We start from the raw sequence: 57671 nt of genomic DNA on the forward strand, positions 1-57671 counted from the left end.
GTGCGCCAACCGCATCCTAGTACAGGCCGGTATCTACGCGCGTTTCGCCGAGCGCCTGGTGGAGGAGGTGAGCAAGCTCAAGGTCGGTAACGGTCTGGAGGAGGGCGTGACCATCGGCCCGCTGATCAACCCGGCGGCGGTGAACAAGGTCGCACGGCATATCGACGATGCCCTGAGCCAGGGCGCGAAGCTGTTGTGTGGCGCGATCCCCACGGGTGACAGCCAGTTTGTGCAGCCCACGGTGCTGAGTGACACCCACGCCGGCATGTTGCTGGCCAATGAAGAAACCTTCGGCCCGGTGGCCCCGCTGATGCGCTTTACGGATGAAGCCGAGGCGCTGGCCCTGGCCAATGCCACGCCGTATGGCCTGGGCGCCTACTATTTCACCCAGGACCTGCAGCGCTCGTGGCGTTTTGGCGAGGCGTTGGAGTTCGGCATGGTCGGGCTCAACACCGGGATCATCTCCATGGAAGTGGCGCCGTTTGGCGGTATCAAACAATCGGGCCTGGGCCGTGAAGGCAGCAAATATGGCCTGGATGAGTACCTTGAAGTCAAAGCCTTCCACATCGGCGGGCTCAATTGAATTCCCACGAGGCATGCACCATGAGCAAGGCATTCAGAATCGCCGCGATTGCCGGCGATGGCATTGGCAAGGAAGTGCTGCCCGAAGGGCTGCGGGTACTGGAACGGGCGGCCAGTCTCTGGAACTTGAACCTGAGCATCGAGGTGCTCGACTGGGCCCACTGCGATTACTACCTGGAGCACGGGCAGATGATGCCTGAGGACTGGTTTGAGCAGCTCAAGGGCTTTGACGCGATTTATTTCGGCGCCGTAGGCTGGCCGGACAAGGTGCCCGACCATATTTCCCTGTGGGGCTCGTTGCTCAAGTTCCGCCGCGACTTCGACCAGTACGTGAACATCCGCCCGGTGCGGCTGTTCCCTGGGGTGCCGTGCCCCTTGGCCGGGCGCGAGCCGGGGGACATCGATTTTGTGGTGATCCGCGAAAACACCGAGGGCGAATATTCGTCAGTGGGCGGCAAGATGTTCGAGGGCACCGAGCATGAATTCGTGCTGCAGGAGTCGGTATTCACGCAGCGCGGCGTCGACCGCATCCTCAAGTTTGCCTTCGACCTTGCCCAGTCCCGCCCGCGCAAGAAGCTCACGGCGGCGACCAAGTCCAACGGCATTTCCATCAGCATGCCCTACTGGGATGAGCGCACCGCATTGATGGCCGCCAACTACCCCGAAGTGAGCTGGGACAAGCAGCACATCGACATCCTGTGCGCGCGGTTTGTGCTGCAACCGGACCGGTTTGATGTGGTGGTGGCATCGAACCTGTTCGGTGACATCCTCTCCGACCTCGGGCCGGCGTGCGCCGGGACGATCGGTATTGCGCCGTCGGCCAACCTCGACCCCGAGCGGCGCTTTCCGTCATTGTTCGAGCCGGTGCACGGTTCGGCGCCGGATATTTATGGGCAGAACATTGCAAATCCCATAGCGATGATCTGGTCGGGGGCGTTGATGCTGGATTTCCTTGGCAATGGGGAGGCGCGGTATTGGGCGGCCCATGACGGGATCTTGCGGGCGATTGAGGCGGTCATTGCCGAGGGCGTGGTAACGCCAGATCTGGGCGGGAAGGGCTCTACTCAGGATGTCGGGCTGGCGATTGCCCAAAGGCTTCAGATCTAAAGCGAGCAAGCTCGAAAATGTGGGAGCGGGCTTGCTTGCGAGTGCAGGGGGCAGTTGAAATATCTTTGGCTGACACCCCGCATTCGGTTGATCTGGCGCCGGGGCACGGTGTCGCAGAGTTTGAACAGTTTTGTGCGGCTGCTGGAGGAGCGCGGCCTGGCACTAACACCGTAGCAGCTGCCGAGCCCCAGCGAAGCTGCGATGACGTCGGCACAATCGACATCGATGTTGCGTGACCCACCGCTATCGCGGCCTCGCTAAAGCTCGACGGCTCCCACATCAAGACAGGTGCTCCCGCATTTGGATCTCCACGCGTCAATAGCCCTTGCGCCGATCCACCTCACCCACCATCTGTTCCCCACGTTCATAACGCCGGATATTCTCCAGCAACACCCCAAACGCACTCGCCGGCTGGGTCATCGCTGCGATATGGGGCGTCAGCACAATCTGCGGGTGATCCCAGAATCGATGATCCGCTGGCGCAGGTTCCTCCTGCAGCACATCCAGCACTGCACCGCTCAGTTGCCCACTGCCCAATGCCTCCAGCAAGTCTTCCTCCACCAGGTGCCCGCCACGGCCCATGTTGATCAGCGCCGCCCCACGCGGTAACTGTGCAAACAGCTGCCGGTCGAGAATGCCTTGGGTCTGCTCGGTCAACGGCAGCACACACAACAGAATATCGCACTGGCTGAGAAACGACGGCAATTGGTGTTCACCGGCGTAGCAGTCCACACCTTGCAACTGATGAGCACTGCGCGCCCAGCCCGACAGCGCAAACCCCAACGGCGCCAACGTTGCCAGAATCTGCTGGGCCTGGGTGCCCAAGCCCATCACGCCGACCCTGCGATTCACGGCCGGTTGCAACAGGTGTGCCTGCCAGCAGCGCGCTGCTTGCTGCTGGCGGTAGCGCAACATATCGCGGTGCAGGCTGAGCACCGCCCAACTGGCGTATTCGCACATGCCGCGGGTGATGCCCGGGTCGAGCAGGCGCACCACGGGCAGGCCGGGCGGGAGGCGGGAGAGGTCCAGTTGGTCGACCCCGGCCGACAAAGCAAACAGCACTTTCAGGTTGGGCAGTAATTGCATGAGGTTGTCGGGCGCCTGCCAGGCGGCCAGGTAGTCCACGTCTTCGGCATTACCGATGTCGGGCCAGGCGCGCCATTCAATCTGCGGCGCGTGTGCGGCGAACAGTGCCTGCCAATGTTGGCCGCGCACCGGGTCAGCTTTGTAGAGCAAGGCCATGGGCATTTCCTGCAGGTTTTGGGTAGCCCTCATCATCCCCCAAGCCCGGCGCAGGATCTGTTGAAAGGTGGGGGCAAAACAGTCGATCCGAATTTCTCACGGGCCAAGTTCGGCGTAGTTGGTTGCCTGCAAGCCTTACTCTGAACCACATCGCAACCACTTTCCGGGTTGCTGCATTCACGATGGGAACTGCCATGAATAGCAAGGTCGACGAAACCCCTCATTTGCTCCGTCAGCGCGATCAATTCGTTCCCCGTGGCCTGGTGACCGCTCACCCGCTGGTGATCGACCGTGCCCAGGGCGCCGAATTGTGGGACGTGGATGGCAAGCGTTACCTGGACTTCGTCGGCGGGATCGGCGTGCTGAACATCGGGCATAACCATCCCAAGGTGGTGGCTGCGGTGCAGGCCCAGTTGCAGAAGGTCTCCCACGCCTGCTTCCAGGTGGTGGCCTACCAGCCATACCTCGACCTGGCACAGCGGCTGTGCGAAATGGTCGGCGGGCAGGAAGCCTATAAGGCCGCGTTTTTCACCTCCGGCGCCGAGGCCGTGGAAAATGCGGTGAAGATCGCCCGCGCCCACACCAATCGCTCGGCGGTGATCGCCTTTCGGGGCGGCTTCCATGGTCGTACGCTGCTTGGCACCACGCTCACCGGTATGAGCCAACCCTACAAACAGAACTTCGGGCCGTTTGCACCGGAGGTGTTCCACACGCCGTATCCGAATGCTTATCGCGGGGTGACCAGCGAGCTGGCACTCAAAGCCCTGGATGAACTGCTGGCGACCCAGGTGGCGCCAGAGAGGATCGCGGCAATCATCATCGAACCGGTGCAGGGTGACGGCGGCTTCCTTGCCGCGCCTGTGGAGTTTCTCCAGGCACTGCGAGCGTTGGCGGACAAGCACGGCATCGTGTTGATCCTGGATGAGATTCAGACCGGTTTCGGCCGTACCGGGACCTGGTTCGGCTACCAGCATGCGGGCATCCAGCCTGACCTGGTCACCGTGGCCAAGAGCCTGGCCGGTGGCTTGCCGTTGTCCGGTGTAGTCGGCAAGGCGCACATCATGGATGCACCGCTGCCTGGCGGCCTGGGCGGAACCTACGGCGGTAATGCGTTGGCGTGCGCGGCGGCACTGGCGGTGATCAGCGCGTTCGAGCAGGAGCAACTGCTCGAACGCGGCCAACGGCTGGGCGAACGCCTGCGCCGAGGCCTGCTTGGTTTACAGGCGCGCTACCCGCGTATCGGTGATGTGCGCGGCACCGGCTTCATGTTGGCGATCGAGCTGATCCAGGATGACCCGGCGCGCACGCCGGATGCCGACCTCAACCAACGGCTGATTGATGAAGCCCGCGCTGGCGGGTTGCTGGTGATCAAATGCGGCGTGCATCGCAACGTGCTGCGCTTTCTCGCGCCGTTGGTGGCCACCGAGGCCCAGGTCGACGAAGCCTTGCAGATACTCGACGGCGCCTTGGCACGGGTCTTGAACTGAGCCTGTGCTTGTTCAGGGTGGACTGCATCATTGGAGACTTGACCCCACATGGGACTGACAGATTATCGAGCGCTGCTGATCGATTGCGATGAAGTGCTGGTGGACCGCGACTCGGGTGTGTTGGCCGCCTTGCAACCGCTGCTCGACAGCCGTAGCGGGCGGCCGCCCAGGGAGCAGGTGCTGGCCGAGTACAACACGGTGGTCGCGAATCTCTACCCGCGCTTCGCCGAGTTGGGCTTCAGTGGCCTGCTGTGTTTTGCCCACCGCCAACTCGCCGAACGCTGGGGGCTCCACGCCAGTTGGGAGGAGGGCATGAGCTTTGCCCGCAGCGCCGGCAGTTGGGCGCTGTTCGAGGATGCACCGGGGGCTATGCTGTATTTGCGCAAGTTCTATCGGCTACTGGTGCGTGGCGACCGTGACGCAGAGGATCGTGGTGTGTTGTGTGAGCGGCTGGGTATTGCACCGGAAGATTTCATTTCCCTGGCCGATGACCTGCAATGGCTCAGCGAGCAAGCGGAGGATGTGCATCCCGTGCTGCATGTGACACGACCGTCGGTCGCGGCGCACGGGGGGCTGGACCGCTGTTTGATTGGCCGCCAGCTGCCCCGGCAGCCTTCGCGGTGCGCGGCGGATTACTGCATCAGCAGCATGGCGGATCTGGTGGCTCAGCATCAGCTGTCTTTACGGCGCTGATTTTGCTAGAAGATTGTCTTACAAACGGCAGTCAAGAGGTACGCAATGGAAGGGCAAGTGAAACTGGACCGGATCGATATCAGTATTCTGGTTGAACTGCAAAAGGACGGCCGGATGACCAATGTCAGTCTCGCCGACGCCGTGGGCTTGTCTGCCAGCCCGTGTTTGCAACGGGTCAAGCGGTTGGAGTCGGCGGGGTATATTTCCAGCTACAAGGCGCACTTGAACCTGGCCAAGATTACCGATTCGGTCACGGTGTTCACCGAGATCACCCTCAGCGACCATAAGCGCGAAGACTTCGCCAAGTTCGAATCCAATATCCGCCTGGTAGACGAAGTGCTCGAATGCCACCTGATCAGTGGTGGTTACGACTACCTGGTGCGCTTCATGACCCGCAGCATCCAGCATTACCAGGAAGTGGTGGAGAGCCTGCTGGACAAGAACATTGGTATCTCCAAGTATTTCAGCTATATCGTCATCAAGTCGCCCGTGCTCAAGGACGGCGTGCCCCTGCGCAAACTGCTGCGCCACTGAAGCCACCTCCAGCTTGCCAAGTCACCTGCACTGCCGATGAGGAGGCGGTGTGGGGATTGGCGTTGCACCTGACAGTCCACTAAAGCTGGGTGGTCTTGGGTTTCTAAATCAGGTGGTTTGAAGGTTTTCGCAAAACCGATCGACTGCATTTCGACTGAAGCCAATGAGCCGAAGCGCAACGCAGGCTTTCCAACTCATGAAGGGCTCGACCCTCGTTACGCATATTGTCCGCGGCCTTATCAAAGTCACAAGCTAACTAGCGTCGGACTGCGGCATAGGGGGCACGTCGACGCAGAGACTCACAAGGCATGACATATAATTTAACATAATATACATTATGCGTAATATCATGTTACATAATCAGGGGCAGTGCCCGTTAGATTTCAACGGGCAAAACCCCTATTGGCTTCAAACCTGAGCAAACCCTCCATCCACGAACATTTCACTGCCGGTCATGAAGCTGCTTTCATCCGATGCCAGAAATAACGCTGCAGCCGCAACTTCTTCTGCTGGCCGATGCGCCCCAGGGGAACCTGTGCAGTCATGCCGTCAATGATCGCATCCTTCTGACCAGTGCCTGACAACGCCAGGTCCAGGCCAGGCGTCGCGATCGGTCCGGGCGAAAGTACGTTGACGCGAATGCCGGTGCCTTTGAGGTCCAGCGCCCAGCTTCTGGCGAAATTACGCAGCGCGGCCTTAGTGGCGCTATATACGCTGAACGCTGGTGTGCCCATGGTGCCTGTGGTTGAACCCGTCAAGATTACCGAGCCTCCGGCGCCCATCAATGTCAAGGCCTTTTGCACGGTGAACAAGGTGCCTTTGACGTTGATGCCGAACGTACGGTCAAACGATTCCTCCGTGATCGATCCAATCGGCTGGAAATCCCCCAGGCCCGCATTGGCGAACAACACGTCAATATGGAAGCCGTTGGTTCTTTATCATCTGGCACAGAACGTTCACCGCTATGGTGAGCTACGGCGTGCGATCGGTGGCGTGACTGATAAGGTACTTATCCAGCAACTCAAGGAGCTGGAGCGTGATGAGATCATCGCGCGCGTCGACTATCAGGAAATCCCGCCGAAGGTTGAATACTCGCTGACGCCGTTCGGGCGCTCGCTGGCCACGGCACTGGGGGCGCTGTGTGTGTGGGGAACAGAACACATGGACGCGGTTGAACGCATCAGCGAGCGTCGAATGGCTGCCCTCGCCCGTCTTGAAAGTCGCCCCTCAATATAATTAAATCGCATAACTCAACTAAATATCTATTTATTTTAGTTATATTAAAAGCATTCAATAACCGCTCGCCGCCGTCGTTGCCCCACCGACTATCGCAATGCCCGAACTGCTGCCCAGGCGTGTGGCCCCTGCCTCAATCATCTTCACCGCCGTCGGATAATCACGCACGCCGCCGGATGCTTTTACGCCAACGCCGGCACCCACGGTTTTGCGCATCAGCGCCACGTCTTCTGCTGTCGCGCCGCTACGGCTGAACCCGGTGGACGTCTTGACGAAGGCCACACCCAGGTCCCTGCAGATTTCACACGCCTGGACTTTCTGTTCGTCGTTCAACAGGCAGGTTTCCAGGATGACCTTCAACGGCACGGCGCCGCAGGCCCTGTGGACGGCGGCAATGTCTTCACGCACCGCCTCGAGCAGCCCCTCTTTCAGCCAGCCAATATTGAGCACCATGTCGATCTCCCCTGCCCCGGCGGCAATCGCCCGTTCAGCTTCAAAGGCCTTGGTGTCGCTCAAGCCGGCGCCCAGTGGGAAGCCCACCACCGCACAGATCACCACGTTCTTGTCAGTCAGGCATGAGGCGGCGTAAGGCACTTGCGCGGAGTTAAGGCACACTGAATAAAAACCGTGCGCCATGGCCTCCTCGCACAAGGTGCGGATTTGCTCACGGGAGGCGTCGGGCGCCAGTAAGGTGTGATCGATGTACTTGGCCAATGCTGCGGGTTGAAGAGAGTTCATTTAACGTGCCCTTGCCTGTATGTTGCCAATGATCGTGGGACGCGGTTGTCACAATGCCCACATTTATACGTTACAATAATATCATTAAATGTTACTTATCTAACACCAACAATCAAGCCCTGGAATACGCGTGGACAGTAAAAAAGCCGAGCGACTCAAGCTTATCCAACAAGCTTTGCAGGACCAGAACGCCATCCACCTGCGGGAAATGGCTGCGCTGCTGGAAGTGTCCGAAATGACCCTGCGCCGCGACCTCAACCACTTCTCCGAGCATGTGCGCCTGTTGGGCGGCTACATCACCCGGGTCAGCAGCGAGGCCAGCGATTACCGCGTAGCCGACCAGGACACGCGCCACGTCGAAGAGAAACGCCGTATCGGCAAACTCGCTGCGCGGCTGATACAGCCCGGCGACACGGTGTTTTTCGACTGCGGCACCACCTCGCCCTTTGTCATTGATTTCATCCCCGATGAGTTGGAGTTCACCGCGGTGTGCAGCTCGTTGAACGTGCTGCTCAAGCTGCAGAACAAAGCCAACTGCCACATCGTGTTGTGCGGCGGTACCTTTCACCGCAAGAACCAGGTCTTTGAAAACAGCGCCGAGAGCAGCATCCTCGACAGCGTGCGCCTGACCTGGGCCTTCGTGACTGCCGCCGGCGTCAGCCAGGCGTTCGGCGTGACGTGCTTCAACTTCAATGAAGTCGAGGTCAAACAAAAGGTTCTGCGCCAGGCCCAGCAACGCGTGTTGCTGGCCGACTTCAGCAAGTTCGACACGGTGCGCACCGCTCACTTCGCCAACCTGGAAGACTTCCAGTACGTGGTCAGCGACAAGAAAATCCCCCGCGCCTATAAAGAAGTCATACAGGCCAGCGGCGCGCAGCTGCTGATCTAACCCAATAATGTCTGGCGTTCCTGCGCATTCAAGTAACCGGTGGTCACGCTGAACGAGGCGCTGGCCCCGGCCGCCAGGCAGCGCACGTGGCCTTTGGCTTTCTCGGCGTTATATCCTTCTGGTTCGCAGGTCGATGGCAGCACGAACGCCGCCACTTGCTGATCCGGCGTGTACAGAATCCAGCGTGCCGCGTGCGCGAATTGTTCGGGGCGGTAACGGGTGTAGAACGCCGTGCCCGCCGGATGATCCAGCAAAAAATGCGCGTAGCCGGTGGCATCTGTGCCCACGTCGTCGAAGAAAAACACGATTTCAGGGTCGTACAGCGCAGGCGTGTCGAGGCTGGCCAACTGGGTTGGATGCTCGGCCAGTTGCGCCATGTAGGCGCTCCAGTCCGGCGTCGGCTTGACGTGGTCCGGCACACTGGTGCGCAGCCGCAGGCGCTGCATGCCCAGTGGCTCGACGAATCGCGCGCCGTCGACGTATGCGTAGTTCATGTGGGCCATGTACATCAGGTCCATCGGCTTGCCGGCCAGGTTCGTCACGTCCATGTCGATATCGAACAAGGCTGAGTCGGCGCGCAGCGTCACACTCGGGCTCGCCCGGTAGCGATCGCCGAACCCCTTGGCGTATTGATACGAGCCGCCCAGGCGCACAAAGCCCTCGCCGAGTTCCAGCCAGGCCGTGTCCATGGGCGCGCAGGGCATTTCGCCGTGCAAGGCATGCGTGTCATCCGGCGCCGGGCAGCCATTGCGCAACAGGCCACTGTGAAACATGAAGCAGCCGTAAGTGTCGATGACCGTCGGGCTTGGCCGGGGCTCGTCGAACAAGTTGCGCATGGTCAGGTCGCAGCCGTCAAATACGGCCGACCAGATCATCTGCCCTTGATACGGCAACACGACCAGACGTCCACGGCTGTTCTCCATGCTCACCGCCAGCACGCCGGACGGATAAGTCCAGGCGCTGACCTTGAAATCCTCAGACTGCAAAAGCACCCTTTCCTGCTCGGCAAACACCGCCCGGTACAACGGGATACGCGTATTCATGAGGCCACCGCCGCGGCTGCATTTGAGGGCAACGCGCCCGGCTGGCGCAGGCATTTGACCGCGTACATCACAATCACGATAAAGCACAGCAGCGGCACGCTGTAGGCCAGCTGCATATTGCCACCGCTGGCGTCGGACAACAGGCCCTGGAAGATCGGAATTACCCCGCCGCCAACAATGCTCATCACCAGCAATGAACCGCCGACACCGGTGTCTTCACCCAGGCCATCAATGGTCAGGCCGTAAATGGTCGGCCAGCACGGACCGAGAAAAATACTCACGCCGACGGCGGCGTACACCGCGGAAATATTCGGCACCAGAATGGTGTAGGCCAGCAGCACAATGCACAGCACCCCGTAGATCGCCAAGACCTTGGCCGGGTGCAGACGCCGCATCAATAGATTGGCGATCAACTTGCCGACAAAGTAGGCGGCAAAGGTGGTCAGCAGAAACCATGAAGCGCTGCGCTCATTCATGCCGCCCATTTGCATGGCCAGGCGAATGGTGAAACTCCACACGCCCACCTGTGCACCCACATACAGAAATTGCGCCAGCACGCCAAAGGTAAACCGCGGGTTACGCCACAGCCGCCCCAGGCTTTTGCGCAAGCTGCCCGAGGTGTTGTCGACGGGTGCGTTGCCTTTGCAGGCCGGGAAACGGGTGATGGCGATCAGGATGAACATCAACACCAGCACGGCGATCATCCACTTGTAAGGCAACAGCGTGGACTGGATCATTTGCAACTGCTGCACCGCCGCATCGGTGGCACTCATCTGCTTGAGCTGTGCAGTGGTGGCATCGGTGTCCTTGAACATCACAAAGCTGCCCACGTAAACCCCGGCCATGGCGCCGAACGGGTGAAAGGTCTGCGAGATGTTCAAGCGCCGCGTCCCGGTTTCCCGTGGGCCCATCAACGTCGAGTAGGTATTGCACGCGGTTTCCAGGAACGACAGCCCGGCCGCGATCACAAACAGCGCCAGCAGGAACATGCCGTACTTGGCCGTCGACGCCGCCGGGAAAAACAGCAAACAGCCGAGCATGTACAGCGACAGGCCGATCAGGATCGTACTTTTGTAGCTCAGGCGGCGCACCACCATCGCTGCCGGAATCGCCACAAAAAAGTAGCCCAGGTAAAACGCCGATTGCACAAAGGCGGTCTGGAAATCGCTGAGCAAAAACGCTTTCTTGAAGTGTGCGATCAGCACGTCGTTCATGCTCGCCGCCGCGGCCCACAACGCGAAGATGCTGCACAGCAGAATAAACGCGAACCAGGGCGTGCGGTTCAGGTAGAACCCGTCGGGTGTCTGTTGCAGCGCAGGTTTGTTCATTATTGTTCTCCGGGCTGGATTAAGGAGCCGAGTTAGACGGCTTGGCGCTGTTGCTGGAAGCGCGTGAACGCTTCGCTGTCGGGATAGGAGGTCTGCGTACCCAGCGCCGTCACCGAGCACGCGGAATACGCCACGGCCTGCTCCATGGCATGGCGAATATCGCCGTCAAGGGTCCAGTGCTGAATGAAACACCCGATAAAGGCGTCGCCGGCACCGGTGGTGTCACGGGCGACAACCCGCTGGCCCGGCACCTGGAATGTGCCCTCCTCGCCTACGTACAACGCCCCCTGCTCGCCGAGCGTGACGATGACGTGGCGAATGCCGCTGGCCACCAGGGTTTGCGCGGCGACGCGGGCCGAGTCGGGTGAGTCGACGGTCAGGCCCGTGATCAGCGCCAGCTCCGACTCGTTAGGGATCAGAAAGTCCAGTTTTGCCAGGTAGTCGGCCTCCAGACCAGGCAGCGCCGGCGCGGGATTGAGCAGCACGGCAATGCCATGTCGGTGGGCGAATTCGATGGCGTAGTAGACCGTCTGCAGGTTGATCTCCAACTGCAACACAATCAGCGTGCAGTCACGCAAATCAGCCGCCGCCGCCTCGATGTCCGCCGGCGACAAATACGCATTGGCGCCTTTGACGATCAAGATGCTGTTATGGGAGTCGGCCCGTACAAAAATCGGCGCCACACCACTGGAAACGCCAGGCACCCGTTGCACATAACGGGTGTCGATGCCAAAGCGCTGGAAGTTGGCCAGGGTGTTGTCGGCAAACATGTCGTCGCCGACCTTGCTCAGCATCAACACATCGGCCCCAAGCTTGGCTGCCGCCACCGCCTGGTTGGCGCCCTTGCCGCCACACCCGAGGGCAAACCCCGGCGCTTCGAGGGTTTCGCCCTGCGCCGGCATGCGGTCGATGTAGGTAATCAGATCCACCATATTGCTGCCGATGACTGCGATCTTGCTCATTGCTCTTCCACCTTGTTGCAGCACGACCAGGCAGGTCGTGGCGCTTTTGTTTTGTTATTTAAATAACATTAAGTGTGAATATTCAATCTATTTTTCAGCGCAAAGATCAATGGTCAGCTCGAATGGGCCGTCGCGACAGGTTCACTGCCAAAAAATGTAGCGCCTGTGTAAACGCCACCTTGTAACCCCTCGGGCGGCTCTCTAAGCTGGCCGGTCTTTCGCCGTCACCCGGAACACCCCATGTCTCGAAGCATCGCCCACCTCGCCCTGTTGCTGGGGTTGATCACCGCCATCGGCCCCTTCGCCATCGACAGTTATTTGCCCGCCCTGCCCACCCTGGGTGCGAGCCTGCAGGCCTCGCCGGCGGCGGTGCAGATGAGCCTGACAGTGTTTTTCATGATCATCGGCGTGTGCCAGCTGTTCTACGGTCCGCTCAGCGATGTGTACGGGCGCAAGCCGCCGATTTACGCCGGCCTGGTGATTTTCGCCGTGGCCAGTGTCGGCTGTGCCCTGGCACCGAGCATCGAAGTACTGATTGGCTTTCGCGCCCTGCAAGCCTTCGGCGCGTGCGCCGGCATGGTCATCCCGCGGGCGATTGTTCGTGACCTGTACACCGGCCACGAAGCCGCGCGCCTGATGGCCTTGCTGATGCTGGTGATGAGCGTGTCGCCGATCCTGGCGCCGTTGGCCGGCAGCGTGGTGATTTCACTCTGGAGTTGGCGCGAAGTGTTTGCCGTACTGGCTGTGGTGTCCGTGCTGTGCCTGGTGATGACCATTGTGCAGTTGCCGGAAACCCACCCGGCCGAACGCCGATTGGGCAAGACCCTGGGCGACGCCATCGGCAGCTACGGCGCACTGCTGCGCGACCCGGTGTTTATCGGTTTGGCGGTAGTCAGCGGCTTCGGATTGGCCACCTTCTTTGTGTTTATCGGCAGCGCGCCGTTTGTGTACATCGAATATTTCGGCCTGACGCCGACGCAATTCAGCCTGTGCTTTGCGCTCAATGCCGCGTCGTTCTTCGCCATGAGCCAAATGACCGCACGCCTGAGCGCGCGCTTTGGTCTGGCGCCGGTGATTCGCTGGTCGGTCATGGCGGTGGCGGCGATCATGGTGCTGCTGGCCGCCACCACGCTGTGGGGCAATCACCTGGCGGTGATGATGACGCTGCTGTTTATCGGCTTCGGCTTTCTCGGCCTGCTGTTGCCAGCGGCCGGCGTGTTGTCCCTGGAAGACCATGGCGCCGTCGCGGGCTCCGCGTCAGCCCTGCTGGGCGCCATCCAGATGATCACCGCTGCCGTGTCCATGACCCTGATCGGGCTGTACGCCGACCATACGCCGGCACCGATGCTGATCGGCATCGCCCTCTGCGCAGTCGCGGCAATGCTGACCACCTGGTGGACACTGCGCCGTTTGCCCGCACATCTACAGCCTTCTCCACGAAGCTGATACGCCTCGTCATCCCAGCAGCCAACGCCCTGAATGCGCGATACCCATCAGGGCCACAGCCAGCAGCACCAGGCACGCCACGCGATTGATACCCACGCGGTATTTGAGCGCGAACGCCTGGCGCGCGAGGGCGATGTACCCCGCCAGCACCATAAAGTCGATAAGCACCCACAGCCCGGTCAACCACGCCACGCTGGCGCTGAAAGAGTCAGCCACGTGGATGAATTGAGGGAAAAAAGCAACGAAGAAAATGATGTCCTTGGGGTTGGAAATCCCCACCACAAACCCCGTGCTGACACCGCCGCTCGCGCGGCGGGCCTGGGTACCTTGACCAGGTGGATAACGCAGCCCCTGGACCGCCAGGTACAAGATGAACAGGCAGCCCAGAAAGCTGATCGCGCTCAGCACGCCTGGACTGACGGAAAAACTCCCCGACAAAATCAGTACCGCCACCAGGGCCAGGATCAGCGATGCCAGGTTGGTGCCCGCGGCCGTCAACAGCGCGCGCCGGCTTCCGGATTGCAGGCTGGTATTGATGATCAGCGCCACCACCGGCCCGGGCGTGACGATCAGGGCCAACACACTGAAGACGTAAATCAGAAGTAACGAGCTATTCATCGCGCTAAAACGCCTCGTGAGGTAAGGCGTGCGAGCTTGCGCCAGGCCGCGCGCGTTGAAAAACGTAAAAGCCTGTGCCCTACTATGAGTATTAATCACAATGAATGACGCCCATGGCCGAACGCCTTCCACCGCTGTATGCCCTGCGCGCCTTTGAAGTGGCGGCCCGCACGTCTTCGTTTACACGCGCGGCGCAAACCCTGTCATTGACTCAAAGTGCGGTTAGCCGCCATATCAAAACGCTCGAGAGCCTCCTCGATTGCCGCTTGTTCGAACGCCATGGGCCTCGACTGAAACTCACCGTTGCGGGCGAACGGCTCGCGCAGGAACTCAAGGTCGGCTTTCGCATCATCGAGCAAGCGTGCGCGCCCTTCCGCGCAGGCACTGGCGATTTACGTTTAAAGGCCCCATCGACGCTGACCATGCGCTGGCTGCTGCACACGCTGGACCTCCTCAAGCTCAGCGCGCCTGAACTGACGATACAGCTGGCCAGTGTCTGGATGGATTTCGACAGTGTGGATTTTTACGCAGAGCCTTACGACTGCGCGATTTTGCTCGGCAACGGTCAGTTCGGCGCCGATGTGCACGCACACAAATTGTTTGATGAATGGTTGATCCCCATTTGCGCGCCCGGCTGGGTTGGCACTGACCTGGCCGAGGCCGAACTGATCCACCCCACTGCCGATCGCCGAGACTGGCGACGCTGGCTGGCCGCCCAGCCGTCTGACGCGCGTATCGACTTGGACCGTGGCAAGGTCTTCGATACGCTCGACCAGGCGATCTCGGCGGCCATGCGCGGCCATGGTGTCTCGATCGGCGACCTGCACCTGGTGGCCAACGATGTGCGCGACGGCCTGATCAGGCTGCCCTGTGCAGCGGCCGTCGCCTCGGGCGATGGCTACTATCTGGTCTGGCCCAGGGAGAGCCGCCACTCACCCAAGTTGCGTGAACTGTACGAGTGCCTGACCGCGCTCGTTCCAACCCTGGAGCTGCCAGGCCTTGAGTTCTTGCCTGCGGCTGGCTGAAACCATTCGTCGGGCTCGGCCGACATTCACTACAACTATCGCCGCCGGCAAAACTACTAACTCCATAGCACCCTTAAAGACCTATGGAGACTGAGATGACTGACTACCCTCGCCCACCCTTCGCCCCACAAGCCCAATCCGTACCCGGCTCCCAGAAAAAAATGGACCCGTACCCCGACTGCGGCGAGAAGAGCTACAAGGGCTCGGGCCGGCTGGCCAACAAAATCGCGCTGATCACCGGTGCCGACAGCGGCATTGGCCGCGCAGTCGCCATTGCGTTTGCCCGTGAAGGCGCCGATGTGGCCATCGCTTACCTGGACGAGCATGAGGACGCCAGGGAGACCGCACGCTGGGTTGAAGAAGCGGGCCGCCAATGCCTGCTGCTGCCCGGCGATATTGCGCAAAAGGCCACGTGCCAGGCGCTGGTCGACAAGACCGTCGAGCAGTTCGGGCGCATTGATGTCCTGGTGAATAACGCCGCGTTCCAGATGACCCATGAAACCCTGGAAGAGATCGAAGACGAGGAATGGGTACGCACCTTCGATATCAACATCACCGCGATGTTTCGCATCTGCAAGGCCGCCCTGCCGCACATGAAAGCCGGCAGTTCGATCATCAATACCAGTTCGGTCAATTCCGACATGCCCAAGCCGACGCTGCTGGCCTATGCCGCCACCAAGAGCGCCATCGCCAACTTCACCGGCGGCCTGGCGCAATTGCTGGGTGACAAAGGCATCCGCGTCAACAGCGTGGCGCCGGGCCCGATCTGGACACCGCTGATCGTGTCGACCATGACTGACAAAGACGTGCAGAGCTTTGGCAGCGAAACCCCGCTGGGTCGCCCCGGCCAGCCGGTAGAGGTGGCGCCGATCTATGTGTTGCTGGCCTCGGATGAAGCCAGCTATATCTCCGGTTCACGCTACGCGGTCACCGGCGGCAAGCCAATCCTTTAAACCCCCAAGTAAAGAAGGGGGCTTGTTCCCGATAGCGGAGGGTCAGTCAGAGAGTCGCTGACCCTGCGTCTTCGGGAGCAAGCCCCCTCTCGCATTTTTGGCTGAAGTTATAAATCAAACCGGTCCACGGCCCGCCGCCGTTCATTGTCGTCGCGTACGTCGTAGCTGGCGGTAGTCTGGATATTGCTGTGATGCGCGAGTTTCTGCGCAATTGACAGGTCATGTTCCTCAATCACCCGGGTGATGAACGAACGCCTGAAGTCATGCGGCATGATTTTCACGCCAACCTGTTCGCCGCGTTGACGGGCGATGTAATAAATCGCGTGTTTGGTAATGCGCTCACGGGTGATATGGCTGCCCCGGCGAATGCGGTTGAACAGGAACGTATCGTCCTGCTCGCCGTCCTTGAGCTGCTCGCGACGAAAGTCCAGCCAGGCTGTCAGCTTTTCAAATGCCCAGGCGGGCGCGTACTTGATCAATGCCTTGTTGCCTTTGCCGGTCACGCACAGGCTGCGTTCTTGGAAGTTGATCTGCGTCAGGTCGAGGTTCACCGACTCCGACTTGCGCATGCCCGACCCATACAAAATGCCGATCACCGCCGCATCCCGCAGGCCCTGTGGGCGTGGGTCGGCGGCGCAGACTTCCATCAGTTCGCGGATCAGGCTGCGGCGCAAATTGCGCCCCTGGCCCAGTCGGGTACCGGGGGCCGCCTTGACCGAGCGCATCTTGAGCAGGTGATCCTGGCTGATCAGGCTCATGCGCCAGGCTTCGTTCATCACCCCACGCACGGCATTCACATACAGCGAAGAGGTGTTGGGCGCGTAGCCGTCCTCGCGCAGTGCGGCGACCAGGGCAATCACGTGTTCAGGCTGCAGCAGGTGCCAGTCAATGTCTTCGAGGTTGATGTCTTCGAAGCCCAGGCGGTCAGCGGCGTCCTGCAACACATAACGCATGGTCAGCTGGCTGGAGGGCGCCAGGCGGGTGAGATAAAGGGTCAGCGGGTTGCAGATAGACTCATTCAAGGGAGATCAGCCTTTGGATTAAATACCTCGATCAAGCCATTGTTTAATCGAGGTATTTAGTGAATTGGCGAGGGCCGAGTCTAGCGCAGGACCGGCCCTGGCACAAAATCACGGGGCCGTTTCGTCATCCCCGGTAGGGTCGTCGGGCTGAGGCTGGGTCTGGGATTGACTCCACTCGGTGTCCTGCTTCTGCATGAGCGCGAACCAATGCTGGCGCATGAACGCCAGGTAGCTGTCCGGCGCCTTGGCAAAGTCCTTTTCATCGCCATAGCAGCCCGGCAGAGGTAACTCGGTGCCCTGCTCCTTGTACTGACTGACCAGCGCCTGTTGCGCCGCCACGCTGCAATCCTTGGGCAGCGGCATGCCCCGCAAGGCGCCGGCTTCCTCGTCCCACCAGCTCGCGCCAACGCGATCGACGCCGCGCAGGCGGTACTTCTGGGATTTGCCGACGTGCATGATCAGCTTGAATTCGTTCGGGCTGACATCGCTGGTGCAGGTACGCGAATAGCCCACAGTGGCCTGGGTGATGCCGTCGCCGGTGAGGTCGGTGACTTTGGTGGCGGCCATGTCAAAACGCAGCGCGGCGTCGAACTGGCAATGCTGCACATCGTCGTAAAGCATCCACACGCGCTTGGGATGATCGCCAGCGAGCAGGTACTGGGCCGCGTAGACGAACGCCGACTGGGTGCCATCGTCATCGCGTTCGCTGACCTGCTCGGCGAGCACCAGCAGGTTCTTGCCCTGGCTGTCGTCCCAGGTGTAGGCCGCGACCTGTTTGCCGCGCACTTCGACGCCTTCGGGCACCTGATCGACCGAGGTGAGCGCCACGCCATCGTCGGCGCGTACGGTTGTGACGCAGGCCACAGCCATCAACAATCCCATCAACGCGGGCCGCAATTGGCCGCGTAAAAGCTGCACGCTATTCATCCGAGTACCCTGGCAAGAGATGGCTTACTTTACCGGCACTTGAGGGGCAATGCAGAGAAGTTTGTTGAATAAAACAGGCGGCACACTGCAAGCTGCAAAAAACGCCGCGGTTTTACCTGTTCAAGGTATCCCCTGGCGCCTCAGTTAGTTAGCTGAACCCTAGCTGTCTACCTGTCAAATAAACGAGTTTTTCATCCGCCTTTCATATTCGTTCAACATTTTTCCGCTTAATCTTGGCCCCAGGACTTGAGAACGAGGCGCGTGTTATCGAACTAACTTGTTGATTACGCTTTACCTTTGAGACATTTCGTCTTTACTACGCTTGCCCATGGAAGAAATTATTGCCAGTCTCAGGAAGGTCGAATGAACACCGCAAACCCACGCTATGTTTAATCAGTTTGCTGAACCTTCAGCCGCTGATGACTGCTGTTTTCACGCGCCAACCTGCTCTAGCCCCGAGGTCATGAATCTTTGAAACCCTACCCTATTCATTGCGTGTCGATCGTCATCCCGGTCTACAACGAACAAGAGAGCCTGCCTGAATTGCTGCGTCGCACAAGCGCAGCCTGCAAGCAACTGGCCTACGAATACGAAATCATCCTGGTGGATGATGGTAGTCGCGACAACTCGGCCCAATTGCTGGAAGACGCTGCCGCGCAAGAAGGCAGCCATGTAGTGGCGGTGATCCTCAACCGTAACTACGGCCAGCATGCCGCGATCATGGCCGGCTTCGAGCAGTGCCGTGGCGAGGTGGTGATTACCCTCGACGCCGACCTGCAAAACCCGCCGGAAGAAATCCCGCGTCTCGTCGAGCAAGCCGCCCTGGGCTACGACGTGGTCGCCACCGTACGCAACAACCGCCAGGACTCGGCCTTCCGCCGCTGGCCCTCGCGCCTGATCAACCTGGCCGTGCAACGCTCCACCGGCGTGGCCATGACCGACTACGGCTGCATGCTGCGCGCTTACCGGCGCACCATCGTCGACGCCATGCTTGCCTGCCGCGAGCGCAGCACCTTCATCCCGATCCTGGCCAACGGTTTTGCCCGCCACACCACGGAAATCCTGGTGCATCACGCTGAGCGTGAGCACGGCGAATCCAAATACAGCGCCATGCGCCTGATCAGCCTGATGTTCGACCTGCTGACGTGCATGACCACCACGCCGCTGCGCCTGCTGTCGATTGTCGGTTTCAGCCTGGCCGCCCTGGGCGTGCTGTTCGCCTTTGCGCTGGTCGTCCTGCGCCTGGCCTTTGGTGCTCAGTGGGCCGGCGATGGCATGTTCGTGCTGTTCGCGGTGCTGTTCGTGTTCACCGGTGGCCAGTTCATCGGCATGGGCCTGCTGGGTGAATACCTGGGTCGCATGTACAGCGATGTGCGCGCCCGCCCCCGTTTCTTCATTGAAAAAGTGCTGCGCAACCAACCGGCAGCACCGGCTCCCGTGGTCGTTGTTGACGGCCTGGTGTCCTCCCATACCTCCACTTCTACTTCTCCTTCCGATCAGGTTTCGTCATGAATTCAAAAGCTGTTGTCTTCGCTTACCACGATATTGGCTGTGCAGGCATTGAAGCCCTGCTGACCGCCGGCTACGACATTGCTGCCGTGTTCACCCATGCCGACGACCCCAAGGAAAACAATTTCTACGGTTCCGTCGCCCAACTCTGCGCCCGCAACGGCATCCCGGTGCACGCACCGGAAGACGCCAACCACCCGCTGTGGATCGAGCGCATCGCCAAGCTGAACCCGGATTTCATCTTCTCGTTCTACTACCGCAATCTGCTCAGCGAGGCCTTGCTGGCCACTGCCAAAAAAGGCGCGTTCAACCTGCACGGCTCCCTGCTGCCGCAATACCGTGGCCGTGCACCGGCCAACTGGGTGCTGGTCAACGGCGAAACCGAAACCGGCGTGACCCTGCACCGTATGGTCAAGCGCGCCGATGCCGGCCCGATCCTGGCCCAGCAGAAAGTCGTCATCGACCGTACCGACACCGGCCTGACCCTGCACGCCAAGCTGCGTGACGCCGCCACCAGCCTGCTGCGCGACGCACTGCCGCAACTGGCCCAGGGCAAACTGGCTGAAACCGCACAGGACGAGACCAAGGCCACCTACTTTGGCCGTCGCACCGCTGCCGATGGCAAGCTGGACTGGAAAAAGCCGGCTGAAGAGCTGTTCAACCTGGTTCGCGCCGTCACCCAACCGTACCCGGGCGCCTTCTGCGCTGTGGGCGAGCACAAACTGATCGTTTGGCACGCTGAAGTGGTCAAGGGCAACGAAGGCCTGGCCCCAGGCCGCGTAATCAGCGTCAACCCGCTGCGCATTGCCTGCGGCGAAGACTCGCTGGTGGTCAAGTTCGGCCAGCGCAACGAAAACGGCCTGTACCTGGCCGGCCCTTCCCTGGCCGATGAATTGGGCCTGGTGGACGGTTCCGTGCTGCGCGGCGCCGAGTCCGGCCGCAAGCCACGCCGTACCCGTGTACTGATCCTGGGTGTGAACGGCTTTATCGGTAACCACCTGTCCGAGCGCCTGCTGCGTGACGACCGTTACGAAATCTACGGCCTGGACATCGGCTCCGACGCCATCGAGCGCCTGCGCAGCCACCCGAACTTCCATTACGTGGAAGGCGACATCAGCATTCACTCCGAGTGGATCGAGTACCACATCAAGAAGTGCGACGTGGTCCTGCCGCTGGTGGCCATCGCCACGCCAATCGAATACACCCGCAACCCGCTGCGCGTGTTCGAACTGGACTTCGAAGAGAACCTGAAACTGGTTCGCTACTGCGTCAAGTACAACAAGCGCGTGATCTTCCCGTCGACCTCCGAAGTCTATGGCATGTGCCAGGACCAGTACTTCGACGAAGACACCTCCAACCTGGTCGTCGGTCCAGTCAACAAGCAACGCTGGATCTACTCGGTCTCCAAGCAACTGCTGGACCGTGTGATCTGGGCTTACGGCGACAAAGGCCTGAAGTTCACCCTGTTCCGTCCGTTCAACTGGATGGGCCCGCGCCTTGACCGTCTGGACTCTGCGCGTATCGGCAGCTCCCGCGCCATCACCCAGTTGATCCTCAACCTGGTGGAAGGCACGCCGATCCGTCTGTTCGACGGTGGCGAGCAGAAGCGCTGCTTCACTGACATCGCCGACGGCATCGAAGCCCTGGCGCGCATCATTGATAACGACAATGACAACTGCAACGGCCAGATCATCAACATCGGTAACCCGGAAAACGAAGCCAGCATCCGTCAGTTGGGCGAAGAACTGCTGCGTCAGTTCGAAGCTCACCCGCTGCGCAGCAACTTCCCGCCGTTTGCCGGTTTCCGCGACGTAGAGAGCAAGGCGTTCTACGGCACCGGTTACCAGGACGTGGCACACCGCAAGCCAAGCATCGAAAACGCCAAGCGCCTGCTGAACTGGGAGCCTACCGTTGAGATGAGCGAAACCATCGGCAACACCCTGGACTTCTTCCTCAAAGAAGCCATGCTCGAAATCGCGGACAAAAAGTAATGAAGGCAGGCTTGCGCATTGACGTCGACACCTACCGTGGCACCCGTGAAGGTGTGCCGCGGTTGCTCGAATCCCTGGATGAAGCCGGGGTTAAAGCGACGTTCTTCTTCAGCGTTGGGCCGGACAACATGGGGCGCCACTTGTGGCGCCTGATCCGCCCGCAATTTCTGTGGAAGATGCTGCGTTCCAATGCCGCCGGGCTGTATGGCTGGGATATTTTGCTGGCCGGCACCGCCTGGCCGGGCAAACCGATTGGCCGTGACCTGGGGCACTTGATGCGCCAGGCCAAGGCTGCCGGCCATGAAGTCGGCCTGCACGCGTGGGATCACCACGGCTGGCAGGCCAACACCGGGCGCTGGAGCGAGGCACAACTCATCGAGCAGATCCGTCGTGGCGTCGACACCCTGAGCGACATCCTGGGTGAACGCATCGATTGTTCAGCCGCCGCCGGCTGGCGTGCCGATGAGCGTGTGGTGCAAGCCAAGCAAACGTTCAATTTTCGCTACAACAGCGATTGCCGGGGTACCAGCCTGTTTCGTCCGACCTTGGCCGATGGCAGTGCGGGCACCCCACAAATTCCGGTAGACCTGCCGACCTTCGACGAAGTCGTCGGGCCGGTAGTGGCTGCCAAAGACTTCAACAGCTTCATTCTTGACCGGTTTAGCGCGTCGAAGCTGAACGTCTACACGATCCACGCAGAAGTAGAAGGGATTCTGATGGCTGATGATTTTCGCCAGTTGCTTGCCCAGGCCGGGCAGCGCGGCATCGACTTCCAACCCCTGGGCGAGCTGCTGCCTGCGGATGTGACCACCCTGCCCCAGCAACATTTGGTGCGCGGCGCGTTAAGCGGCCGCGAGGGTTGGCTCGGAGTGCAACAGGCATGATCCGGCGCTGGGCATTGCCCCTGCTCCTGTTGGCGTTTGGTGTGTTTTACCTGTTACCGCTGGCCAGCCACGGCTTGTGGATTCCCGATGAGACCCGGTACGCGCAGATCAGCCAGGAAATGCTGCTGACCGGCAAATGGGCCTCGCCGCATTTCATGGGCATCCGCTACTTCGAGAAACCCGCTGCCGGCTACTGGATGATCGCGCTGGGCCAGGCGATCTTCGGTCAGAACCTGTTCGGCGTGCGCTTTGCCTCGGCCTTGAGCACCGGGCTGAGCATTGTGCTGGTTTACCTGGTGTCGCGCCGCTTGTGGAATGACCCGCAAAAAAGCCTGGTCAGCACCGTGCTGTACATGAGCTTTGTCAGCGTGGCCTTGCTGGGTGGCTACGCCAACCTGGACCCGCAATTCACCTTTTGGGTCAACCTGACCGGCGTTGCGCTGTGGTTCTGCTTTGACAGCCACACCCGCCAGGGCCGCCTGTGGTCCTGGGCGTTGCTGGGTTTTGCCTGCGGCATGGGGTTCATGACCAAGGGGTTTCTGGCCTGGTTGCTGCCGGTGTTGATCGCCCTGCCCTATGCGATCTGGCACAAGCGTTTTCGTGAGCTGCTCGGGTACGGCGTGGTTGCCGTGGTCGTCGCCATTATCGTCAGCCTGCCCTGGGCGCTGGCCGTGCACCTGCAAGAGCCGGATTACTGGAACTTCTTCTTCTGGCACGAACATATCCAGCGCTTTGCCGGTGACGACGCCCAGCACGCCGAGCCGTTCTGGTTCTACCTGCCGCTGATGGTCGCGTTCTCGCTGCCGTGGATTGCCCTGTTGCCGTCCACGATCAAACAGGCGTGGCTGCAAAAGCGCCTGCCGCAGACCGCCTACCTGTTGCTGTGGCTGCTGATGCCCCTGGCATTTTTCAGCCTGGCCAAAGGCAAGCTGCCGTCGTACATCATGCCGTGCCTGCTGCCGTTGGCCTTGTTGATGGGCTCGACCCTGAGCGACAAGCTTGCCCTGGGCCACGGCCGTGCCTTGCGCATCAACGGCGGGTTGAACCTGGCGCTGGGTGTTCTGGCGGTGCTGGCGCTCAGCTGGTTCCAATTGAAAAAGCCCGTGTATGAACACGGCGAAGAAACCTTCAGCCTGGTGCTGCTGTTCACCTTCCTGTTCGGCTGGATCGTGGTCAACCTGCTCCAGGCGGCGCGCCCGCTGAAACTGTGGGCCGCGCCGGTGATCGGCAGCTGGTTGCTGGTGGCATTGGTGCCCGCCGCGTTGCCGCATTCGGTGGTTTACAACAAGACCCCGGACCAGTTCATCATCGATCACCTGGACGAACTGCAACCCACTGCCTCCCTGCTCAGCAATGACCTTGGCGCGGCATCGGCGCTGTCGTGGCGCATGGGGCGTCCGGACGTCAGCCTCTACAACACGGTCGGCGAAGTGAAATACGGCATCGCCTACCCGGACACTGCGCACCGCAGGATCGACACCAACGAAGTCCAGCAATGGATGAGCGAGGCGCGCAAGAAAGGTTCTGTCGGTGTGGTGATGCGGGTCAAGGGTGACGATGAAGTCGCCGAAGTCAACCTGCTGCCCAAGGACGGTAAACGCTATGAGCAAGGCAACATTGTGATCCTGATTTTCCCACAGGCCGCGCAATGATCACCCTGCTTCTATTGCTGGGCGCATGCCTGCTGACGTGCATGGGCCAGGTCTCGCAAAAGTTTGCCGTGGAAAGCTGGCGCGACCAGCCGGACGGTTGGGCGCCCAAATTGCGCTCGCCGTGGCTGTGGTCCGCGCTGGTGTGCCTGGGCCTGGGCCTGTTGGTCTGGCTGCTGGTGCTGCAGCGCCTGGAAGTGGGCATCGCCTACCCGATGCTCAGCCTGAATTTTGTACTGGTCACGCTGATGGCACGCTTTGTTTTTCATGAACATATCGACGGCCGGCACTGGCTGGGCGTGGCGCTGGTGATCGGCGGTGTGGTGTTGCTGGGGCGTCACGTATGAGCCGGGCTCAAGGCTTTGCCCTGGCCCTTGGCAGTGTCGGCCTGGTCAGCGCCGCCCAATTGGGCATGCGCTGGAGCATGACGCGCCTGCCGCTGCCAGCCGACTGGCTGAACGCGTTCAACAGCAATGCCATCGACCTTGGCGCCTTGGGCGTGGTGATCCTGGCGATCATCGCCTATGCGCTGTCGATGCTCTGCTGGCTCGGCGCACTCAAGCATTTGCCGCTGGGTCGCGCCTATTCGCTGCTCAGCATCAGCTACGCGTTGGTCTACCTGCTGGCCGCCAGCCTGCCGGTGTTCAACGAAGCTTTTTCGCTTTCAAAAACCCTGGGGGTGGCGTTGGTCATCCTCGGTGTTCTGGTTATTAACTCTCGTCGTGCTAGCGTTGCAAGCCCCAGGAATGCCCCATGAAAATCAGTGTATTTGGTAGCGGTTACGTCGGTCTGGTGCAGGCCACCGTATTGGCCGAAGTCGGTCACGATGTGATCTGCATGGACGTGGACAAGAGCAAGGTCGAGTCGCTCCAGAAAGGCCATGTGACCATCTTCGAGCCGGGGCTTGCGGCCATGGTCAAGGAAAACCTGGAAAGCGGGCGCCTGCACTTCACCTTCGATGAAAAGCTCGCGGTCGAACACGGTGAAGTGCTGTTTATTGCCGTCGGCACGCCATCGGATGAAGACGGCTCGGCCGACCTCAAATACGTGCTGTCGGTGGGTGATGCCGTGTCCCGCCACCGCGTGGAGCCGGTGATCCTGGTGGAAAAATCCACCGTTCCCGTCGGCACCGGCGACACCCTGCGTGCGCACATCGAAAAGAACCTGCGCACAGCCGGCCGGCACCTGGAGTTCGATATCGTCTCCAACCCGGAGTTTCTCAAGGAAGGCTCGGCCGTCGCCGACTGCCGCCGTCCGGACCGCATCATCATCGGCTGTGAGCGCGAGGAAGTGCGTGAAGTGATGCGCGACCTCTACGCGCCGTTCAACCGCAACCATGACCGCATCATCTTCATGGACCTGCGCAGCGCCGAACTGACCAAATACGCCGCCAACTGCATGCTGGCGACCAAGATCAGCTTTATCAACCAGATCGCCGAGCTGGCCGAACACCTGGGCGCGGACATCGAAGCCGTGCGCCTGGGCATCGGTGCCGACTCGCGGATCGGTTACCACTTCATCTATCCCGGTTGCGGCTACGGCGGCTCCTGCTTCCCCAAGGACATGCGCGCCTTGATCCACAGCGCCAAGCAAGCCAACTGCTCCAGTGACTTGCTGGAAGCCGTGGAAGCCATCAACCAGCGCCAGAAGAGCAAGCTGTTCGAGCGCATCAACGCTTACTTCAAGGGCAACCTGCAGGGCAAGACCTTTGCCCTGTGGGGCCTGGCATTCAAGCCCAACACCGATGACATGCGCGATGCACCGAGCCGCGTGCTGATGGAAGCCTTGTGGGCCGCGGGCGCCAATGTCCGTGCATTTGACCCGGAAGCCATGCAGGAAACCCAGCGCATCTACGGCGACGAGTCACGCCTGACGCTGCTGGGCACACCGGAATCGGCCTTGAGCGGCGCCGATGCGCTGATCGTCTGCACCGAATGGCAGCAGTTCAAGGCGCCGGATTTCGACCTGATCCACGCTCGCCTGAAAAACCCGGTGATCTTCGACGGTCGCAACCTGTATGACGGCGAACGCCTGGCACGCAAAGGCTTCAAGTACTTCCCGATGGGCCGTGGCGACTCGTGTGAACTGCCGATCCCTCAGCAAAACTGGGTAGAGCAGGTCAAGGAAGCCTGATACGTGAACAAAGCTTATCCGCCCCTGCTCACTGCAACGATCCGTCACCAGTCGCTGGGGCTTGGGCTCCTGGCGCTGGTGCTGTTTATTGCCGGCAACTGGCACCAGGCGATTATCGGGTTTGACTCGCGCTTCGTGGTGTTTGCCCAGGAAATGCTGCGTCATGGGCCGAGTTTTTTCCCCACGACCTACGGGCAGCCCTACGCCGATTACCTGGCCACCTCGACCGTGTTGACGTGGCTGTTCTCGTTGCCCCTGGGCCAGGTCACCAGCTTGACCGCCTGGTTGCCCACGGCCATCGCTTCGGCACTGATCGTGGTGCTGGTGTATCGGCTGACGGCGCCCTACTCCGTGCGTTGGGGCCTGCTGAGTATTGCGATGTTGCTGCTCAGCAGCACGTTCATCAGTGAAACCCGGGCGGTGTCCCTCGACCAGATGCTCGCGGCGGTAGCCTTGGCGGTGTTTTACCTGGGTTATGCGCATGATCATTTCGCCAGCCCGAAACGCCTGCACTGGTTGTTCCTGTTGCTGATCATCGGCTTCGCCATCCGTGGGCCGATCGGCCTGGTGATTCCAACGGGCGTGCTGTGCAGCTATTACTTGCTCAACCGGCAGTGGCGCCAACTGTTCACTTTCGGCCTGATTGCCCTCGCGTTGCTGGCGGCCTGTGTGGGCCTGTTGCTGCTGCTGGCCAAACTCAGCGGTGGCGAGGACTTCATGCAGGACGTGATCCGCATGCAGTTCCTGGGGCGCATGGATGGCACCGAAGGTTCCAGCGGCGCGCTGTATTACTTCACCAGCTCCCTGGGCAATTACGCCTTGGCCTATCCACTGGCGCTGTTGGTGCTGGTAGCGGTGGCCGTCGGCGGGCGCCGCACGCCAGACCCGGCCTTGCAGCTGGTGTTGTATTGCGCAGCGGCCGGGTTGCTGGTGATGCTGGGCTTGTCGGTGCCTCAGGCAAAAAAGGCGCGCTACATCCTGCCGATGTTGCCGATGGCGGCGATCCTGGCGGCCTACCCGTTCCAGGTCACCCAGGGGCGGCTGTTTGCAGGGCTGCGCGCCTTGATGCTGGGCATCTGGACGCTGATGCCGGCACTGCTGGCCGTCGGGCTGGTGGTAGCGCGCCGACGTTACGCAGAGCAACTGGGCAGCCTGGGGGTGATCTTCGGCGTACTGGGCGTGCTTCAGGTAGTGGCGCTGCTGGCGGTCTTCAACGTGCGTTTACGCGCGACGGGGCCGGCCTTCGCTGCGGTGCTGGCGCTCTGGACGACTTACATCGTGGTGGTTGAACCCTTGGAGCGTGCGCTTTACGACACGCGCACCTTCACCCTTGCGGTCAAAGACCAGATCACGCAGCAGCCGGCACCTGTGGTACTGCACGGGTTGGGCAAGGATGCGAAAGCCATCAAGTTCATGGTCAACTTCAACTGTGACAAGGTGCCGTTGTTTACCCATTCCTCAGCAGACCTGGCGCCGCTGCAAGGGCCTGCCTGGCTGGTGATGAGCGCGCAGGATTTCGAAAACCTGCAGGATCCGCGCTTGAAATCGGTTACGCCGACGCTCACCGGGGAGTTCGACAAAGACCCTTATGTGTTGCTGCATCTGGAGAAAACCCCGGCGCCCTGATCGCAGTATTGGCCCCGTGTACAAGACGACGCCCACTTCAACAAGAGTGGGCGTTTTCATTATCGCAACCGAGAAAGCACCTACACAGCTATGCGTAATGGCTGGTGCACTTTGTCTTCCGGCGCCTGGAACCCAAATGTAGACTCGTTTGCCAGGTGCGGTAACCCATTACAGCCCCAACGTGTGGCTTATCTCGCCAGCTCGAGGCTGGCGCACCCTGGATAACAAGGACGCAGTAGGCCTGCCCATACACACGGCGGCTTACGCATACGAGGGCAATGCCGTGGCGGAAGATCCGATGTCAATTCCCGTGCCGAGGCTGGATCGGTTGATGGCGCTGCGCGACGCCCTGGTGGCGTTGAAGGGGCCACTGGCCAGCGACCTGACACTGCGGGAAAACCTGCAAAAACAGCTGTTCAATGAAGAAATCGACAGGCGCGTACTGGGCCATATCAGCCCACCCTTTGCGCAGATGACGCGCCTGATTCCTTTCGGCGAAGTCATTTAAGCTCACGCAAATCAATTTGAGTTCAATAAGCTTGCACTCAACCCTCATTAATATGCAGTGGAGCCCATCAGCAAAGGTCGGCACACTGTGCAGGTTCCTCCCCCAAACGTTGGAACTTTCAAGGGCTTTTCCGGGCAACCAGGCAAGCCTTTTTTTTCGCCCGCACGTTCAGGACCGCTTGAATGCTTACCCGTTGGTTACCTGCTGCAATCAATACTCGCCCTGCTGAATGGAGCCGTGCCGCGATCGGCATGGCCTTGGGCACGCTGTTCAGTGTCTGGCTGTGCGCCCAAGTGTTTGGCATGCAGGTCGCGCTGCACCTGCTCGGCCCGCTCGGTGCCTCGGCTGTGTTGCTGTTTGCGGTGTCTTCCGGTGCGCTGGCCCAACCCTGGTCGATCATCGGCAGCTATTTATGCGCGGGCGTGGTGGCACTGCTGGTCGCCCGCGTATTGGGGCGTACGCTGGGCAGCGCGTGCCTGGCGGCGGGCATGACCGTTATCCTGATTTGCTGGCTGCGTTGCCTGCACCCGCCGGCCGGTGGCCTGGCGATGACGTTGGTACTGGCAGACCCGGCCTCCATGGCCCTTGGGTGGCAGGAACTGGCGCCGGTCATGCTCGGCGCGGGTACGCTGCTGACGTGTGCATTGGCGTATAACAACGCCACGCGCACGCGCTATCCCAGGGGTGCGGTCGAGTCGCCTGCGGCGGTCATTGGCAGTGCGGCGGCCGCAACAGACCCGGCAATCACGGCGGCCGACTTGAAGCTGGCGCTGGCCGAGATGGAGCAGTTTTACGATGTGCAACCGAGCGAACTCGAACAGTTGATCCATGCCGCAGAAGGCCATGCACGACGCCGCAGCATCGGCGAAGTACTGGCCCGTCGCGCCGCCTGAGCCTGCGTGCATAAATGCAAAAACGACCTGCATGATTCCGGGTTGTACTGGGCAAATTTGCACTGGTACGATCGCGAGAGGGTTCCTCCGCGAACATCTTGATAAAGAACAATAAAAGCAGGGAGTTACAGATGACTGCTCAGGTTTCATCCGAAGCAAGCCGCGCCGAAATTCTTCAGGACGAAGTGCTGGCCGACGTTCGCAACCACATTGGCCACCTCACCCTCAATCGCCCCGCTGGCTTGAATGCCATCACCCTGGACATGGTTCGCAGCCTGACGGCGAAGTTACAGGCCTGGGCGGATGACCCGCAGGTCTACGCCGTGGTGCTGCGCGGCGCTGGCGAAAAAGCCTTTTGCGCCGGTGGCGACATCCGTTCGCTGTACGACAGCTTCAAGAACGGCGACAGCCTGCACGCCGACTTTTTCGTCGAGGAGTACGCCCTCGACCTGGCCCTCCACCATTACCGCAAACCCGTCCTGGCGTTGATGGACGGGTTCGTGCTCGGCGGCGGCATGGGCCTGGTGCAAGGCGCTGATCTGCGCGTGGTCACCGAGCGCAGCCGCCTGGCGATGCCGGAAACGGCCATTGGTTATTTCCCGGATGTGGGCGGCAGCTACTTCCTGCCGCGCATACCCGGCGAGGTGGGGATTTACCTGGGCGTCACCGGCGTACAGATCCGCGCGGCCGACGCGTTGTATTGCGGGTTGGCGGACTGGTATCTGGAGAGCACCCGGCTCACTGACCTGGACCAGAAACTCGACCGCCTGCAATGGCAGGACTCGCCGCTCAAGGATCTGCAAGGCGTGCTCGCCAAACTGGCCGTCCAGCAATTGCCCGACGCGCCGCTGGCAGCATTGCGCCCGGCTATCGACCATTTCTTCGCCCTGCCAGACGTGCCAAGCATCGTCGAGCAGTTGCAGCAAGTCACCGTCGCCGACACCCATGAGTGGGCGCTGAACACCGTCGCCCTGATGCAGACCCGCTCACCGCTGGCGATGGCCGTTACCCTGGAAATGCTGCGCCGTGGCCGCCGCCTGCCGCTGGAGCAGTGCTTCGCGCTGGAATTGCACCTGGATCGCCAGTGGTTCGAGCGCGGCGACCTGATCGAGGGGGTGCGCGCGTTGATCATCGACAAGGACAAAACGCCGCGCTGGCGCCCAGCCACGATCCATGACCTGGACGCCAGCCATGTGGAGAGCTTCTTCCACGACTTCAAGCAGTTTGGGAGATAAGCCATGCAAGATATTGAATACACTGAAGAACAAGTAATGATTCGCGACATGGCGCGCGACTTTGCCCGCGGTGAAATCGCGCCCCACGCCCAAGCGTGGGAGAAAGCCGGTTGGATCGATGATGCCCTGGTCGCCAAGATGGGCGAACTGGGCCTGCTGGGGATGGTGGTGCCCGAAGAATGGGGCGGCACCTATGTCGATTACGTCGCCTACGCCCTGGCGGTTGAAGAAATTTCGGCCGGCGACGGCGCCACCGGTGCGCTGATGAGTATCCATAATTCAGTCGGTTGCGGGCCAATCCTCAACTACGGCACACAAGCGCAGAAAGAAGCCTGGCTGCCCGACCTTGCCAGTGGCCAGGCCATCGGCTGCTTTTGCCTGACCGAACCCCAGGCGGGTTCCGAAGCCCATAACCTGCGCACACGCGCCGAACTGCGCGATGGCCAGTGGGTGATCAATGGCGCCAAGCAGTTTGTCAGCAACGGCAAACGCGCCAAGCTGGCGATTGTGTTTGCGGTGACGGATCCGGATTTGGGCAAACGCGGCATTTCCGCGTTCCTGGTGCCCACCAGTACGCCAGGGTTCGTGGTTGACCGCACAGAACACAAGATGGGCATTCGCGCGTCGGATACCTGCGCCGTCACCCTCAACCAGTGCACGGTGCCCGAAGCCAATTTGCTCGGTGAGCGTGGCAAAGGCTTGGCCATTGCCCTGTCCAACCTGGAGGGCGGGCGCATCGGCATTGCTGCCCAGGCCCTGGGCATCGCCCGCGCGGCCTTTGAGGCGGCGCTGGCGTATGCGCGCGATCGCGTGCAGTTCAACCAGGCGATTATCGAGCACCAGAGTGTCGCCAACCTGCTGGCCGACATGCAAACCCGCCTGAATGCCGCACGGTTGCTGATCCTGCACGCCGCGCGCCTGCGCAGTGCCGGCAAGCCGTGCCTGTCGGAGGCGTCCCAGGCCAAGCTGTTCGCCTCGGAAATGGCCGAAAAGGTCTGCTCCTCCGCGATGCAGATTCACGGTGGGTATGGGTATCTGGAGGATTATCCGGTGGAGCGTTACTACCGGGATGCGCGGATCACGCAGATTTACGAAGGCACCAGCGAAATTCAGCGAATGGTGATCGCGCGCGAGCTGAAGAACTACCAGCTCTAAGCCAATAAAAGCTATGTAGGCGCTGGCTTGCCAGCGATGCAGGCACCTCGGTTCACCTGCTGGACCGAGGTGAGGCTATCGCAGGCAAGCCAGCTCCCACATCAAGCGCTCACCAGGCTAACCAACACGCCGCAAACCAAAGTGGGAGCGGGCTTGCCCGCGAATACGGCGTATCAGTCAGCGAATGTATCGACTGATCCAGCGCATTCGCGAGCAAGACCGCTCCCACAAGTTGCGTTCCAGCGTCCTGAAGCCGGTTACTTATCTTTGAACTCCGGCGCGCGCTTGGCCACAAACGCTGCCATCCCTTCCTTCTGATCCTGCGTTGCAAACGCCGCATGGAACACCCGGCGCTCAAAGCGCACGCCTTCGGAAAGGCTCACTTCAAACGCGCGGTTCACGCTTTCCTTGACCATCATGCTGATCGGCACGGATTTGCCGGCGATCAGCGTCGCCACCTTCAGCGCCTCTTCGAGCAGCTCATCCGCCGGCACGATACGCGCCACGATCCCGCAACGCTCGGCTTCCACCGCATCGATAAAGCGCCCGGTCAGGCACATTTCCATGGCTTTGGCCTTGCCCACCGCGCGGGTCAGGCGCTGGGTGCCGCCCATGCCCGGCAGCACGCCGAGGTTGATTTCCGGCTGGCCGAACTTGGCGCCGTCGCCCGCGAGGATGAAGTCGCACATCAACGCCAGCTCACAGCCGCCGCCCAAGGCAAAGCCGTTGACGGCGGCAATGATCGGCTTGCGGCGGTTGGCCACGCGGTCGCTGTCGCTGAACAGGTCGTCCAGGTAAATCTGAGGGTAGGTCAGCTCGGCCATTTCCTTGATGTCGGCACCGGCGGCGAAGGCTTTTTTTGAGCCGGTCAGCACGATGCAGCCGATTTGCGGGTTGGCTTCCAGGCTGTCCAGCGCCTGGTTCAACTCGCTGACCAGTTGCGCATTCAAGGCGTTCAGGGCTTGCGGGCGATTAAGGGTAATCAGCCCGACGCGGTCCTGGACCTCGAGCAAAATGGTTTCGTAACTCATCTAATGGCTCCTTAAAGATTGCGTGAGATGACCATGCGCTGGATATCGCTGGTGCCTTCGTAAATCTGGCAGACCCGCACATCGCGGTAGATCCGCTCCAAGGGAAAGTCGCTCAGGTAACCGTAACCGCCCAAGGTTTGCAAGGCGGCCGAGCAGACTTTTTCGGCCATTTCCGAGGCGAACAACTTGGCCATCGAGGCCTCGACCAAGGCAGGCTTGCCGCTGTCACGCAGGGCGGCGGCGTAATGCACCATCTGCCGGGCGACGGCAATTTGCGTGGCCATGTCCGCCAGGCGAAACGCCACGGCCTGGTGTTCGATCAAGGTTTTGCCGAAGCTTTCGCGCTCGCGTGCATAGTCACGTGCGGCTTCAAATGCCGCGCGCGCCATGCCCACCGATTGCGAAGCGATGCCGACGCGGCCGCCTTCAAGGTTGGCCAGGGCGATCTTGTAGCCCTCGCCCTCCTCGCCCAATCGGTTGGCAACCGGCACCTTCACGTCTTCAAACAGAATCTGGCAGGTGTCGGACGCATGCTGGCCGAGTTTGTCTTCGACCCGCGCCACGGTGTAACCCGGGGAATCGGTGGGCACGATAAACGCGCTGATCCCGCGCTTGCCGGCGGCCGGGTCGGTGACCGCAAACACAATCACGATCCCGGCGTTCTGCCCGGAGGTGATGAACTGTTTGCAGCCATTGAGCACGTAGTGATCGCCGTCCAGGCGCGCGCGGGTTTTCAGGCTGCTGGCATCGGAACCGGCCTGCGGTTCGGTCAGCGCAAAGGCGCCGAGCATGTCACCGCTGGCCAGCGGCTTGAGGAACTGCTCTTTCTGCTGATCGTTGCCGAATTTCAGAATCGGCACGCAGCCCACCGAGTTGTGCACGCTCATGATGGTCGAGCAGGCGCCGTCACCGGCGGCGATTTCTTCCAGCGCCATCGCATAGGCCAGGTAGCCGGTGTCGCAACCGCCCCACTGTTCCGGCACCAGCATGCCGAAAAAGCCCAGCTCGGCCATTTCGCCAATGGCTTGCTTGGGAAAGCGGTGCTCGCGGTCCCACTCGGCAGCGAAAGGTTTCAAGCGCTCCTGGGCAAATTGCCGGGCCGCGTCGCTGATTTGCAGTTGTTCGTCATTGGGCAGCATAAAAAATCCTTAATACACGCATTCGACGGCCATGGCCGTGGCTTCACCGCCGCCGATACAAATGGCCGCAACGCCGCGCTTGAGGCCTTTCTGGCGCAGCGCCGAGAGCAAGGTCACCAGGATGCGCGCGCCCGAAGCGCCGATCGGATGCCCCAGTGCGCAGGCGCCGCCGTGGATGTTGACCTTGCTGTGGGGGATTTCCAGCTTGCTCATGGTCACCAGGCTGACCACCGCAAAGGCTTCGTTGATCTCGAACAAATCCACGTCGCCAAGGCTCCAGCCGGTCTTGCTCATCAGCTTGCGAATCGCCCCCACCGGCGCCACCGGGAACAGCCCTGGCTCGTCGGCGAACGCCGCGTGCCCATGGATGATTGCCAGCGGCTTGAGCCCACGCTTTTGCGCTTCAGACTGACGCATCAGCAGCAGCGCCGCCGCGCCGTCGGAGATCGAACTGGAGTTGGCCGCCGTCACCGTACCGCCTTCGCGGAAGGCCGGTTTCAGGCTGGCGATCTTGTCCAGCTTGGCTTTGGGGGGCTGTTCGTCATGCAGGATGGTTTTTTGCTCTTTACCGACGGTGACCTGCACCGGGACGATTTCGGCGGCGAAGCTGCCGTGGGTGATTGCCTCTTGGGCACGGGTCAGCGAGGCGATGGCGAAGGCGTCCTGGGCTTCACGGGTAAAGCCGTTGTGCTCGGCACAGTCTTCGGCAAAGGTGCCCATCAGTCGGCCCTTGTCGTAGGCGTCTTCGAGGCCGTCGAGGAACATGTGGTCGAGCACCTTGCCGTGGCCCATGCGGTAGCCGCTGCGCGCGCGGTCCAGCAGGTACGGCGCGTTGGACATGCTTTCCATGCCACCAGCAACCACCACCTCGACACTGCCGGCCAGCAGTGAGTCGTGGGCGAGAATGGTCGCCTCCATGCCCGAACCACACATTTTGTTCAGCGTGGTGCAGCGCGTGGCCTTGTCCAGGCCGGCGCCCAATGCCGCCTGACGCGCAGGCGCCTGGCCGAGGCCTGCGGGCAATACGCAGCCGAACAGCACTTCATCCACCGCGTCCGGGGCAATGCCGGCGCGTTCGACGGCGGCGCGAATCGCGGCGGCCCCCAGTTGCGGCGCAGTCAGGCCCTTGAGGTCACCCTGGAAACCGCCCATGGGCGTGCGGACGGCGCTGACGATAACAATCGGATCGTGCATGAAAAATTCTCCTTACTTGGCGGCCATGCGCAAGGCGCCGTCGAGACGGATGACCTCGCCATTGAGCATGCTGTTTTCAATGATGTGTCGCACCAGCGCGGCGTACTCGGCCGGTTTGCCCAGGCGTGGCGGGAATGGCACACCGGCGGCCAGGGAATCGCGCACCTCTGGGGTCATGCCGGCCATCATTGGCGTTTCGAAAATGCCTGGGGCGATGGTCATGACCCGGATGCCGAAGCGCGCCAGTTCGCGAGCGGCAGGCAGCGTCAGGCTGGCGATGGCGCCTTTGGACGCGGCATACGCCGCCTGGCCGATCTGCCCGTCAAAGGCGGCCACCGACGCGGTATTGATGATCACGCCACGCTCGCCGTCGGCATTCGCCTCGGTTTCAGCGATGGCGGCGGCGGCCAGGCGCAGCAGGTTGAAGCTGCCGATCAGGTTGACGTTGATCACGTGGGCAAAGCTTGCCAGCGCGTGCGGGCCGTTCTTGCCGAGGATTTTCTCGCCACGCACCACACCGGCGCAGTTCACCAACCCATGCAAACCGCCGAACGCAGCGACGGCGGCTTGCACGGCCGCTTCGGCAGCGGCTTCCTGGCTGATATCCGCCACCGCGCTGCGGGCGTTATCGCCCAACTGCCGGGCCTTGGCCGCGACGGCTTCGGCGTTGAGGTCCACCAGCATCACCTTGGCGCCGGCGGCTACCAGCATGTCAGCGGTGGCCGCGCCGAGGCCCGAAGCGCCGCCGCTGACCAGGAATACCTTGTTTTCAATCTGCATCTTGATTTCCTTTGAAAGGGATCACGCCAAGGCTGCTTGAGCCTTGGCGATTTCCTGATTACGCAAAATAAAACGTTGCAGCTTGCCGCTCGGGGTTTTCGGCAAGTCGCTGACAAATTCGATTTCTCGCGGGTAGGCATGCGCGGCGAGGCGCTTGCGCACGTGCAGGCGCAGCTCTTCGGCCAGCTCAGGCGTGGCGCGGTATTGCTCGTTGATCACCACAAAGGCTTTCACCAGCTCGGTGCGTTCCGGGCACGGCTTGCCGACCACCGCGGCTTCGACCACGGCCGGGTGCTCGACCAAGGCGCTTTCCACGTCGAAGGGACCGACGCGGTAGCCAGAGGTGGTGATCACGTCATCACTGCGCCCGACAAAACTGATGCTGCCGTCCGGGTTCAGCTCCACGGTGTCGCCGCTGAGGTAGTACTTGCCGACAAAGGCCTTGGTCTTCACGCCGTCGTAACCGGCAAACCAGCACATCGGCGACTGTTCGCGGTCAATGGCGAGAATGCCCGGCTGGCCGGCGGGCAGTTCCTGATGGTTGTCATCGAGCACCACGATGCGGTGCCCCGGCGAGGCAAACCCGGCTGAGCCGACATGCACCGGATGCGCCAGGCCGTGGTGGTTGCACAGCACCATGCCCAGTTCGGTCTGGCCATAGTGGTCGTGGATGGTCACGCCCAGGTTATCGGCGAACCAGCGGATCACTTCCGGGTTCAGGGGTTCGCCGGCGCTGCTGACAATGCGCAGCTTGCCCTTGATCGCGCGGGCGAACTGCTCACCGCCGGCGATCAGCAGGCGGTAAGCGGTCGGCGAGCCCGTCAGGTTGGTGATGCCGTACTTGTTGATCACCCGGCAGGTGCTCTCCAGGGTGAACGGCCCATCGTAAAAGGTGATCGGGTGGCCCATGGACAACGGCCCGGTCACGCCAAAATAGATGCCGTAAGCCCAACCCGGGTCGGCAACGTTCCAGAAGGCGTCTTCGGGGCGAAGGTCTACTGCGTCGCGGGTGTAGCGCTGAAAGGCAACGATGGCCTTGAGTGGCACCGACAGGGCTTTCGACGGGCCGGTGGTGCCCGAGGTGAACATCAGCAGAAACGGCGCGTCACCGTCCAGCATCACCGGCTCGCAGGCGTTGGAGTAATTCGGCAATTCAGCCCAGAAGCTGTAGTCGCCGCGCACGATGCCTTCGCCTTTGGGCCCGGCGACGGTGACGATAGTCGGGCAACCTTCCACGTCCACAAGCTTGGGCCGGTTCACCGCGTCGGTGACCACCAGCGCGGCGCCGGAGCTGCTCAAGCGATGTTCGATGGCCTTGGGCCCGAAGGCGGTAAACAGCGGCTGATAAACCGCGCCGATACGCCAGGTGGCGAACACCACCACCAGCAATTCTGCGGTGCGCGGCAGCAGGCCGGCCACCTTGTCGCCGCGTTTGACGCCTTGGGCCAGGAGGAAATTGGCGAAGCGGGCGGCCTGGTCCTGCAAGTCGGTGAAGGTGGACGTGGCGCTGCGCCCGTCCTTGCCTTCCCAGAACAGCGCGATGCGGCCCGGCAGTGCGTGCCGGTCGCAGCATTCCACGCAGGCATTGAGCGCCTGCAGGTTGCCGGCCAGTGCGGCGTCGACGGTGTGCTGGTAATCAAACTCGGTAGTGGCAGCCAAATACTCACGCATCGCTTCAAATCCTTGTGGTTTTTATTTTCAGGACGTTTTTGAGCACGTAAACCGTGGAAATAGTCGCTCTGCAGCGTTACAGCAGCAATGGTCAAAGCCTTCAACTTGGCTGACTGGTTTGGCCAATCATTGATCGCGCTGATCAGCCGGTCAGTTCAAGTGATTGGACGCTCGCCGGGGTTGCTTCTAACCTTGGGGCCTGCGCCACCGAAGAAGCTTGCCTGCAATGATCGTTCGTCCCAAACCCAACCTCCTGGGTATCCTGTTTTCCCTCAAGGGCTCGATTGCCAAGCGCATCGCGCTGCGCAGCCTGCTGGTGACCTTGCTGGCCTCGGTGATCGTGCTGGTTGAAACCCTGCACCCGGCGTACTTTTCCAAGGTCAACGCCACGCCGTTCACCTTGCTGGGCTTGTCGTTGTCGATCTTCATGAGCTTTCGCAACAACGCCTGCTATGACCGCTGGTGGGAAGGCCGCAAGCAGCTGGGGCAAATGATCATCGATGTGCGCTCGCTGATCCGCGAAACCCAGGTGCTGACTGACCCGGTTGAGCGCAGTGGGTTACTGCGCGGCTTGTGCGGTTTTGCCCACGGCCTGATTGCCCGCCTTCGCCATGAAGACGAGGCCGGCGCCATCACGCCGTGGATCGGCGTTGATCGCGCGCACCCGAACTTGCCTGACGCTGTGCTGCAACAACTGGGCGCGCGCTTTTGCGGGCTGGCCGAGCAAGGCGTCATCAGCGAATGGCGCTACACCCAGCTGGAAACCCGACTGGTCAGCCTCAGCCAGGTGCAGGCGTCGTGCGAGCGGATCAAGCACACGCCGCTGCCCTTCCCTTACACGCTGCTGCTGCACCGCACCATCTACCTGTTCTGCATTCTGTTGCCGTTTGCCATGGCCGAGCCCTTGGGCTGGCTGACGCCGGTGTTCACCGCCATCGTCAGCTACACCTTCTTTGGCCTGGACGAAATCGGCGACGACCTGGAAGACCCGTTCGGCTTTGATGAAAACGACCTGCCGTGCAATGCCATCGTGCGCACATTGGAGCGCGAGATCCTTGCCGCTCTGGGCGAAAGCGACTTGCCGCCAGCCCTGGAACCCATTGAATACGTGCTGAGCTGATGCGGGTTTGACACTCGCCGTGGTCTGACCGAAGCTGATGGCTTTGCACTAGCTGCCACCAGCTTTTGGACGCCTGCATGTCAAAGTCACGCCGTTACTCCATCATCGGCCTGTGCGCCCTGTTGTTGATTGTGTTGCTCACCTGGTTTTTCTCCCGCTCAACCCCGGTGGCCGTGCCGCCGGCGATTGCCCATGGTTACGCCAAAGCCTTGAAGCAGGCGCATAACGGCGAACCCGGCGCCGCGCGCGTGCTGTATCAACAGCTCGGCCGGCCGGACCTGTCGCCTGAACGTCGTGCGGCCTTGCACGCCGAATTGCCCAACTACCCAAGCCCGCAGGCGCTGAAGCTGGCCGACAAAGATCTGGCCAATGATTCGCCAGTGGTGCGCGAGGCGGCGATCCACAGCATTGTCGGCCTGGTGCCCAGCGGCCAACGCGTCTTGTTGCTGGGGCCGGTGCTCGACGATCCCGAACAGGCGGTGCGCTTTGCCGCCGCCAATGCCTTGCTCGGTCTGTCGCCGGACACCCTGGGGCTGTACTTCGGGCCGTTGCAGCAAGTGCTCGATGAGTTTGTGAAAACCCTCAAGGGTCAGCCGGAAACGGCCGAAGGCTGGATTCAACTGGCGCGCCTCTATATACACAGTGCGCTGCTGCCAGACGCACAAAATGCCCTCGAACAGGCCATGCGCTTGCAACCGGACAACCTGCAGGCGGTGGTCGCGCAAATCGAACTGCTGGACAAACAAGGCAAGACCGATGAATCGCGGCAATTGCTGGCACGTCAGTTGGCGGCCCATCCCGACTCGGCTTACCTGCAGCATGCGCTGGGCATGTGGCTGTTGCACCATGGCGAGCGCCCGTATGCCCTGCTTGGTTTGTCCAAAGCGGTAGAGCTTGAACCGGACAATCAGGATTACCGTTACGACCTCGCCACGACCCTGCACGCCCAGGAAGAGTTGGAAGCCGCCCAGCGTCAGCTCGAAGACATCATTCAGCGCCACCCGGCCAACCGCAAGGCGCGGGTGCTGCTGGTCAATTACTGGAAAGAAAGCGGCCAGCTGCAAAACGTGCAGGTATTGCTTGCGCAACTTGAGCAACAGAACCCGGATGACCCGGCGTTGCAGCAAGGCCTGTAGGGCGTTGCAAAAAGTTGTAATCAATACTGGGGCTTGTACAATTTTCGCGAAACGTTGAACCGCTACGGGCCTCCACGGTCAAGTGAATATGGCGCGTCCGAGGCGGCGCGTTCCTCTATTTGTACGTGACCTGAGGGCACTTCTTGTCTACATCCAACGAGCTGTTCAGTGAAAAGGCGGCCACCGGTATTGAAGGTCTTGATGACATTCTTTCCGGGGGGTTATCGCGCAGCCACCTGTTCCTGCTGGAAGGCGAACCCGGCACGGGCAAAACCACCGTAGCGCTGCATTTTCTGCAGGCCGGCGCGAAAAACGGTGAGCGATCCCTGTACATCACCCTCTCCGAAACCGAGCGCGAATTGCGCCAGGGTGCCAAGTCCCATGGTTGGGACCTGGATGACAATATCCACATTTTCGAGCTGACCCCGCCAGAGAGCCTGCTCGACGCCAATCATCAGCAAAGCCTGCTGTACTCCTCCGACCTGGAGCTGGGCGAAGCCACACGGCAGATTTTTGAAGTGGTGGAGCGGGTCAAGCCGACCCGCGTGGTCATCGACAGCCTTTCGGAGATCCGTCTGCTCGCGCAAAGCTCACTGCGTTATCGTCGGCAGATCCTGGCAATCAAGCATTACTTCGTGCGCTACGACGCCACCGTGCTGCTGCTGGATGACCTGACCACCGAATCCCTGGATAAAACCGTACACAGCGTGGCGCACGGCGTGATCCGCCTGGAAGAATTGACGCCCAACTACGGCGCCGAACGCCGCCGCGTGCGGGTGGTGAAATACCGTGGCCAAAAATACCGCGGCGGCTTTCACGACTTCACCATCATGGGCGACGGCGTGCATGTATTCCCGCGCTTGGTCGCGGCCGAGCATCGCGGTGGGTATGTCCGCCAGACCCTGAGCAGCGGCATTGTCGAACTGGACAGGCTGATGGGCGGCGGCGTCGAAACCGGCTCCAGCAGCTTGATTCTTGGCCCTGCGGGCACCGGTAAATCCCTGATCTCCATGATCTTTGCCGCAGCGGCTGTGGCCCGTGGCGAGAAAGCGGCGCTGTTTATCTTCGACGAAGAACTGGGTTTGTTGTTCGAGCGCATGAAAAACATGGGCATCGACCTCGCCGCCCTGCAGGACACCGGCAACTTGCTGATCGAGCAGGTGGACGCGGCCGAGTTGTCGCCCGGCGAGTTCTCGCACCGAGTGCGCCGTTGTGTTGACGAGCGCGGGATCAAAACCGTGGTCATCGACAGCATCAACGGCTACCAGGCGGCCATGCCGGAAGAAAACGCGCTGATCCTGCACATGCACGAACTGCTGCTGTACCTCAATCGCCGGGGTGCCGCCACGTTCATGACCGTCGCCCAGCATGGGCTGGTCGGTGACATGCAGGCGCCCGTCGACATTACCTACCTGGCCGATACCGTGATTTTGCTGCGTTACTTCGAAGCACTGGGCAAAGTGCGCCGGGCCATTTCGATCATCAAAAAACGCACCGGCACCCATGAGTCGACGATTCGCGAGTACCGCATTGGCAGCCGTGGCATGACGGTGGGCGAGCCGCTCGACAACTTCCAGGGCGTGCTGCGCGGCATTCCGACATTCAACGGCAGCGGCTCACCTTTGCTCAAGGAAGAGGGATCGTGATCAGCGTTTCCTCTGCCTCCGAGCGCGCGATTATCCTGGCGCCAATGGGTCGCGACGGCTCACTGGCGCTGATGATGCTGAACGAAGCTGGCTACAGCGGCATTGTTGCCAGCAACCTGGCAAACCTGTGCGAATTGCTGGAAGAAGGCGCCGGCTTGTTGGTGATCGCGGCGGAAGCGTTGCGCGGCGTGGATCTGGAGCCGTTGCTGGAGCACCTGCATCAGCAGCCGGCGTGGTCCGACTTGCCGATCGTGCTGATGACCCATCACGGCGGCAGCGAGCAGAACGGTTCGTCGCACTTGAGCGGGCTGCTGGGCAACGTGACCTTTCTGGAGCGCCCCTTTCATCCCATCACTTTGATCAGCCTGGTGAGCGCGGCCCTGCGTGGCCGACGCCGGCAGTACGACGCCCGCGACCGCTTGATTGACTTGAGCGAGAGTGAACTGCGCCTGCAACGCACCATGGAAACCCTTGAGCAGCAAGTCGAGGAGCGCACCGCGCAACTGCGCAGCAATGAAGAAGCCTTGCGCCAATCGCAGAAGATGGAGGCCGTGGGTCAATTGACCGGCGGCATCGCGCATGACTTCAACAACATGCTCACCGGGATTATCGGCAGCCTGGAGCTGCTGCGACGGCGCATTGCGCGCGGCAAACTCGATGATCTGGACGGCCTTATCGACCTGGGCGTGACCTCGGCCAACCGCGCGGCCGGGTTGACCCATCGCCTGTTGGCGTTCTCCCGTCGCCAATCGCTGGATTCCAAGCCCGTGGGGATCAACCAACTGGTGACCTCCATGGGTGAGCTGCTGCAACGCAGCATCAACGAAAGCATTGCCCTCGACATGCGCCTGGACGCTCAGCTCTGGACCGCCGAAGCTGACCCCAATCAACTCGAAAGCGCCCTGCTCAACCTGGTGATCAACGCGCGCGACGCCATGCCGGGCGGCGGCAAGTTGGTGGTTGAAACCTCCAACCGCCACCTGGACAACGTGTTTACTGCGGCCTACGGCACCTTGAAGCCCGGCGACTATGTAGAGCTGAGCGTCAGCGATACCGGCTGCGGCATTCCAGAGCACCTGATGGGACGCGTGTTCGATCCGTTTTTTACCACCAAGCCCATCGGCCAGGGCACAGGCCTGGGGCTATCGATGATCTATGGCTTTGCCCGCCAGTCCCATGGCCACGTCACCATCCACAGCGAAGTGGGCAAAGGCACCACGGTAAGCCTGTTCCTGCCGCGTTTTGTCGGTGAAATGCAGGCGCCGGAATACCTCAATCCTGCGTTGACGCCCTATGCCAATGCGGGTGAAACGGTATTGATCGTCGAGGATGACCCGGCGGTACGCGTGCTGGTCAGCGCAGTGCTCAAAGAGTTGGGTTACGCCTTTGTCGAGGCCGGTGATGCGGACACAGCGCTGCCGATCATCGAGTCCGACCAGCGTATCGACTTGCTCATCAGTGACGTTGGCCTGCCGGGCATGAACGGCCGGCAAATGGCGGAAATTGGTCGGCAGATCCGCCCTCAGCTCAAGGTCCTGTTCATCACCGGTTATGCCGAACACGCGGCGGTGCGCGGTGGCTTCCTTGATCCTGGGATGCAGCTGATCACCAAGCCATTTACCTTTGATTTGTTGACAGCGAAGGTGCGGGAAATGATTCAGGCGTGAGCCAGTGACTGCACGTTTCCGCAATATCTGGTGGCTGACAGGCCGGAACCGGCATTGAGGGATTGGACACGAAGTTTCAAATCGCGACGCATGAAAGGTGCCCGTGGTTAACCTGAAACTTACCTCACGAGTCCCATCATGATCGCTTCGCGCAACGTTAATCCCCTGCATCAATGGCCGCTGACTGCCGCACCCGAGCCCCCCACAATACGCCGGCCACGCTTGGCGGATCGGCAGAGCAACCCGGCGGCGCCGCACGCAGCCGACCGTACGCAAGTCGAAGGCGACAGTGAGCTGGCAGGGTATCTGGCGCAAACGCTGCGCACCGCGGCAAGTACCGGACGACTGGGCGACATCGACCACCTTCCGCCCTCCTCTGCCTTCGGCCAATGGTGGTCACACCTGCACGATTTGATGAAGAGCCCGCACTTTGTCAGTTGGGCAAAGCGTCAGCAGATTGATCTTTCAAAGCCTATCGAGATCAATCCCCGAGACAACCTCATCAGCGCGTTCGTTAGCGGTCAGCGCAAACCCTTTTCAGGCTTTGAGCATGGCCATCTCTGGACCTCGATGATGGCGCCGATCATGCGGGCGGCAAAAGCCCTGACGTCAGACTCTGGCTATATTCTCAGCCCCTCAAGTAGCACATCGGCGCCTTACCGGGCGGTCGCGGACTTTTATGGCGAAGCCATCACCGGGCAAACCCGGGAATCCGCTGAAGCCCGTGCAGCACAGCTCGAAGCGGCTAAAGCGTTCACCCCTTCCCGGTCCAGGCCAGAACGCTCTGCGCAGGTGCTGCAGCACGAACGCGCCAAGCTGGCCAATGCCCATGACCACAGCAAGGTGGCCTTGAAACTGATCGCGATCATTCAGGAAATCGACGATTTATCCGAACAGTGGCTATACCGCACCACCAAAGATCCCCTGGACAGCTTGTACCTGCCACCCGCGTATGTTCAAAACCGGATTGAGCAACTTATCCGCGACAAAATGAGCAGCACCCACATCACCTTGCATGCCGATTCGCCCATCAGGTTGTTGCAGGCGGCCCCCACGGTCAGCCTGGACACACACCTCAGCGACAACGGCTGGGACAGGCCCCGCAGCCGGGACGAACTGTTCAACCTGGGACGGTTACTGACAACACCAGCCCTTTCCCAGCTTCCAGACGGCAATCTCGGCGGAGCCTTGTCCTGGCCAACGCCATTGAGTGATGACGATTGCCACAACCTGAGAAATTCCCTGCGCCAGAACACGCTGGGGCTCAATGGTCTGCAAGATTATGACGAGGGCACCGGTGCACTCGGTTACCTGACGCGCAACCAGCGTTTTGCCCCGTCCGAACTGCATGACCCGCGGCGGTTTATTCAAAGTCTTCTCGCTACGCCTGATGCCCAGGCGCTGGGGCTGGCGCTGCAGGAAAAATTCAATGGCGTCTCGACCCCGCAGAGCCTTAACGACTGGACGCTGGCAGCCCTTGGCGCGACCCTGGATAAAGAATCCGAGGCAGCAAACACCGGGGCGCCAGCCAGAACCGGCGTCGCCGGTTTTGATATGGCCGGTCATCAACATTGGGGCCAGCATCCTTCAACGGTGGTTGCGGGGCTGGTCACACACTTGGTTTCCACGGGCCGTGCCAGCGCCGAGTTAGCACCCGTTGCGGCCCATCTGTTGCTGTCACGCCGAGCCCCTGCTTTTTTGGTCAACGACATTCCCGACAAGGTGACGTGTGGCTCACACACCTGGGTCAGCTTCAGCACGGCGGTAGCGCGCCTTGAGCGCCAGGCGCCCGGTTCAACGGCGCGTATGACCTTTGCGCAGGTCATGCAGCGAGCCGATCTGGCACCTGTTACCGACCAGGACCGGCAGGTTGAACGCAGGGCGCAGCGCGATGCACTCAAAGATTGGGGGGTTGCCCAAGGCTTGATCGCGCTGAACACCCTGGATGACTACACCGACGAGCAGATCAACCGCGTCTCTGGCGCCTACAGCGCGCGAATTTCAGCATTGGGCCAAGCCTCACAAGCCCACTCGACCGCAATGCCCGAGCGCAGGGAGATGGCGCTGAAGGAACTCGAGCGTGTGTATGGTGACCTGCCCTTCGAGAAAAAATGCATCACCCCACTTAATCAAAGTCGCGACTTCCCCGGCCCGTACTCGGTGCTGGACCTTTACCTGCACGGGCAACTCGAGGCAACGGCATGGACGTCATCGTCCGGTGAGGTCGACACACGCACGATTGCGGGCCATGTGAACAAGCTTTCCGACATCAATGCTCTGTTCAACACTGAACTTCAGCGCTACTTCCACGCGGCAGAACAGGCGACGAGCACGCACGTCAAACACCTGATCGCCACACTGCCTCTGGAAGATAGAAAAGCCATCGAGTACGGGAAAGTGACCCTGCTCACCGAGCACAGCATCACTCATACCGCCTTCAGCCAGAGCCGTGTCGAAACCAAAGTGCCCAATAGCCTGCTGCTCAAAACAGAGCTCGACGGCGTCGTCACTGTTTATGAAGTCAATGTAAGGGACAACAGCATCCGCCGGCGCGAGGAGCTCAAAGACCACCCGATCGGGCGCCAGACCACTGAAGCTGATAAGTGGCGCTATTCGAAAATGCTGCTGGAGGTTAAACCTTCCGGCCGTTACTCGGCGCATGTCGCTGAGGAAAACCATCGAGCGGGCACACCCGACAGCTTTGCCAGCGAAAGGACCCGCTACATTGCCGACGCCCTGGTGCAGGACCTGAACATTCGTGCGCTGGAGACTGAGGCGCGGGGTGTGACGACGTTTGACACCCAGGTGCCGTTCTACAAAAAAGCCCGCGAATTCATGCTGAACCTGATTCCCCTGCGCTCGGCAATCCAGAATTTTCGAGCCGGCGCCGTGGGTGACGGCATCCTTGACTTGGCGTTCGACGCCTTCGGGTTCGTCGTGGGCCTAGGCGTTGCAGCCAAAGGCGCCAGGGCCCTGCAAGCAGGTACCAGCGCGGCGGCCAGGCTGGCCCAGGGCGTGAAGATCGTGGGCCGTGCTGCACTGGGCGCACTCAACCCGCTGGATGGCGTGGGCAGCCTGGTTTCCCGTACCGCGCGTGGGGTGCAAAAAGGCGGGCTGCATGCCTACAACACACTGCGCGGCAGTGCCGACAGTTACAGTCTGATCCATGCAAGTCGACATTTTGAGGCCAGCGCAGTCGGCACCTTCAAACTGGGTGGCGCCATCGCTGAAGGGCCGGCAGTGCTTCAACGTGGCAAGTGGTTTGCCTTCGATACGCTGAGTGGCCAGCCGTACGGCAAGGCTCTGGAGGATTTTCAACCCTCGATCAGGGCCAGCGGGGAATTACACGAGGCTCAGCAGACGGCCGGTGCAAGCGCCTGGCCCGCTTGGGTTGAACAACAGAAAAACGGTGCAGACAGCGTGCAGTTCAACCATGGATATACCCAGGTCGACCCGCTGACGATCAGCGGCTATCACGTCGGGATGAAATCCGCCGAAGTGATGGCGCTTGCGCGCGCGCCTGACCGTACACCGGCCGAGGTCGGCGCGCTGGTACGCCAGCGCGAGCGTTTGGCGGTGCAGCACAGCTTCAGCGGGGTCAATGCGTTTTACCAGCACATCAGCGTGGGCGGCGGCACGTTCACCCCTGTTCCTCAACTGTTCTATCTCAGCCAGACCACCCCGCTCAGCAAAGGCCAGTGTGCGGCAATGTCGCGCGTCATGGCGACGGCCATGGAGCAAGGCAAGCACACCCGTTTCGCCGCCAATTTGTTCAGCGCTGCGGCCAACCCCACCGCCGCCGAGTCCAGGCAGTTCGTGGCGAACCTGACGCACATTCAAAAGCAACTGGATACACCCACGCAGTTTCATGCCGGTGCGCCCGTCCGCAAAATGGGCTATGCCCAACTGATGGATGAAATTGCTGACGCCAGCGCCCCCAAGATCATGATGATCGGCACCGCCGACCACGCGATGATGATCGGCACGCAGGGCGAAGGCGTCGTGAAGCGGTTTTTTTATTACGACCCCAACTACGGCCTCGCCGAGTTTGCGAGCGCTGGCGCCATGAAGAAGAGCCTGGGCAAGCTATTTACCGACAAACACCTGCCGTTGCCCTACAAAACCGCGGGCAGCGACCCGACCAGGCTGGAGTTCAACGTCAGCACTCACAGTAATGCGTGGAAAAAAACCAACCATATTGCTGACGCACATGTTCAGTCGCTGCTCGACGACGCCCTGGGCGCGAAGCCTTCAGTCGCTGATGCGGCTGTGCAACCACCGCTCAAACCCAATAGCGCCAGTAAGCCCGCCGTGCAAAACGTTGAAGTGTTCATGGCCGAGGCGAAAACCCTCAATGACCCCACCAGCATCCTCAGCACCAACGGGCTCGGTGACTGTTCGGCACTGGTGGTGCTGAGCGATCTGCACAATGGGGTTTACCGCAAACGCACCTTGGTGCACTTGAACGGCAGCAATCTGGAGGCGCCTGTGGGGTCTGAGCACAATGCCTTCGCCCTGCTCCAGCAGTTGAACAGCGCCTTGGAGAATGGCGGCAAGGTCATTTTTGTCGGCGGCACGGCAACCCGCTCACCGCTGATGGTCGGCAGGGTCATAGGCCAAGTCGATAGCAACGGTAACAAACCGTTGTTATCGATCCTGCAAAAGAACGATGTGTCCGTGACCTATGCCAGCTCCGTCGGGGTAGAAGTCTATCCCGATGGCAATTTCAAGCTGCGCGATGATGAGGGGGCGGGCGTCTTTGACCGCTCAAAGATCAACGAAATTCTGGACTGGGCGCGCGACTGAAGCCGGTGAATGCTGCCGGGGACGGTGATACGCGCCCCTGGCACAACCCGTACTCAAGCCAACAATCGCTGGATATGCTCCTGCAGCGTATCCAGATCAAACGGCTTGGCCAGGATCGGCGCGTTGCGCGTGATCGGGCTGTTGCAGTCGAGGATTTCCTGCGGATAACCGCTGATAAAGATCACTTTCAATTCCGGTCGCAATTTGATCGCCGGTTCAGCGATCTGCACCCCGGAAATCCCGCCCGGCAGGCGGTAGTCCGTGACCATCAGGTCCAGGTGCGGCTTGGTCGCGAGGATTTCGAAGGCTTGCTCCCCATCAATTGCCTTCAGTACTCGATACCCCAGCCCGGCCAGGTATTCACCCAGCACGAACATAATCGATTCGTCGTCCTCGACGATCAGAACAACATCTTGTGCATCTTCACTCATGGGAAGCCTTTGTCCGGTCAATTGCTGCAGTTACGACCATTGGGTCACGCAGAGGTTGCGTCGAGCTGACGATAGATTTCACGCCGGTGTCTCAAGGGGCAGGCACACCCGAAACAAGGCGCCCTCGCCTATCTGGCTTTCTACCTCGATGGTGCCCCCGTGGGCGGCCACGATCTGCTCGGAAATAAACAGCCCCAGGCCCAGGCCAGCCGCCACATGGCTGGCAGAAACGCGCTCGAACTGCTGAAAAATTCGCTTTTGGTTGTCTGCGCTGATGCCGATCCCGTGATCACGCACCTCGACCCTTGCCTCACTATGCTCGGTATACACCCGTACTTCCACCGGGCTTTTGGCCCCGTAGCGCAGCGCATTGGTCAGCAGGTTGGAAATCACCTGCTCGATGCGGAACTCGTCCCAGTTGCCTTCTACCGGCCCTTGAACCTCCAGGTGCATCGACGACTCGGCGGCGGCCACTTGCGGCGCGAAGTTTTCCACCAGGTTGTGCACCAACTGGGTCAGGTCAAAGCGCGCCGGGCGAATCGACAGCTTGCCGGTGCGGATGCGTGACACATCGAGCATGTCTTCGATCAGCCGAATCAGGCTTTTGATCTGCCGCTCATCGCGATCGACCATGGCGTGCATCTTGTCCAGGGTGAACGCGGCGGCGTTGTCCCGGGCCAGGTGCATTTTGCGCAGTTGGGTCTCCAGGATCAGCCCGTTGAGCGGCGTACGCACCTCATGGGCGACGATCGACATGAAGTCGTCACGCATGCGCACCGCCTGCTCCAGCTCGGCCTGGGTGGCCTGCAGGCGGGTCAGCAAGAGTTCCTGCTCACGGCGGCTGCGTTCCAGCGCTTCGACCTGCAGCTTCATCGCCTTGCTCTGGCGGTACAGGTCGACGAACACGTTGACCTTGCTCTTGACCGCATGGATGTCCAGCGGCTTGTGCAGGAAGTCGACGGCGCCGCTTTCATAGCCCTTGAAGGCATAGTTGAGTTCACGGCCGGCGGCACTGACGAACACAATCGGGATGTTTTTGGTCTTTTCGGTGCCGCGCATCAGTTCGGCCAGCTCGAAACCATTCATGCCGGGCATCTGCACGTCGAGAATCGCCATGGCGAACTCGTGCTCCAGCAACAGTGACAAGGCCTCGTCGGCGCTCAATGCCTTGTAGACCTGGCGATCCTCACGCTTGATCAGCGCTTCGAGGGCCAGCAGGTTTTCCGGCAGATCGTCGACGATCAGCAGTTTGGCCTGGACGGTACTTAACATGGGGAAGATTCCAGCAAAGCCAGCAACGAGCCAATTTGGCTCAGAGTAAGAATATAGTCAGGTGTGTGCAGGGCCAGGGCCGCCAGCGGCATCACGGCGATGCGTGCATCCTTGGGGTCTTGTACAACGGTCGTCCCGCCAGAGCGCTTGACGTGCGCCAGCCCGCGGGCACCGTCCTGGTTGGCGCCGGTCAACAAAATGGCCAGCAGGCTTTCGCCGTAGGCATCGGCGGCTGACGCAAACAGATAATCAATGGAGGGCCGCGAATGGTGTACGCGGTCTTCCTGGCTCAGGGACAGGCTGCGGTCATGCTCCACCGAGAGGTGATAACCGGGCCCGGCGAAATACAAGGTGCCCGCCTCGATCACTTCTTTGTCACGCGCTTCACGCACCGGGATTCGCAGGCGCCGGGCAAAGACTTCCGCCAACTGGCTGCGGCGTTCGTCCGGCAGGTGCAGCACGGCGACGATCGGCAAGCCAAAGCCCTGGGGCAATCCGCCAAAAATAGTCAGCAACGCCTCGACGCCGCCAGCAGAAGCGCCGACGACGATGGCTTCAATCCCGACAATCGGGTTGGCTGCAACGTCGGTCATGATTTGCGGTAGATCCGTTCCTGCTTGACCAGGGGGTCGAACTGTTTGCTGTAGGCGGAAAAATCCAGGGTTTCCTTGCTGCCCAGCACCAGGAAGCCGCGATGACACAGCGACTCGTGGAACAGTCCAAACGCTCGATCCTGCAATTTTTTATTGAAGTAAATCAGTACGTTACGGCACGAAATTAATTGAGTTTCTGAGAATACACTATCGGTCGCCAGGCTGTGGTCGGCGAAGGTCACGTTCTCACGCAGGGATTTGTCGAAGATCGCGTAATCGTAGGCCGCGGTGTAGTAGTCGGCAAATGAACGCTGTCCGCCGGCCTGCTGATAATTGGCGGTGTAGGCGCGCACGTTCTCCAGGGAAAAAATACCTTGCTTGGCTTTGTCCAGCGACGCCGGGTTGATGTCCGTGGCGTAAATGATCGTGCGCTCCAGCAACCCCTCCTCACGCAGCAGGATCGCCATGGAGTACACCTCCTCGCCCGTGCTGCAGCCGGCAATCCAGACCTTGATCGACGGGTAGGTTTTGAGCAGCGGCACCACTTCGCGGCGGATCGCCAGGAAGTGCGACGGGTCGCGAAACATCTCGCTCACCGGGATCGTCAGGAACTGCAGCAACTGCATGAACGCTGACGGGTCGTGCAGTACGCGCTCCTGCAACGCCGAGATCGTGGCGCAATCGAACTGGCGCAAAGCATGGGCCACGCGCCGTTTGACCGACGCACCGGAATAGTCGCGAAAGTCGTAGCTGTACTTGAGGTAAATCGCCTCAATCAACAGGCGCAGCTCAATATCGCTGCTTTTATCCAAAAAACGTTGCTCCACTTAAATACGTTCCATCTTCGGTAGCCAGACGCGAATCAGCGAGAACAGGCGGTCCAGGTCAATCGGCTTGGCCAGGTAATCGTTGGAGCCCGCCGCGAGGCAGCGTTCCTGATCGTCCTTCATGGCCTTGGCCGTGACCGCAATGATCGGCAGCTTTTTCCAGCGCGGATCCTGGCGAATCAAGGCGGTTGCCTCGTAACCGTCCATCTCCGGCATCATCACGTCCATCAGCACCAGGTCGATGTCGTCAACTTCATTGAGTTTGTCGATGGCTTCACGGCCATTACGCCCGATCACCACCACCGCACCTTTGTGCTCCAGGGCGCTGGTCAGGGCGAAGATGTTACGCACATCGTCGTCCACCAACAGGATTTTGCGGCCCTCGAAGACCTTGTCGCGGCTGCGGGCGGTCTTGAGCATCTTCTGGCGGTCATGGGACAGCTGGGATTCGACTTTGTGCAGAAAGAGTGTCACTTCATCCAGAAGGCGCTCGGGTGAGCGCGCGCCCTTGATGATGATCGAGCGCGAATACTTGCGCAGCTCGGCCTCTTCATCGCGGGTCAGGTTGCGTCCGGTGTAGACAATCACCGGCGGGAACGAGCAGATGTCCTCGGTGGCCATGCGCTTGAGCAGCTCGTTGCCGAGCATGTCCGGCAGCTTGAGGTCGATGATCATGCAGTCGTAGACATTGGTGCGCAGCAGGTCCAGGGCGGCCTGGGCGTAACCGACGTCGGTGATTTCAATGTCATCGTCGCCGATCAGGCGGGCAATGCTGTCACGCTGTAAATCGTCGTCTTCCACCAGCAGCACGCGCTTGACCTTTTGCGTCAGCTTGGCCTCCAGGCGTGCAAACACGTCCTTGAGCTCTTCGCGGGTGGTGGGCTTGACGGCATAACCGATCGCGCCCATGTGCATGGCGGCTTCGACGCGGTCTTCGACGGAGATCACATGCACCGGAATGTGGCGGGTACTGGCGTGTTCTTTCAGACGTTGCAGCACGGTCAGCCCGGAATGGTCAGGCAGGCGCATGTCGAGCAGGATCGCGTCGGGGATGAATTCCTCGGCCAGGCTGTAGCCTTCGTCCGCACCGTGCGCCACCAGGCAGTTGTAGCCCAGCTCGTGGGCCAGGTCGAACAGGATACGCGCGAAATTCGGTTCGTCTTCCACCACCAGAATGCATCGGGTGGTGAACGGCGCTTTGTCACGGTCATCGGCAAACCGCGGGATCTGTTTGACGTCAGCCACTGGCAGTGGTGAGACCGCCACGGGCTTGGGCGCAGGGGCCGCCACGGCCTGGCGTGGTTGCTCGACAGGCGCAGCGCCCTCCTCGCGTTCGACGTACTGCTCTGGCAACACCAGGGTGAACACACTGCCCTTGCCCGGCTCACTGCTCACGCTGATATAGCCGCCGAGCAGCGTTGCCAGGTCACGGGAGATCGACAAGCCCAGCCCGGTGCCGCCGTAACGGCGGTTGGTGGTGCCATCTGCCTGGCGGAACGCTTCGAAAATGCTTTCCTGCTGGTCCGGGGCGATGCCGATGCCGGAGTCGCGCACCGTAAAGGCAATGCCCTCGCCCGGCGCGCGGGACACCGACAGGCTGACTTCGCCCTGCTCGGTGAACTTGACCGCGTTGGACAGCAGGTTCTTGAGGATCTGCTCCAAACGCTGGCGGTCGGTGAACATCAGCGTCGGCGCATCGGCCTGAACCTCCACCTGGAAACCCAGCTTGCGGTCGGCGGCCAGCGGCTCGAACATGCCGCGCAAGCCGTCCACCAGGCGTACAACGCTGGAGTTTTCCGGGCGCACTTCGAGTTTGCCGGCTTCCACCTTGGAAATATCCAGGATGTCGTTGATCAGGTTGAGCAAGTCATTGCCCGCCGAATAGATCGACTCGGCAAATTTGACCTGCTCGGCGCTGAGGTTGTCCTGCGGGTTTTCCGCCAACAGTTTGGCCAGAATCAACGAACTGTTCAGCGGCGTGCGCAGCTCGTGGGACATGTTGGCGAGGAACTCGGATTTGTACTTGCTGGAGCGCTGCAGTTCTTCGGCGCGGTCTTCGAGTTCAAGCTGGGCCTGGTTCAGCTCGACGTTCTTGCGGTCCATGGCGTCGCGCTGCTCAGCCAGGGTTTGCGTCTGCTCGGCCAACTGCTCGTTGGTCTGCTCAAGTTCGGCCTGCTGGGTTTCCAGGTGGGCCTGGGATTCCTTGAGAATGCGCGACTGTTCTTCGAGTTCTTCGTTGGCGGTCTTGAGCTCTTCCTGCTGCACCTGCAGCTCTTCGTTGAGCTGCTGGGTCTCGGCCAGCACTTCCTGCAGGCGCTGGCGATAACGCGCAGCTTCGATGGAGGTGCCGATATTGCCGGCAATCAGCTCCAGCAGTTCGACGTCACGCTCTTCCAGTGGGCGCAGGAAACCCAGTTCGATCACGCCGTTGACACGGTCATCGTCGCTGGTCGGCATCACCAGCACGCTGCGGGTGGCCCCTTCGCCCAGGCCGGAACTGACCTTGAAGTAGTCCACCGGCACATCGTCCAGGCGAATCAGGCGATCGAGCTGGGCGGCCTGCCCAACGATGCCTTCGTCGCTGTAGATCGACTGCTCCTGCTGTTCCTGTTCGCGGGAGAAACCATACGTGGCCACACGCTTGAGGCCACCGTGTTCTTCACGCACATACAGCGCGGCGACCGCGGAGCCCATGTACTGGGCAAAAAACTGCAGGATGTTACGGCCCAGCATGTTCAGGCTGAGTTGCCCCAGCACTTGTTCGGCCAATTCGGTCTGGCCGTTGCGCAGCCAGGCTTGTTGTTCCAGGCGTCGCGCAATCGTCTGTTGTGACGCGAGGTTTGCGCTGTAACTGTCTGATAGAGCGATTAAATTTTTGCGACCCACATAGGCAAGGAAGCCGCTCAGACCGAGCACAAAGACCAGGTACAACGTGACGCTGACAATCGTAGTACGGGTGACGTCCTGGTTGCGGGTCACACGGAACTGCTGCTCCATGTCCACCGCGTTCGCGTATTCCTGGCGAATCGCGTCGGTCAGGCTCTTGCCACGGCCGGCCTTGACCGCGGCGCGGTAGTCACCGCTCTGGCGCTGCAGGTCAACCATCGATTGGGCGTATTTGTTCCATTCGACCTGCATGGCCTCAAGACGCTTGAGGCGATCCACCTGTTGCGGGTTATCCGCCACCAGCTCCTGCAAATTGCGCAAATCGCCAATGATCCGCGGCTTTGCGACTTCATACGGGTCCAGGAAATGCTCGTCGCCGGTGATCAGGAAGCCGCGCAGCCCGGTTTCCAGGTCCACTGTCAGCTTCGAAGACTCATTGAGGTTGTTGATGACCCGGTCGGTGTGCTCTACCCACTGGATCACCGACAACAAGTAGCTGATCAGCACGACGAAAAACACCGCGCTGACCACGCCCACGCTCAAAGGTAGGGCCACGTTTCGGCTCAGGAGTTTACGAAAGCTCTTTTCATCGACAGACGACGCGGGAGTCATGGGCATGCCTTGGCCAGGAACGGAAAAACTGGGAGTTTGCCCGAATATCGACGGCCAAGGCTATGTTTCTGCATTGATTTGAGCTGACTTCCTACGCTCTAGATGTGAATTTCCAACGGATTCTGTCCGAATTCATCATTTCATTTACACAAATAAATACAGGTACGTGGCGCCGTTCTGGAACGAAATTTCCTCGTTTCAGCACTCAGGTGTGCGCCTCAGGAACACGGAAGATCTTTTGGGAAGGCGTCTTTTTAACCCAGCAAGGTAAACCAGATGACCAACACGAATGCAGTACAGCAAACCTTCAGGCCACAGTTGGCGCCGATGGCCAAAGCGCCTATACCGGCTGCGCTGAACGCCGCGCACGGCGCCGCGAACGATGACGTAACGCTGCTCGCCGAATATATCGCTGGCCTGCAAAACAAGTTGAAAGGCGTCGATGAAAAGATCGAGGTGCCAAAAAACACGCTGTTGGGGCAGTGGTTGACCCTCTATCACACCCAGCTTGAGCGTCCGGTTGTACAGGAGTGGATGCGCCAGCAGCACATCGATCCCGCCACCGTCAGCATCGTTGCCAGCACAGGCGTGTTGCATGCCACGGTCGATGGCGTAGCCAGAAGATTTACCCTGAGCGACACCCCAGGCTGGAAAGCTATCGCCGAGCCAATATTGGCAGCGGCGCGCGTTATAACGCCCACGCCGGAAACCCCGTTGCACCTGTCGTTCGAGAATGGCGTTCTGAAGGTGCCTCTGGCGGTTGTCGGCGATTTTTATGGCCAACCGCGCATCGACGATGACGAGGTTCAGACAGAACGTGAAATTAAGATATTGATCGCCACCAAGCGCTTGCGCCCTATCTCTGCAGGCGACCCGTTGCGACCTGCCGCGACCCGCTCTGCGCAGGCCCTTGCAGATCAACGTTTAAGTGCTGAAACGTTTTATGCCGCCAAACCCCAGGACAGCAGCGCCACAGCCACCAGGGTACAGACCAAAACGGTAAAACACCTCATAGCAGACAAGGCAGACCTTTACGATTTGGCCGTCAAGCTCCGGTACGCGGCCACCCAGGGTGATGGCCAGCCTGCTACCCCCGCCCAGATCGAATACAGTTTGAACAACGAACGGTTAGTCCCTTTCGTAGGGTCGTCATATGCCATGGCGCAAGGCCCGGCGCCAACATTGGCAGTAGCGTTGAACGACCTCGGCATTGCTCTTCCGCGGACCATGGAAGAGCTCAATGCGTTGGCGAACACATTGGAGCAGCGGTCGCTATTGAGCCCGCTGGGCAATCTGGGTGGCGCACTGTCCTGGCCAATCCCGATGTCGCAAGCCGATCAACAAAAAATGTTGGATTTCCTCTACAGCGCCGAGCCTGGTGCGCCGGGCGGGGCATTGTCACCTGACAGCCAGGCGACGCTCGGTTACTTGATCAGAGGCAGTGCATTGACGGCGAGCGATCTGCAGGACCCGGAAAAGGCCCTGCAAAAACTGCTCGACACGCCCAGGGCCCAGGCGTTGGGTGAAACCCTGCAAACGCAGATGAAAGGCGCCTCCTCTGACACCAGTATCTACGACTATCTATTGACCGCGCTCAACCTTGGAATGGATCCCAAGTCCTCTGTTTCGCGCGAACGCAACGTAGTGGGCGAATTTGACCTTTCGGACTCACAGCATTGGGGTCATACACCCTCCTCGGTCATTGAAAGCCTTGGCGAGCATCTTGTCGCCACCCAAAAAGCAACGGTAGATACCGCTAAGCTCGCCACTCACCTGTTGCTAGGCCATACGGCACCGCAGTTTCTGATTAAAGATATTCCCGAGAACCTGACCGTCGGCAGCCAGGCGTGGGCTTTCCTGTCGATTGCAGCGGCAACTATAGAAGCCGAGCGACCTGGCGCTGTGAGGCACATGACGTTCGCCGAGGTCATGCTGGAGTACAACGCCTCCAAAGGCCGATCGCCCGCCACTGAATACGCCCAAAGTACCGCGCTGGTCGATTGGGCCGTCGCCAACGGTGTGATCGCAAAAAGTGCTGACGACAACTACACCCCGGCCCAACTTGACAGCATAAAAGCCAGCTTCAACCAACAACTGGAAGAACGACTCTCCGGTTCCAAAATGCTCTACGAAGCAATCCCTACACGAAAAGAAATTGCGCTGGCCCAATTAAAGGAACGCTTTGGGGATCTTGGTCCGGTATTCGAAAAGAAAGTACTGGGTACTGATAGTTATCGAGGCGCCGCAGGCCAAACTGGGTTGGTCGGCCAACATTCGATGTTGGATATCGCCATGATGGACATGCCGAATCCGCGTCCTTGGACGTCAGACGACCCCAGCATCCCATTGGAGCAGCTGAATGCCACCCCGATAGTGGGTGTGCAGAAAGCCTTCGAGGAGCAGTTCACCAAAGCCATCTGGAATAAAAAGACCGGGATTAACGCGACGATCAGGCACATGATCGCGCAGCTTCCACTCGAAGACAGACAAAACCTGGAGTTTGGAAAAGTCACTGTATTTGAAGAGAGTTCACATCGGCTGGGCACGGGTTTTTTACCCAATAACACAGAGCACCAAAAACAACCGGGGCTGTTACTCCGAACAGAACTGAATGGTAAGTCTCAAGCCTACGAAATCAATTTAAATGACAGCACGATCAAACAGATCAATCTGAGCCGGGCAAAAACCAAGGTGTCGAGAGCAGCCAACCTGGTGTCTGAGACTAAGGAAATCACGTTCAACCACCACGTGCATGACTTGGGTACCGAACGTGGCGTGCTGGCGGCACCTATGGATAGCTTTAACAGCATTCGATCCAACTTGATTGCCAGCGCATTTGTCGAGCACCTCGAACTTGATGACCCCAGCATCAAAGAAGAAGCCCGCGGGCAAACCACCCTGGATGAGTTACAAGGCGGTCCCAAGCCACTTGACGAATTTTTATTAAATCTGATCCCGTTCAGATCAGCCATTGTCAATTTCAATAGCGGCAACTACGGTGAGGCAGCCCAAGACCTCACAATGGATATATTCGGCTTTCTCACTGCCGGCGCTGCAGTCGCAGGCAAGCTGATCAAGATCGGTCGCTCAGCGCTGTCCATTGGTTCCAAGGTACTGAAGGGCACCCGAGTCATCGGCGCCGAAGCCATTTCCCTACTTAACCCTTTCAGTGGCTTGAATGAACTGGCGGCGCAGGGAGGCAAACTGCTTCTGAAAGGCGGACGTTACGCACTGGACAAAAGTCTTGAAGCCGTTAACAAACTCAAAGGGGCTACCGGCAACTATGACTTGCTTAAAGCCGCGAGTAAAAGTCAGGGTATAACAGCAACGGGCACCTACAAGTTTTTAGAGCAAAGGGTGGACGTGGGTGCGACCCTGCAAAACAATAAATGGTATGCACTTGACCCCCTCAGCCAGAAACCCTTTGGGCAACCGCTGCTCGACT

General features: G+C 60.5%; 46 protein-coding genes and 2 pseudogenes (2 of these 48 cut by a window edge). 29 read left to right on the plus strand and 19 right to left on the minus strand.

Annotated features, from left to right (window positions below; translation table 11 throughout):
• From NTD89_RS21405 to NTD89_RS29570, 3 genes and pseudogenes are all read left to right on the plus strand, one after another.
• Positions 1–583, plus strand: partial view of an NAD-dependent succinate-semialdehyde dehydrogenase gene (locus NTD89_RS21405; RefSeq protein WP_262209561.1) — the final stretch only. It extends 878 nt beyond the left edge of the window; only the last 583 of its 1461 coding nucleotides appear in the window; its start codon lies off the left edge, out of view; it ends in the stop codon at positions 581–583.
• 20 nt (positions 584–603) lie between these two features.
• Positions 604–1689 (plus strand): tartrate dehydrogenase, encoded by a 1086-nt coding sequence (locus tag NTD89_RS21410; protein ID WP_262209563.1) that lies wholly within the window; start codon positions 604–606, stop codon positions 1687–1689.
• Between the two features lie 21 nt (positions 1690–1710).
• A pseudogene (locus tag NTD89_RS29570) lies at positions 1711–1863 on the plus strand (LysR family transcriptional regulator); the annotation flags it as partial.
• Positions 1864–2004: 141 nt separating this feature from the next.
• Here NTD89_RS29570 and NTD89_RS21415 read toward each other — a convergent pair.
• Positions 2005–2931 (minus strand): 2-hydroxyacid dehydrogenase, encoded by a 927-nt coding sequence (locus NTD89_RS21415; RefSeq protein WP_262209565.1) that lies wholly within the window; start codon positions 2929–2931, stop codon positions 2005–2007.
• A 194-nt stretch (positions 2932–3125) separates the two neighbouring features.
• Between NTD89_RS21415 and gabT the strand changes: the two genes are divergently transcribed.
• The 3 genes from gabT to NTD89_RS21430 are packed head-to-tail and all read left to right on the plus strand — an operon-like array spanning position 3126 to position 5645.
• On the plus strand, positions 3126–4418 hold the full coding sequence (gene gabT, locus NTD89_RS21420; RefSeq protein ID WP_262209567.1) for a 4-aminobutyrate--2-oxoglutarate transaminase: 1293 nt from the start codon (positions 3126–3128) through the stop codon (positions 4416–4418).
• Between the two features lie 48 nt (positions 4419–4466).
• The gene (locus NTD89_RS21425; RefSeq protein WP_262209569.1) at positions 4467–5111 is read left to right on the plus strand and encodes an HAD family hydrolase; all 645 of its coding nucleotides are present in this window, start codon (positions 4467–4469) and stop codon (positions 5109–5111) included.
• Between the two features lie 45 nt (positions 5112–5156).
• A complete protein-coding gene (locus NTD89_RS21430) occupies positions 5157–5645 on the plus strand; it encodes an Lrp/AsnC family transcriptional regulator (protein ID WP_010449292.1) in 489 nt (162 codons plus the stop codon).
• Positions 5646–6053: 408 nt separating this feature from the next.
• On the opposite strand, the pseudogene NTD89_RS21435 reads toward NTD89_RS21430, so the two are convergent.
• Positions 6054–6562, minus strand: a pseudogene (locus NTD89_RS21435) (SDR family oxidoreductase); the annotation flags it as partial.
• Here NTD89_RS21435 and NTD89_RS21440 point away from each other — a divergent pair.
• Positions 6504–6881, plus strand: coding sequence for a winged helix-turn-helix transcriptional regulator (locus NTD89_RS21440; RefSeq protein ID WP_262209573.1), 378 nt, complete (start codon positions 6504–6506; stop codon positions 6879–6881). The pseudogene NTD89_RS21435 and the gene NTD89_RS21440 overlap by 59 nt on opposite strands.
• Before the next feature lie 54 nt (positions 6882–6935).
• Here NTD89_RS21440 and deoC read toward each other — a convergent pair whose 3' ends face one another.
• Positions 6936–7619 carry a deoxyribose-phosphate aldolase gene (gene deoC / locus NTD89_RS21445; RefSeq protein WP_262209575.1) on the minus strand — a complete coding sequence of 228 codons (684 nt, stop codon included), beginning with the start codon at positions 7617–7619 and terminating at the stop codon, positions 6936–6938.
• Positions 7620–7749: 130 nt separating this feature from the next.
• Between deoC and deoR the strand changes: the two genes are divergently transcribed.
• Positions 7750–8508 carry a DNA-binding transcriptional repressor DeoR gene (gene deoR / locus NTD89_RS21450; protein WP_262209576.1) on the plus strand — a complete coding sequence of 253 codons (759 nt, stop codon included), beginning with the start codon at positions 7750–7752 and terminating at the stop codon, positions 8506–8508.
• Here the strand turns inward: deoR and NTD89_RS21455 are convergent.
• From NTD89_RS21455 to rbsK, 3 genes are read right to left on the minus strand one after another with little or no spacing between them, the layout of a single operon-like run.
• Positions 8505–9551 carry an aldose 1-epimerase family protein gene (locus NTD89_RS21455; RefSeq protein WP_145160771.1) on the minus strand — a complete coding sequence of 349 codons (1047 nt, stop codon included), beginning with the start codon at positions 9549–9551 and terminating at the stop codon, positions 8505–8507. The two genes, deoR and NTD89_RS21455, sit on opposite strands and share 4 nt — an antisense overlap.
• Positions 9548–10879, minus strand: coding sequence for an L-fucose:H+ symporter permease (fucP, locus tag NTD89_RS21460; protein ID WP_262209581.1), 1332 nt, complete (start codon positions 10877–10879; stop codon positions 9548–9550). The genes NTD89_RS21455 and fucP overlap by 4 nt, the downstream gene beginning before the upstream one ends.
• Positions 10880–10911: 32 nt before the next feature.
• Positions 10912–11841 carry a ribokinase gene (gene rbsK / locus NTD89_RS21465; RefSeq protein ID WP_262209582.1) on the minus strand — a complete coding sequence of 310 codons (930 nt, stop codon included), beginning with the start codon at positions 11839–11841 and terminating at the stop codon, positions 10912–10914.
• A 240-nt stretch (positions 11842–12081) separates the two neighbouring features.
• Here rbsK and NTD89_RS21470 point away from each other — a divergent pair, with 240 nt between their 5' ends.
• Positions 12082–13287: a multidrug effflux MFS transporter gene (locus NTD89_RS21470; RefSeq protein WP_262209585.1), complete on the plus strand. Its 1206-nt coding sequence runs from the start codon at positions 12082–12084 to the stop codon at positions 13285–13287.
• Positions 13288–13296: 9 nt separating this feature from the next.
• Here the strand turns inward: NTD89_RS21470 and NTD89_RS21475 are convergent, their stop codons facing one another.
• Entirely contained in the window at positions 13297–13905 is a 609-nt protein-coding gene (locus tag NTD89_RS21475; RefSeq protein ID WP_262209588.1) for a LysE family translocator, read from the minus strand.
• A gap of 113 nt (positions 13906–14018) precedes the next feature.
• On the opposite strand from NTD89_RS21475, the gene NTD89_RS21480 reads away from it, so the two are divergent.
• A complete protein-coding gene (locus NTD89_RS21480) occupies positions 14019–14930 on the plus strand; it encodes a LysR substrate-binding domain-containing protein (RefSeq protein ID WP_262209591.1) in 912 nt (303 codons plus the stop codon).
• Between the two features lie 95 nt (positions 14931–15025).
• On the plus strand, positions 15026–15883 hold the full coding sequence (locus NTD89_RS21485; protein WP_145160784.1) for an SDR family oxidoreductase: 858 nt from the start codon (positions 15026–15028) through the stop codon (positions 15881–15883).
• 107 nt (positions 15884–15990) lie between these two features.
• On the opposite strand, the gene xerC is transcribed toward NTD89_RS21485, so the two are convergent.
• Both xerC and NTD89_RS21495 read right to left on the minus strand, forming a co-directional pair.
• Positions 15991–16905, minus strand: a complete 915-nt coding sequence (gene xerC / locus NTD89_RS21490) for a tyrosine recombinase XerC (RefSeq protein ID WP_262209596.1) — start codon at positions 16903–16905, stop codon at positions 15991–15993.
• A 108-nt stretch (positions 16906–17013) separates the two neighbouring features.
• Entirely contained in the window at positions 17014–17832 is an 819-nt protein-coding gene (locus NTD89_RS21495) for a M949_RS01915 family surface polysaccharide biosynthesis protein (protein WP_242196605.1), read from the minus strand.
• Between the two features lie 471 nt (positions 17833–18303).
• On the opposite strand from NTD89_RS21495, the gene arnC reads away from it, so the two are divergent.
• The 12 genes from arnC to NTD89_RS21555 all read left to right on the plus strand — a co-directional run bounded on the left by arnC (position 18304) and on the right by NTD89_RS21555 (position 31415).
• A complete protein-coding gene (gene arnC, locus NTD89_RS21500) occupies positions 18304–19344 on the plus strand; it encodes an undecaprenyl-phosphate 4-deoxy-4-formamido-L-arabinose transferase (RefSeq protein WP_145160790.1) in 1041 nt (346 codons plus the stop codon).
• Positions 19341–21332 (plus strand): bifunctional UDP-4-amino-4-deoxy-L-arabinose formyltransferase/UDP-glucuronic acid oxidase ArnA, encoded by a 1992-nt coding sequence (gene arnA, locus NTD89_RS21505; protein WP_119740370.1) that lies wholly within the window; start codon positions 19341–19343, stop codon positions 21330–21332. Before arnC ends, arnA begins: the two co-directional genes overlap by 4 nt.
• The gene (arnD, locus tag NTD89_RS21510) at positions 21332–22216 is read left to right on the plus strand and encodes a 4-deoxy-4-formamido-L-arabinose-phosphoundecaprenol deformylase (protein ID WP_262209603.1); all 885 of its coding nucleotides are present in this window, start codon (positions 21332–21334) and stop codon (positions 22214–22216) included. The genes arnA and arnD overlap by 1 nt, the downstream gene beginning before the upstream one ends.
• Complete coding sequence (gene arnT, locus NTD89_RS21515) at positions 22213–23868, plus strand: lipid IV(A) 4-amino-4-deoxy-L-arabinosyltransferase (RefSeq protein WP_262209604.1); 1656 nt, start codon at positions 22213–22215, stop codon at positions 23866–23868. The genes arnD and arnT overlap by 4 nt, the downstream gene beginning before the upstream one ends.
• Positions 23865–24212 carry a 4-amino-4-deoxy-L-arabinose-phosphoundecaprenol flippase subunit ArnE gene (arnE, locus tag NTD89_RS21520; RefSeq protein WP_056860014.1) on the plus strand — a complete coding sequence of 116 codons (348 nt, stop codon included), beginning with the start codon at positions 23865–23867 and terminating at the stop codon, positions 24210–24212. Before arnT ends, arnE begins: the two co-directional genes overlap by 4 nt.
• A complete protein-coding gene (arnF, locus tag NTD89_RS21525; RefSeq protein ID WP_145160797.1) occupies positions 24209–24622 on the plus strand; it encodes a 4-amino-4-deoxy-L-arabinose-phosphoundecaprenol flippase subunit ArnF in 414 nt (137 codons plus the stop codon). Before arnE ends, arnF begins: the two co-directional genes overlap by 4 nt.
• Positions 24619–25998, plus strand: a complete 1380-nt coding sequence (locus NTD89_RS21530) for a UDP-glucose dehydrogenase family protein (RefSeq protein ID WP_145160799.1) — start codon at positions 24619–24621, stop codon at positions 25996–25998. Before arnF ends, NTD89_RS21530 begins: the two co-directional genes overlap by 4 nt.
• A 3-nt stretch (positions 25999–26001) precedes the next feature.
• Positions 26002–27624 (plus strand): ArnT family glycosyltransferase, encoded by a 1623-nt coding sequence (locus tag NTD89_RS21535; RefSeq protein ID WP_262209608.1) that lies wholly within the window; start codon positions 26002–26004, stop codon positions 27622–27624.
• Positions 27625–27922: 298 nt separating this feature from the next.
• Entirely contained in the window at positions 27923–28132 is a 210-nt protein-coding gene (locus NTD89_RS21540) for a type VI secretion system contractile sheath small subunit (protein ID WP_262209609.1), read from the plus strand.
• A 182-nt stretch (positions 28133–28314) separates the two neighbouring features.
• Positions 28315–29025, plus strand: coding sequence for an HPP family protein (locus tag NTD89_RS21545; protein WP_262209610.1), 711 nt, complete (start codon positions 28315–28317; stop codon positions 29023–29025).
• A 131-nt stretch (positions 29026–29156) separates the two neighbouring features.
• Positions 29157–30260 carry an enoyl-CoA hydratase/isomerase family protein gene (locus NTD89_RS21550; RefSeq protein WP_262209612.1) on the plus strand — a complete coding sequence of 368 codons (1104 nt, stop codon included), beginning with the start codon at positions 29157–29159 and terminating at the stop codon, positions 30258–30260.
• Positions 30261–30263: 3 nt separating this feature from the next.
• Positions 30264–31415 (plus strand): acyl-CoA dehydrogenase family protein, encoded by a 1152-nt coding sequence (locus tag NTD89_RS21555; RefSeq protein ID WP_262209613.1) that lies wholly within the window; start codon positions 30264–30266, stop codon positions 31413–31415.
• A 257-nt stretch (positions 31416–31672) separates the two neighbouring features.
• Here the strand turns inward: NTD89_RS21555 and NTD89_RS21560 are convergent, their stop codons facing one another.
• Genes NTD89_RS21560 through NTD89_RS21580 form a run of 5 tightly spaced genes read right to left on the minus strand, consistent with a single transcriptional unit; the run spans position 31673 to position 37230 of the window.
• On the minus strand, positions 31673–32446 hold the full coding sequence (locus NTD89_RS21560; RefSeq protein WP_145160811.1) for an enoyl-CoA hydratase: 774 nt from the start codon (positions 32444–32446) through the stop codon (positions 31673–31675).
• Between the two features lie 11 nt (positions 32447–32457).
• Positions 32458–33585: an acyl-CoA dehydrogenase gene (locus NTD89_RS21565; RefSeq protein ID WP_262209615.1), complete on the minus strand. Its 1128-nt coding sequence runs from the start codon at positions 33583–33585 to the stop codon at positions 32458–32460.
• Positions 33586–33594: 9 nt separating this feature from the next.
• Positions 33595–34779 (minus strand): acetyl-CoA C-acyltransferase, encoded by a 1185-nt coding sequence (locus tag NTD89_RS21570; RefSeq protein WP_262209616.1) that lies wholly within the window; start codon positions 34777–34779, stop codon positions 33595–33597.
• Positions 34780–34791: 12 nt separating this feature from the next.
• Positions 34792–35559 carry an SDR family NAD(P)-dependent oxidoreductase gene (locus NTD89_RS21575; RefSeq protein WP_262209618.1) on the minus strand — a complete coding sequence of 256 codons (768 nt, stop codon included), beginning with the start codon at positions 35557–35559 and terminating at the stop codon, positions 34792–34794.
• Positions 35560–35580: 21 nt separating this feature from the next.
• A complete protein-coding gene (locus NTD89_RS21580; RefSeq protein ID WP_262209620.1) occupies positions 35581–37230 on the minus strand; it encodes an AMP-binding protein in 1650 nt (549 codons plus the stop codon).
• A gap of 226 nt (positions 37231–37456) precedes the next feature.
• Between NTD89_RS21580 and NTD89_RS21585 the strand changes: the two genes are divergently transcribed.
• The 5 genes from NTD89_RS21585 (at position 37457) to NTD89_RS21605 (ending at position 47605) form a co-directional block, all read left to right on the plus strand.
• Positions 37457–38350 (plus strand): bestrophin family protein, encoded by an 894-nt coding sequence (locus NTD89_RS21585; protein ID WP_262209621.1) that lies wholly within the window; start codon positions 37457–37459, stop codon positions 38348–38350.
• Positions 38351–38427: 77 nt separating this feature from the next.
• A complete protein-coding gene (locus tag NTD89_RS21590) occupies positions 38428–39486 on the plus strand; it encodes a tetratricopeptide repeat protein (protein ID WP_145160823.1) in 1059 nt (352 codons plus the stop codon).
• A 143-nt stretch (positions 39487–39629) separates the two neighbouring features.
• Positions 39630–41132 (plus strand): ATPase domain-containing protein, encoded by a 1503-nt coding sequence (locus tag NTD89_RS21595; RefSeq protein WP_145160825.1) that lies wholly within the window; start codon positions 39630–39632, stop codon positions 41130–41132.
• A 44-nt stretch (positions 41133–41176) separates the two neighbouring features.
• Positions 41177–42799 carry an ATP-binding protein gene (locus NTD89_RS21600; RefSeq protein WP_370004766.1) on the plus strand — a complete coding sequence of 541 codons (1623 nt, stop codon included), beginning with the start codon at positions 41177–41179 and terminating at the stop codon, positions 42797–42799.
• A 138-nt stretch (positions 42800–42937) separates the two neighbouring features.
• Positions 42938–47605: a hypothetical protein gene (locus tag NTD89_RS21605; protein WP_262209626.1), complete on the plus strand. Its 4668-nt coding sequence runs from the start codon at positions 42938–42940 to the stop codon at positions 47603–47605.
• 53 nt (positions 47606–47658) lie between these two features.
• Here the strand turns inward: NTD89_RS21605 and NTD89_RS21610 are convergent, their stop codons facing one another.
• The 5 genes from NTD89_RS21610 to NTD89_RS21630 all read right to left on the minus strand — a co-directional run bounded on the left by NTD89_RS21610 (position 47659) and on the right by NTD89_RS21630 (position 54226).
• Complete coding sequence (locus NTD89_RS21610; protein WP_003217591.1) at positions 47659–48036, minus strand: response regulator; 378 nt, start codon at positions 48034–48036, stop codon at positions 47659–47661.
• A 78-nt stretch (positions 48037–48114) separates the two neighbouring features.
• Positions 48115–49308, minus strand: coding sequence for a hybrid sensor histidine kinase/response regulator (locus tag NTD89_RS21615; protein ID WP_106579185.1), 1194 nt, complete (start codon positions 49306–49308; stop codon positions 48115–48117).
• Positions 49302–49901, minus strand: a complete 600-nt coding sequence (locus NTD89_RS21620; protein ID WP_145160831.1) for a chemotaxis protein CheB — start codon at positions 49899–49901, stop codon at positions 49302–49304. The genes NTD89_RS21615 and NTD89_RS21620 overlap by 7 nt, the downstream gene beginning before the upstream one ends.
• A complete protein-coding gene (locus NTD89_RS21625) occupies positions 49898–50728 on the minus strand; it encodes a CheR family methyltransferase (RefSeq protein ID WP_242196566.1) in 831 nt (276 codons plus the stop codon). The genes NTD89_RS21620 and NTD89_RS21625 overlap by 4 nt, the downstream gene beginning before the upstream one ends.
• Positions 50729–54226, minus strand: coding sequence for a response regulator (locus tag NTD89_RS21630; RefSeq protein WP_262209629.1), 3498 nt, complete (start codon positions 54224–54226; stop codon positions 50729–50731).
• Between the two features lie 276 nt (positions 54227–54502).
• Here NTD89_RS21630 and NTD89_RS21635 point away from each other — a divergent pair, with 276 nt between their 5' ends.
• A protein-coding gene (locus tag NTD89_RS21635) for a hypothetical protein (RefSeq protein WP_262209631.1) crosses the window boundary here: on the plus strand, positions 54503–57671 show its 5' portion. It continues 959 nt past the right edge of the window; the window shows 3169 of its 4128 coding nt (coding positions 1–3169); its start codon is at positions 54503–54505; its stop codon lies off the right edge, out of view.

It is taken from the genome of Pseudomonas sp. 14P_5.3_Bac1 (assembly GCF_025466135.1).
Classification (GTDB): Bacteria; Pseudomonadota; Gammaproteobacteria; order Pseudomonadales; family Pseudomonadaceae; genus Aquipseudomonas.

Coding starts and splice junctions, on each gene's coding strand:
- NTD89_RS21410 (WP_262209563.1), top strand. CDS start 604: ATGAGCAAGGCATTCAGAATCGCCGCGATTGCCGGCGATGGCATTGGC.
- NTD89_RS21415 (WP_262209565.1), bottom strand. CDS start 2,931: ATGGCCTTGCTCTACAAAGCTGACCCGGTGCGCGGCCAACATTGGCAG.
- gabT (WP_262209567.1), top strand. CDS start 3,126: ATGAATAGCAAGGTCGACGAAACCCCTCATTTGCTCCGTCAGCGCGAT.
- NTD89_RS21425 (WP_262209569.1), top strand. CDS start 4,467: ATGGGACTGACAGATTATCGAGCGCTGCTGATCGATTGCGATGAAGTG.
- NTD89_RS21430 (WP_010449292.1), top strand. CDS start 5,157: ATGGAAGGGCAAGTGAAACTGGACCGGATCGATATCAGTATTCTGGTT.
- deoC (WP_262209575.1), bottom strand. CDS start 7,619: ATGAACTCTCTTCAACCCGCAGCATTGGCCAAGTACATCGATCACACC.
- NTD89_RS21455 (WP_145160771.1), bottom strand. CDS start 9,551: ATGAATACGCGTATCCCGTTGTACCGGGCGGTGTTTGCCGAGCAGGAA.
- fucP (WP_262209581.1), bottom strand. CDS start 10,879: ATGAACAAACCTGCGCTGCAACAGACACCCGACGGGTTCTACCTGAAC.
- rbsK (WP_262209582.1), bottom strand. CDS start 11,841: ATGAGCAAGATCGCAGTCATCGGCAGCAATATGGTGGATCTGATTACC.
- NTD89_RS21470 (WP_262209585.1), top strand. CDS start 12,082: ATGTCTCGAAGCATCGCCCACCTCGCCCTGTTGCTGGGGTTGATCACC.
- NTD89_RS21475 (WP_262209588.1), bottom strand. CDS start 13,905: ATGAATAGCTCGTTACTTCTGATTTACGTCTTCAGTGTGTTGGCCCTG.
- NTD89_RS21480 (WP_262209591.1), top strand. CDS start 14,019: ATGGCCGAACGCCTTCCACCGCTGTATGCCCTGCGCGCCTTTGAAGTG.
- NTD89_RS21485 (WP_145160784.1), top strand. CDS start 15,026: ATGACTGACTACCCTCGCCCACCCTTCGCCCCACAAGCCCAATCCGTA.
- NTD89_RS21495 (WP_242196605.1), bottom strand. CDS start 17,832: ATGAATAGCGTGCAGCTTTTACGCGGCCAATTGCGGCCCGCGTTGATG.
- arnA (WP_119740370.1), top strand. CDS start 19,341: ATGAATTCAAAAGCTGTTGTCTTCGCTTACCACGATATTGGCTGTGCA.
- arnD (WP_262209603.1), top strand. CDS start 21,332: ATGAAGGCAGGCTTGCGCATTGACGTCGACACCTACCGTGGCACCCGT.
- arnT (WP_262209604.1), top strand. CDS start 22,213: ATGATCCGGCGCTGGGCATTGCCCCTGCTCCTGTTGGCGTTTGGTGTG.
- arnE (WP_056860014.1), top strand. CDS start 23,865: ATGATCACCCTGCTTCTATTGCTGGGCGCATGCCTGCTGACGTGCATG.
- arnF (WP_145160797.1), top strand. CDS start 24,209: ATGAGCCGGGCTCAAGGCTTTGCCCTGGCCCTTGGCAGTGTCGGCCTG.
- NTD89_RS21530 (WP_145160799.1), top strand. CDS start 24,619: ATGAAAATCAGTGTATTTGGTAGCGGTTACGTCGGTCTGGTGCAGGCC.
- NTD89_RS21540 (WP_262209609.1), top strand. CDS start 27,923: ATGTCAATTCCCGTGCCGAGGCTGGATCGGTTGATGGCGCTGCGCGAC.
- NTD89_RS21545 (WP_262209610.1), top strand. CDS start 28,315: ATGCTTACCCGTTGGTTACCTGCTGCAATCAATACTCGCCCTGCTGAA.
- NTD89_RS21550 (WP_262209612.1), top strand. CDS start 29,157: ATGACTGCTCAGGTTTCATCCGAAGCAAGCCGCGCCGAAATTCTTCAG.
- NTD89_RS21555 (WP_262209613.1), top strand. CDS start 30,264: ATGCAAGATATTGAATACACTGAAGAACAAGTAATGATTCGCGACATG.
- NTD89_RS21560 (WP_145160811.1), bottom strand. CDS start 32,446: ATGAGTTACGAAACCATTTTGCTCGAGGTCCAGGACCGCGTCGGGCTG.
- NTD89_RS21565 (WP_262209615.1), bottom strand. CDS start 33,585: ATGCTGCCCAATGACGAACAACTGCAAATCAGCGACGCGGCCCGGCAA.
- NTD89_RS21570 (WP_262209616.1), bottom strand. CDS start 34,779: ATGCACGATCCGATTGTTATCGTCAGCGCCGTCCGCACGCCCATGGGC.
- NTD89_RS21575 (WP_262209618.1), bottom strand. CDS start 35,559: ATGCAGATTGAAAACAAGGTATTCCTGGTCAGCGGCGGCGCTTCGGGC.
- NTD89_RS21580 (WP_262209620.1), bottom strand. CDS start 37,230: ATGCGTGAGTATTTGGCTGCCACTACCGAGTTTGATTACCAGCACACC.
- NTD89_RS21585 (WP_262209621.1), top strand. CDS start 37,457: ATGATCGTTCGTCCCAAACCCAACCTCCTGGGTATCCTGTTTTCCCTC.
- NTD89_RS21590 (WP_145160823.1), top strand. CDS start 38,428: ATGTCAAAGTCACGCCGTTACTCCATCATCGGCCTGTGCGCCCTGTTG.
- NTD89_RS21600 (WP_370004766.1), top strand. CDS start 41,177: ATGGGTCGCGACGGCTCACTGGCGCTGATGATGCTGAACGAAGCTGGC.
- NTD89_RS21605 (WP_262209626.1), top strand. CDS start 42,938: ATGATCGCTTCGCGCAACGTTAATCCCCTGCATCAATGGCCGCTGACT.
- NTD89_RS21610 (WP_003217591.1), bottom strand. CDS start 48,036: ATGAGTGAAGATGCACAAGATGTTGTTCTGATCGTCGAGGACGACGAA.
- NTD89_RS21615 (WP_106579185.1), bottom strand. CDS start 49,308: ATGTTAAGTACCGTCCAGGCCAAACTGCTGATCGTCGACGATCTGCCG.
- NTD89_RS21620 (WP_145160831.1), bottom strand. CDS start 49,901: ATGACCGACGTTGCAGCCAACCCGATTGTCGGGATTGAAGCCATCGTC.
- NTD89_RS21630 (WP_262209629.1), bottom strand. CDS start 54,226: ATGACTCCCGCGTCGTCTGTCGATGAAAAGAGCTTTCGTAAACTCCTG.